Raw genomic sequence first — 54,626 nt, forward strand, 5'->3', positions numbered from 1 at the left:
AATACCGCCAGCATCCACACACCGGCGAAGCCGACGAACGGTGCCCGGCCGTTGCCTGGGCGCTGCCAGCGCTTGATGCGCACCAGCGCCAACGGCAGCAGTGACACCAGCAGAAGCGCGATATAGCCGGCGATGACGCGCTTGAAATCGGAGACACCCGCGCCTTCCATATCGGCGCCGAGGTGGTACAACGTGGCCGCATTCAGGCCGTCGCCGGACAGCTGGTCGATCACCCACCAGCTGCTCAGTGCGACCAGCAGGACCGAAAGCAGGCCGGCCTTCCACCACAACCACTTGCTGGAAACCAGCAACAGCCAGGCAAGCACGAACAGCGTAAGCAACAGAATCCAGAGCATGGGCGTATTCGGCAGTGACGGAGGTGGTGATGGACGTCGTACCGACGCGTGTCCATCCGACCGGAACTGCCAAGCACATCTGCATGACAGCCCGATGACCGGATCATGCCTGCACGAACCTGACTGAAATGTTTGTTGAAAACGACGACAGCTGCGATGCCGTCAGCTTTGTGCAGCGTGCGTGAATGCGTAGTGTCGAGCTTGCTCGACACTACGATTACCGGTGGCCGCGCTCTTCGCGGGCGCGTGCGCGACGGTCGAACAACAGCGCACTGGTGATGATGCCCAGGCCCAGGAATACGCCGATCAGCATCAATATCATCGCGATGGCCGGATACCCGAACAGGTGCACGCCGTTGTCCACCTTCATCATCAACGCCGACGCCAGGATCAGCGCGGCAGTGACGATGCCGGCGGACACGCGGTTGGCGATCTTCTGCAGGTTTTCCATCAGCCGCGATTCTTCCAGCCCGGTCACCTTCATCTGCAGGCGGTTCTCGGCCAACAGCGCGAGGATGTCGGTCATCTTGCGCGGACCGACCCGCAGCAGTTCCTGCACTTCCATTGCTTCGCTGGCCAGGTTGGCCGCCGACAGCGATTTCTTCAGGCGCGCGCGCATCACATGCTGCAGCTGCTTTTCCACGATGCGCCGCGTATCCAGCGTCGGCGACAACAGCCGGCACACGGTTTCCAGGTTCAACAGCGCCTTGCCGATCAGGCTCAGCTCCGGCGGCGTGCGCAGGCCGCTGGCGGTGGCGATGCGCACCATGTCCAGCACCACGCGGCCTTCGGAATAATGGTTGCTGGCGGCGTAGCGGGCGATCATCTGCCCGGTCTCGCGCAGGTAACGTTCTTCTTCGAACGATTCCAGCCGCGTGCTGATGGCGATGATCTCATCGGCCACTTCCTCACCGCGTCCGTCCACGGCGGCAAACAGCACCTTCAGCAGGCGCTCGCGCAGCCGCGGTGGCATGTGCGCGACCATGCCGAGGTCGAAGATCGCCAGGCGGCCGTCATTGGTCACCCGCAGGTTGCCCGGATGCGGATCGGCATGGATTTCGCCGTGCACGAAGATCTGGTCCAGGTAACCGCGGATCAGCGCGGCCGCCAGCGGATCCATCGATTGTTCGGTGCGGCGGATGTCCGGGATCATGTCCACGCGCACGCCGTCGGCCAGCTGCATGGTCAGCACGCGATGGCTGCAGTAGTCCCACACCGGCTGCGGTACCCACAGCGGCTTGAAGGGGCGCAGGTGCTGGCCGAAGCGCTGCAGGTTCTCCGCTTCGGCCTGGTAGTCCAGCTCCTGCATCAGGGTCTTGGCGAACTCGTTGAGCCAGTCGCGCAGGCGCACGCGGCGGCCGACCTGGGTCAAGTGATCGGCGGCCAGCGCGAAGCTGCGCAGCGCTTCCAGGTCCGAACGCAGCTGCGCGGCAACCTCCGGCTTCTGCACTTTCACCGCCACTTCGCGGCCATCGCGCAGGGTAGCGCGGTGGACCTGGGCGATCGATGCACAGCCCAGCGGCACCGGATCGAAGCTGGCGAACAGGGTGGACACCGTGGCGCCCAGCTCCTTTTCGATGATGGTGTGGATGCGTTCGACCGGGATCGGCGCGACGCTTTCCTGCATCCGTTCCAGCGCCGTGGCGAACTCCACCGGCACCATGTCCGGACGGGTGGACAGCATCTGGCCCAGCTTGACGAAGGTCGGGCCGAGCGATTCCAGATCGGTGACGAACTGCTCCGGGTTGCCGTCCGGCGGCACGTCGGGGGCGCCAGCGGCTTCCAGGTTCATTCCGGAAAAAACGCCGGAATTGCGATAGCGCATCAGCAGGCGGAGGATCTGGCTGCGACGGTTCATGCCGGTGATCAGGGGCGGGTTGGCGGGCGCGGCAGACGGGTTGTTCAAGCAGGACTCCGCGACGGTACGGGAGGCCCAGTGTGGCTGCGCCCAGGTGGTGGAGTGGTGAATCCGGACGCCGTCTTTCAGGATTCACGCCTTTTCGGTCAGAATCCAGCCTCGACCTCCCTTCCAACATGGACCTTTCATGGCCGGCGCCAGCCTGTTCACCCTGCTCGATGACATCGCCACCCTGCTGGACGATGTGGCGGTCCTGACCAAGGTCGCGGCAAAGAAGACCGCCGGCGTGCTGGGCGATGACCTGGCGCTCAACGCGCAGCAGGTCACCGGCATGAGCGCCAACCGCGAACTGCCGGTGATCTGGGCGGTGGCCAAGGGGTCGCTGGTCAACAAGGTCATCCTGGTGCCGGCGGCGCTGGCGATCAGTGCGCTGGAGGCCTGGCTGAAGTCGCGCGGCTACAACGTGCCGCTGATCGTGCCGCTGATGATGCTGGGCGGTGCCTTCCTTTGCTACGAAGGCGTGGAGAAGCTGGCTCATCGCTTCCTGCATCCGGCCGAAGAAGATGAGGCCAAGCAGGCGGAGCGGCGCCAGGCGCTGGCCGATGAGCAGGTGGACATGGTCGCCTTCGAGAAGGACAAGATCAAAGGCGCGATCCGCACCGATTTCATCCTGTCGGCCGAGGTGATCGTGCTGACCCTGGGCGTGGTGGTCACCTCCGGCGCGGCATTCACCCAGCAGCTGCTGACCCTGAGCGTGGTGGCCGTGGCGATGACCGTCTTCGTCTACGGGCTGGTGGCCGGCATCGTCAAGATCGATGACGCCGGGCTGTATCTGGCCAGGAAGGGCGGCGCGGTAGCGGCCTTCGGGCGCGGCATGGTCGCCAGTGCGCCATGGTTGATGAAGTTCCTGTCCATTGCCGGCACTGCCGCGATGTTCCTGGTTGGTGGCGGCATCCTGGTGCACAACGTGCCGGCGCTGCACCACTGGGTGCTGGAGCATGGTGGTGAAGGGCAGTGGGCGTGGCTGGTCAACGCGCTGGCGAACGTGGGCGTGGGCGTGGTGATCGGTGCGCTGGTGCTGGGCGCGGTGATGCTGGTGCAGAAGCTGCGCGGCAAGCCGGCGCATTGACGGACAGGTGGCCTTGGTGGTGACGGCCGTTGGTCGTCACGCTTCTGAGGATCGAAGGCTGTGACGACCAACGGTCGTCACCCACCGAGAAGGGTCGTCACCCACCGGGAGCGGTCGTCACCCACCGAGAGCAGTCGTCACCCACCCGGAGCGGTCGTCACTACCGGGCGGTCATTACCTTCAGCCGGCCTGCACGCGGTTGCGGCCCAGCCGCTTGGCTGCGTACAACGCTTCGTCGGCGCGTCGCAGCAGCGACTCTGCGGTATCGCCGGCGCTCCACTGCGCCAGCCCGGCGCTGAAATGCACCGGAACGCGCTGGTCCTGCACGTTCAACACGCGCTGGGCGAATGAACGCTGCAGGCGCTGCAGGGTCGACATGCTGTCTGCACCGGGGGTATCGGGCATGACCAGCACGAACTCGTCGCCCCCGAGCCGCGCCACGTTGTCGCTGGCACGCAGCAGCAGTTGGCAGACACTGACGAAATGCTTGAGCACGGCGTCGCCGCCGGCGTGGCCGAACTGCGAATTGGTCTGGCTGAACTCGTCCAGATCGATCACCGCGACCGCCAGCGCGGTGCCGGCCCGGCCCGAACGTGCCAGTTCGGACTGCAACAGCTCGTCCAGTCCGCGGCGGTTGAGCGCGCCGGTCAGCGGGTCGGTACGGACCAGGTCGGTCACCTCGCGCAGGTCCTGTTCCAGCTGGGCGATGCGCTGTTCGGCCACTTCCACTTCCAGCCGTGCGTTGGCCAGGTGGTCGCGTGCCTGCGCAGCCTGCTGCTGCACCCGGCCGGTGTCCTGCAGCACGCCCTGCAGCAGCTGGTTGAGGTCGGCGATGCTGCGTGCTTCACGCAGTGCCAGGGCGTAGCTGCTGATGCGGTCGTGGTACTCGCCGGTGCTGTTGGCCATGCCGTCCAGCTGTTGCACGAAGTCGCCCATCAGCCCGCGCATGGCGGCCTTGGATTCGCTGATGCTCTGCTTGAGCAGGCCCTGCTTGTAGATCACCTGGCGCAGTTCACTGCGGGTCCGTTCAACCGCCGCGGTGTCCAGCGGACCGGACAACAACTGGCGCACCGCGTCGATCTGTCCGTGCAGCCAAGCCCCGTCATCGAGCAGTTCGCTGATGTTTTCCAGCAGCAGGTCGAACAGGCCCAGCAGCAGCTCGTCGCGCTCCTGCCAGGCCTCGCTGCGCACGCCGATCTGGTGGCCCAGTTCGCGCTGGCCCTGTTCCAGCGCGTCCAGCGGCTGGCCGGGCTGCCATTGCTTCCAGGCGGCGGCCTGCGCCACGGCCTGTTCGCGCAGCTGCGGATCGTGCTGCAGCAGGCCGGCCACGGTGATGCCCAGCACCTGGCGCAGCTGTTCGCGCAGGCGATCGCCGTCGGGCGGCGCATCGGGGGCATGCAGTTCGATGGTGCGGATGTATTTGTCGATCAGCTGGCGCATCGCGCGGCCGTAGCGTGGCCAGTCCGCATCGGCCTGCGCCGACTGCAGGCGGTCGCCCATGTCGCCGAGCTCGCCGGGCAGGGTCGCCATGCCATCGGCAAAGGCCGCCAGCAGGGATTCGGGGTGTGAGGCGTGCGCGAACAGCTGCTGCAGGCTGAGTCCGTTGCCACCGCGGGTCACCGCGCGGGGACCGTCGCCGCCGACGGCGGCCGCACGGACCAGCGCCAGCGGTCCAGGCTGGGTGCCGGGGGCGGGGCGGGAGTCACGGCGGTCCGTCATGCAGGAGTGTCCGGGGGAGGCAAAGGCTGGTGACAGCATATCGGCGCGGCCGTCGTTGGCTTTATACCCGTCCAGCGTTCACGATGGGGAAAATCAGCCAGGGGAGAAGGCGATGCGGGTAATGCTGTTGGGCGCGAGCGGACTCGTAGGGAGCCAGGCACTGACGTTGTTGCTGGACGATCCGCGCTGCACGGGGTTGGTTGCGCCGAGCCGGCGGCCGCTGCAGGCGACCGCGTCCAAGCTGGACAATCCGGTGCTGGATTTCGAGCACCTGCCCGGCACCGCGCCGTGGTGGGCGGTGGATGCGGTGATCTGCGCGCTGGGCAGCACGATGGCCCAGGCCGGCAGCCGCGAGGCCTTCAAGCGCATCGACCACGATTACCCGTTGACCTTCGCCGGCCAGGCCCTTGCGCATGGTGCCGGCACCTTCGTACTGAACTCCGCGGCGGGCGCGGATGCGGGATCGCGGATCTTCTACAACCGCGTGAAGGGGGCGCTGGAACAGGAGCTGCGCGGGCTGGATTTCGATTCGTTGACGCTGGTGCGGCCCGGGCTGATCGGTGGCCAGCGTGCGCACAAACGCACCGGTGAACAGCTGGCGCTGCGGGTGCTGGGCGTGCTGGGTCCGCTGTTGCCGCGCGGCTGGCGGATCAATCCGGCGGCGAACATCGCGGCCGCGCTGGTGGATGCCGCATTGGCACCGCGCCCCGGCGAACACGTGGTCAGCGCCGCTGAGCTGGCCTGAGCACGTGTGGGTGACGACCGTTGGTCGTCACCGTGTCGGCCGGGCTGTGACGACCAACGGTCGTCACCCACAACGGCCGTCATTACCGCATCAGTTGGCCAGCGCCAGGTCGTCCATCATCGCGCGCAGGAAGCGGGCGGCTTCGCCGCCGGTGGCCACGCGGTGGTCGAAAGTGACCGACAGCGGGATCACCTTGTGCGATTCCACGCCGCCCATTACCGGAGTCATCTGGTAGCGGGCACGCCCGGCACCGACGATGGCTACGCACGGCGGCACCACCACCGGGGTGGCGTAGCGGCCGGCGAACATGCCGAAGTTGGACAGCGAGATCGTGTAGCCACTCAGTTCCGAGGCGGCGATCGAACGGGCTTCGACCTGCTCACGCAGGCGGTTGACGCCTTCGCGGATTCCGCGCGCATCGAGCATGTCGGCGTTGCGCAGGGCCGGCACGAACAGGCCCTCCTCGGTATCCACCGCGATGCCCACGTCCACATGCGCGTGCAGGGTGCGGGTCAGCGCTTCGCCGTCGAACCAGGCGTTCATCGCCGGGACCTTCTGGCAGGCGACCACGATCGCGCGCACCAGGCGGGCGGTGACATCGTTGCCCGGCAGCCACGCATGCAGGTCGGCATCGTCGTTCAGCGTGGTCGGCACGACCTTGCTGTGCGCATCGGCCATCACCCGCGCCATGTTGCGACGTACGCCCTTCAGCTGCTCCGGCTGGCCCTTGGCGGACACGCCCGGCGGCTGTGTGCGCATCGGCTTGCCGGCGGCCGACATCGGCGCGCGCGGGCTTTCCACGCGTGCCGGTGCCGGTGCGGACACCTGCGCGGCCTGCGGCGCCGCCGCTGCAGTCGGCGTAGCGCCGAGCTTGGCAGTGCCATCGGCGGCGGCCTGCTTGACGTCGGCCATGGTCACCGCGCCATCGGTACCGCTGGCACGCACGCGCGACAGGTCCACGCCCAGCTTGCGCGCCATCGCACGCACCGCCGGCACGGCCTTGACGCCGCCGACAGCGACCGCTTGTTCGGCGTGCACGGTGTTGGAGCTCTGCATCGCGCCGACCACGGTGCCGGCGTCATCGCGCTCGCCGGCGTCCTTGATCTCGCCGCCTTCATCGGAGGCCACCACGGCATCGGCCTGGGCCGGCGCCGGCTGCCCGGTGCTCGGCGTCGCCGCCGGTGCGGCGTGGCCGTGGCTGTGGCCGGTGTCCTGGCCGTCCGCCCGCTGCGGCAGGTTCGGATCCAGTTCGAAACTGGCCAGCACCGCGCCGGTCGGGATGATGTCACCGGCCGCGCCGGACAGCTTCAGTATCCTGCCGGACACCGGCGAAGGCACTTCCACTACGGCCTTGGCCGTCTCCATCGATACCAGCGGCTCATCCAGGCGGATGGTGTCGCCTTCCTTGACGAACCATTCCACGATGGTGGCGTCCGGCAGGCCTTCGCCCAGGTCGGGCAGGTTGAAATTCTTGGTCTGGCTCATGTGCAGTTCTCTTCCAGCAGTTCCAGTTCGTGGGCCGGCAGCCAGCCCGTCGCGCCATTCGCGCGCTCGGACCACCACCAGCCCCCATGTTCATGATGCAGCCGTACCATCTCGCCGTTTTCCACGTCCAGCTCGCGGGCGTCATAGTCACGCAGGGCTTCTGCGTGGCCATCGTCCAGCAGCTGCAGCCAGGCGACCGGCGCCCAGCCTGCGCCACCTTCGCGGGTTCGCACCCAGGCGAATGCCGGCCATTCCTCGTCGCGCACACCGACCTCGACGATCTGGCCGGTGCGCAACCGGAGCGGGTTGGGGTACTGGCTGCGGTACGGGCCGAGAAGACGGGCCCGCATGTCAGCCTGCCGCAACGGCGCGCTTGGCCGCCGCCACGATCCGCTCCACGCTGGGCAGGTACTTCATTTCCAGGCGGAACAACGGAATGTGGGTGTCATAGCCGGTGACCCGCTCGACCGGTGCCAGCAGGTCGTACAGCGATTCCTCGGCCAGCCGCGCGGCGATCTCCGCGCCGAAGCCCGCGGTCTTCGGGGCCTCCTGCACGATCACGCAGCGGCCGGTCTTGGCCACCGATTCGGCGATGGTGGCGAAGTCCAGCGGGCGCAGCGTGGCCACGTCGATGACTTCGGCACTGATGCCTTCGCCGGCCAGCTTGTCGGCTGCTTCCAGTGCTTCCTTCACCTGTGCGCCCCAGGTCACCAGGGTCACGTCGGTGCCGTCGCGCAGCACGAAGCAGACGTCCAGCGGCAGCGCTTCGCCATCGTTGGCCACCACTTCCTTGTACTGCCGGTAGATGCGCTTGGGCTCCATGTAGATGACCGGATCCGGTTCGCGGATCGCCGCCAGCAGCAGGCCGTAGGCGCGCTGCGGCGAGGACGGCAGCACCACGCGCAGGCCGGGCACGTTGGTGAAGATCGATTCGTTGGCTTCGCTGTGGTGTTCCGGGGCCCGGATGCCACCGCCCCACGGCACGCGCAGCACCATCGGGCAGTGCAGGCGGCCACGGGTACGGGTACGCAGGCGCGCGGCATGGCAGATGATGTGGTCGACCATCGGATACATGAAGCCGTCGAACTGGGCTTCTGCGATCGGCTTCATGCCCTGCGCGGCCAGGCCGATGGTCAGGCCGGCGATGGTGGTTTCATCCAGCGGAGTATCGAGGATGCGGTTGGCGCCGAAGCGCTGCTGCAGGCCGGCGGTGGCGCGGAACACGCCGCCGTTTACGCCCACGTCCTCGCCCAGCACCAGCACGGATTTGTCGTGCTCAAGCTCCCAGGCCAGCGCCTGGGTGATGGCTTCGATCAGGGTGATGGGGGTGCTGGTCATGACCGTGTCTCCACCGGCGACAGCGGCGCTGTCGGCGGCATTGGTGCGGGAAGCAGGAACGCCGTGCTTGATGTCATCCATGACGCTGCTCCAGGGCAATGGCGGCAGCGCGCTGGGCCAGCAGGTCCGGTGGCGGATCGGCATACAGGAAATCAAACATCGCTTCGACCGGCTGCACCGGGGTGTTGAGGTACTGGTTCACGTCCTCGTCCACGCGCGCGCCGCACTGCTCGATCCAGGCCTTTTCTTCGGCTTCGCTCCACACGCCCTGGTCGGTCAGGTATCTGCGCAGGCGCAGCATCGGCTCCAGCAGCCAGGCATCCTTCACTTCGGCATCGTCGCGGTAGCGGCGCGCGTCGTCGGCGGTGGTGTGGTCGGACAGGCGGTAGGTCATCAGTTCCAGCACCGTGCCGCCGTTGCCGGACAGGCCCCGCTCGCGCGCCTGTTCCATCGCCGCCAGCACTGCGATCAGGTCGTTGCCATCCACCTGCAGGCAGTGCAGGCCACCGGCCAGGCCCTTCTGCGCCAGCGTTTCGGCACCGGTCTGGGCCGAACGGGGCACTGAAATGGCCCAGCCGTTGTTGACGATGCACAGGATCAGCGGCAGCTTGTAGGCGCCGGCCGAATTCAGTGCCGCGTAGAAGTCGGTCTTGGAACTGCCACCGTCACCGCACACCGCCACGGCGATCTGCTTCTCCGCGTTGAGCTTGAACTTCAGCGCCGCACCGGCCGCGTGCAGGCACTGGGTGGAAATCGGCACGCAGAACGGGAAGTCCTTGGCCGCATTGCCGCCGTAGTCGTTGCCGCGCTCGTCGCCGCCCCAGTACATCAGCACGTCGTAGGGGCGCACGCCGCGCATGAACATGGCGCCGTATTCACGGTAGCTCGGCGCGAACACATCGCCGGGATGCATGGCTGCACCGATGCCGACATGCGCCGCTTCGTGGCCCAGGCAGGCGGCATAGGTGCCGAGCTTGCCGGTGCGCTGCAGGGCGATGGACTTGCTGTCGAAGACGCGCACGTAGAGCATCTGCTTGAACAGCGGGACCAGCACCTTGGGATCCCGCAGCGAAGCGGGCAGGTCATCGCGGACGAGCTTGCCGTCTGCGTTGAGGTACTGGAGGTATTCGATCTTGAACTCAGCGGCAACTGTCATTGCGGACTGCACCTTCGACAGGAAGTTACAAATGATATGAATCGCCATGTTAAGGACGGCGTATGAAAAAGCTGTCCTGCGGCGCAGCAAGGGTTTCCCCGGCGAGGGTCCTGCCGGCGGGTAGGCGGCCCGTGACAGCAACGTATTCAGCCGTTGCTGCAGAGCACCAGAATACGCCCGTGAGGGCGGGGATGGGACCCTCCGGAAGCGGTTCCACGCGCCGGGATGCGGGTTTGTGCGTTCCACGGGCCCTGTGACGACCAACGGTCGTCACCCACCGAAGCCAGCGGCCCACGGTCCTCACCCCCCGCACCGGCGATCCGCGGTCGGCCTGCTACGCTTTCTCTTTTCAGCCGGTCCCGCCCCATGTCCGTCGACAACAACCAACGTGATCTCGAAGCCGGCATCCTGACCGACCTGCAGGACCGGCTGACCTATGGCGGCTACCTGCGGCTGGACCAGCTGCTCGCCGCGCAGCAGCCGCTTTCCAGCCCGCCGCACCACGACGAGATGCTGTTCATCATCCAGCACCAGACCTCCGAGCTGTGGCTGAAGCTGCTGGCGCACGAGCTGGGCGCGGCGATCGGCTTCCTGCAGCGTGACCAGGTCTGGCAGTGCCAGAAGGTGCTGGCGCGCAGCAAGCTGGTGCTGCGCCAGCTGACCGAGCAATGGTCGGTGCTGGAGACGCTGACGCCGTCCGAGTACATGGGCTTCCGTGATGTGCTGGGCCCTTCCTCGGGCTTCCAGTCGCTGCAGTACCGCTACATCGAGTTCCTGCTGGGCAACAAGAACGCGCAGATGCTCAAGGTGTTCGAACACGACGAAGCGGGCCAGCAGCGGCTGCGCCAGGCACTCCAGGCGCCGAGCCTGTACGAGGAGTTCCTGCAGTACCTGTCGCGCTTCGGCCACGACATCCCGGCGCAGTACCTGGACCGCGACTGGTCACTGCCGCACGTGGCCGACGATGCGCTGCACCCGGTGTTCGAGCGCATCTACCAGGACACCGACCGCTACTGGCGCGAGTACGCGCTGTGCGAGGACCTGGTCGATCTGGAGACGGCCTTCCAGCTGTGGCGGTTCCGCCACATGCGCACCGTGATGCGGGTGATCGGCTTCAAGCGCGGCACCGGCGGTTCGTCCGGGGTGGGCTTCTTGGCCAAGGCGCTGGAGCTGACCTTCTTCCCCGAACTGTTCCAGGTGCGGACCACGCTGGAAGGTTGAGCCGCCGGCGTCCCCCATTCAGATTGTTGCAGATGCAAGTTCCGCGACCGGGCGGTGACCTGCTTCGATCGGTGTGTATTTGACGTGAACGCCAGAAGTCGGTGATCCTCGCGCGTTAGCTCGGCACAGCGGACGTGCCTGTCATCCACCGAACCAGGAATCCCGCATGAGCCTGAACGCCACTGCGAATACCCCCGAACCGGCCGTGCCGGAATTCAAGACACTGCTCGGCCACCCACGCCCTCTGTGGATGCTGTTCATGGCCGAGTTCTGGGAGCGCTTTGCGTTCTACGGCATCCGCTGGGCGATGGTGCTGTACATCGTGGCCCAGTTCCACGGCGGCGACGCTACCGGTGAACGACCGGCCAGCGAGTTGTACGGCGCCTACCTGGCACTGGTGTATGCCGGTGCGATCTTCGGCGGCTACGTGGCCGACAAGCTGATCGGCTTCCAGCGCTCGATCCTGCTGGGCGCGCTGTTCATGGCCGTGGGCCTGTTCATGCTGGCCTCGCCCACCGAACTCTTGTTCAAGCTTGGCCTGGCCACGATCATCGTGGGCAACGGGCTGTTCAAGCCGATCATCTCCACCCTGGTTGGCAAGCTGTACCTGCAGGGCGATGCACGCCGTGACTCCGGCTTCACCATCTTCTACATGGGCATCAACCTGGGTGCGATGATCGCCCCGGTGATCACCGGCTGGCTCGCGCGCGAGATCTTCGGCACCGATGCGATGCCGCATTACCAGGTGGTCTTCATCAGTGCCGGCGTCGGCATGCTGATCAGCCTGGTCTGGTTCTGGATGGGCCGGCAGCAGCTGAAGGGCATCGGTGCCCCGGCACCGGGCCAGGAAAGCAACGGCCGCGTCGGTCTGGTCGCCATCGTGGGCGCCATCGTCGGCGTGCCGCTGTTCTACTTCCTGCTGACCATCGACGCGCAGGCGCTGCAGTTGCTGCTGATGGCACTGTTCGTCGTGCCGGCGGTGATGCTGCTGGTGGAAGGCATCCGCACCGGTACCGTGGCCCGCGACAAGGTCATCGCGATGCTGGTGATCTTCATGTTCAACGTGCTGTTCTGGATGTTCTTCGAGCAGGCCGGCAGCTCCTTCACCTTCCTGGCCGACCGCATCGTCGATCGCCAGTTCGGTGACTGGACCTTCCCGCTGGAGTGGTTCCAGTCGGTCAATTCCATCGCCATCATCACCCTGGCCCCGCTGCTGGCCTGGATGTGGGTGAAGATGGGCCGCGCCAACCCCTCCATCCCGCGCAAATTCGGCCTCGGCCTGGTGTTCAACGGCCTGGCCTTCCTGCTGCTGATGGTCGCGCTGTCGAGCATGGTCGACGGGGCCGGCAAGATCCCGTTCTGGACGTTGTTCATGGTGTACGTCATCCAGTCCGTGGGTGAGCTGTGCCTGTCGCCGATCGGCCTGTCGATGACGACCAAGCTCGCTCCGGCGCGACTGGGCGGCATGGCGATGGGTTGCTGGTTCCTGTCCATTGCCATCGGCAACAACCTGGCGGGCATCTTCGCCGGACGGGTGAGCGGCGAAGGCGGCATGACCGTGCAATCGGCGCACGCCGGGTATACCTTTGGTTTCTACGCGTTGGTCGGATCGGGCGTGCTGCTGTTCCTGGTGGCGCCGTTGATCCAGAAGCTGATGCACGGCGTCAAGTAAGAGGAAGAGCGAATGCGCAAGACCGCAGGTTGGATGTCCATGGGGGTTCTGGCCGCTGCACTGGCAGCGTGCTCGCAACCCGGTCCCGATACCGCCAAGGCGCCTGCGCAACCGCTTGATACGCGTCCCACCGAGGCACCGGCCGCTGATCCCAGCGTGCCGGTGGCCTCCGGCAATACCCCGGCGGCCGCGGACATCGCGGCCATCGCGGCACTCAACGCCTCGTTCGATCCGGCCCGCGACCCGGCCGCGGACCTGGAAACGGCCAAAGTGGAGGCGCAGCGTGGCAACAAGCGCATCATCCTGGACGTGGGCGGTGAGTGGTGCCCGTGGTGCCACATCCTGGACAAATTCGTCGAAGGCGATGCCGAAGTGCGCCGCCTGCGTGACGCGAACTACGTGTGGATGAAGGTCAATTACAGCGAAGACAACGAGAACAAGGCGTTCCTGTCGCAGTTCCCGGAAGTGAAGGGCTACCCGCACCTGTTCGTGCTGGACGCCGAGGGAGGCCTGCTGCATTCGCAGTTCACCGGTGAGCTGGAGCAGGGCAAGAGCTACGACCGTGCGAAGTTCCTCGCCTTCATGAAGGAATGGGCGCCGCGCTGAGGCGCGATGCCAGGCCGCAGCGCTCAATTCCGCCGCGCTGCGGCCGCTAACGCCAAGGTACCGACGCCACGCTGACCGTGGCGCACGACCTGGAGCGTCCGATGCACAGCGAGCTGATCGACCATCCCCCTGCCGACACCGTGGCACTGCCTGCGGTGGACGTGCTGATGGACGATGGCGCTGCGGTGGCTGCGGCGGCGATACCGCCCGGCACGCACAAGCTGCCCGTGGTGGCGCTGCCGGACAACCCCGCATTGGCCGCTGCGGTGCAGAAGCTGGTGGAACAGAAAGAACGCTTGGACCTGCTCGCCCGTGACCCGAAACTGGCCGGCCTGCTGCCGCCGGAATGGCTGGGGCAGGGCGGACGGGCGGTGGACGTGGCGGCGTTCGCGCAGGGCGTGCTGCCGTTCCTGCAGGCCGCCGAACGGGGCGAAACCGCGCCGATGCGCCTGCCGCTGCGGCATGTGCTGGGCGACAGCGGGCGCTGGTCGGTGGCCGATGTCGCCGAGCCGCAGTCGCTGGCCTGGTTGCTGGCCAGCGATGATCGCGCGACGGTCGGCAGCCGCGACCATGCCGACGCCTTGCTGATCGGCGCGTTGGGCCTGGGGTGGATGCAGGAAGGACGCAGCCGACCGGGCTTCCTGCGCGCGATGGGCGTGGACACGCTGGCCGCGCGGACCACCATGCTCGGCTACCCGCCGCCCGAAGAACTGGCCCTGTACGAGGTCACCGCGCATGGCCGGCGCGAGGTCTGGTGCGTACACGGACGCCGCCGCCTGCGACCGCTGCCGACGCCTTGGCTGAGCGTGCCGCTGCTGGTCGCCTACGGAGTGAAGCCGCCGCAGCCGTGGCCGTCCAGCTATCCCGCCATCGAGGCGGTGGCCCGCGAGCTGGCCACTGCTCGGCAGGGCCGCGCGCTGCCGGAAATCAGCCTGCCGGTGGTGGTGCGCAAGATCGCCGAGGATGCCAACGGGGACATCTGGCAGCCGGTCAGCCTGCTGCAGCTGGGCACCTGGGTGCCGCGCTGGCCGTTCTTCCTGGCCATCTTCGTCGGCCTGCCCTCGCTGCTGCTGGTCACCGCTGCACTGGCGCTGCCGGGGGCGATCGAAGCGGCCACGGTGGCGGCCTCGCTGGGCTTCGCCGCCGGTGCCATCGGCGCGCTGGCCGCGCCCTGGGTCTACGCCCGGCGCAAGCACCTGAGCTGAGGGTCGGCTCTACCTGATGTCCAGGGCAGGCCGACGGAGTCGGCTCTACCCGACGCCCGTTCTTATTCGGCCATCCGCTGCAGGCCTTCACCGGCCAGGCGCAGGATCAGCTTTTCCAGCAGCTGTTCTTCGTCTTCGCTGAGCACGGACATCAGCTTGCGGGTGGTCTCGATGACCAGCGGGGCGATGGTCTCGTACACCTCGAAGCCGGCCGCCGACAGCGCCAGCACCGAGCGGCGGCGGTCATCGCCATGGGTTTCGCGCTTGATGAAACCGCGCTCCAGCAGGCGCGCCACCGCGCGGCTGACCGCGACCTTGTCCATCGCCGTGCGTTCGGACACTTCGCTGGCCGACGAGCCGGGGTACAGCGCCAGGATGGTGATCACCCGCCATTCCGGAATCGCCAGGCCGTAGCGGTCACCGTACAGTTTGGCGATGTTGCCACTGACCCGGTTGGAGAGCACGCTCAGCCGGTAGGGCAGGAACTGTTCCAGGTCGAGCAGGACGTGCGAGGCACGCACGCTGGTGGAAGCGGGATCGGGTGGGCTCATGCTGCGGTGCACCTTGCTGGTGGTTTCAGGTGTAACTATAAAGGGGATGTACTGGCCCTGCATTGTCGCGGGTCCCTCTGTCGCCCGCACCTGGTTTGATGCGGAAAAGATTCGGAGCCTTATGCCATGAATACCACCGTCCAGACCGCCTCGCATCCCAATCCGGGCATGCAGGTGACCACGTTTGAAAACCCGATGGGCATCGACGGCTTCGAGTTCGTCGAATTCGCCGCCCCCGCCGGGCGCGGCCAGGAGCTGCATGCCTACTTCCGCAGCATGGGATTCACCGCCGTGCTGAAGCACACCACCCGCCCGATCACCGTATACCGGCAGGGTGGCGTCAACTTCCTGGTCAATGAAGACCCGGATTCGTTCGCCGCCGACTTCGCTGAAAAGCACGGTCCGTGCGCGTGCGGTTTCGCCATCCGCTTCCAGAAGCCCGGTGCCGAGGTCTACCAGACCGCGCTGGGCAATGGCGCCAAGCCGGTCGACTTCAAGCCGGACTCCAGGGCGGTGGATGCGCCAGTGATCAAGGGCATCGGCGACTGCATGCTGTACCTGGTGGACCGCTACGGCGACGCCGGCAGCATCTACGGCGATGACTACGAAGCCATCGAGGGCGCCGACCAGGCACCGAAGGGCTTCGGCCTGACCTTCATCGACCACCTGACCCATAACCTGTACTTCGGCAACATGCAGCAGTGGTCGGACTACTACGAGCGGCTGTTCAACTTCCGCGAGATCCGCTACTTCGACATCAAGGGCCTGAAGACCGGCCTGGTGTCCAAGGCGATGACCGCCCCGGACGGCATCGTGCGTATTCCGCTCAATGAATCGTCCGATCCGAAGAGCCAGATCAACGAATACCTGGACGCCTACAAGGGCGAAGGCATCCAGCACATCGCCTGCTTCACCGAGAACATCTACGAGACCGTGGAAGCCATGCGCGAGCAGGGCGTGCAGTTCCTGGACACGCCGGAAACCTACTTCGACGTGATCGACCAGCGCGTTCCGGGGCATGGCGAGGACGTGGCGCGACTGGCCCGCAACAAGATCCTGATCGATGCCGACCCGGAAACCCACCAGCGCAAGCTGCTGCAGATCTTCACCCTGAACTGCATCGGTCCGATCTTCTTCGAGATCATCCAGCGCAAGGGCAACGAGGGCTTCGGCGAAGGCAACTTCACCGCGCTGTTCGAGAGCATCGAGCGCGACCAGATGCGCCGCGGCGTACTGTAAGCGGCATATCGCTCGGGTAAGGTAGGTGCCGGCCACGCGCCGGCACATGACGGGATGCCAGACATGACCAGCACCATCGAAGCACGCGGCTACCAGACCGGGTTCGGCAACGAGTTCGCCAGCGAAGCGCGGGCCGGTGCGCTGCCGATCGGGCAGAACGCGCCGCAGACCGTGGCCCACGGGCTGTATGCCGAACAATTGTCCGGGACCGCGTTCACCGCCCCGCGCGGCAGCAACCGCCGCAGCTGGCTGTACCGGATCCGCCCGGCGGTAACCCATGGCGAGTTCACCGCGTTCGCGCAGGAGCGCCTGCAGGGCAGCTTCCACGGGCTGCCGGCCGCGCCGAACCAGCTGCGCTGGAGCCCGCTGCCGCTGCCCGAGGCACCGGCTGATTTCGTCGAAGGCCTGTACACGATGGGCGGCAACGGCGGCCCGGATGCGCATGCCGGTGTGGCCATCCACCTGTACGCCGCCAACCGTGACATGCAGGGGCGTTATTTCTACAACGCCGACGGCGAGCTGTTGATCGTCCCGCAGCTGGGACGCCTGCGCCTGCTCACCGAAATGGGCGTGGTCGAGGTCGAGCCGCAGCAGATCGCGGTGATCCCGCGCGGCGTGCGTTTCCGCGTTGAACTGCCGGACGGGCAGGCACGCGGCTATGTCTGCGAGAACTTCGGTGCGCTGCTGAAGCTGCCCGACCTGGGGCCGATCGGCTCCAATGGGCTGGCCAATCCGCGCGATTTCGAAACCCCGCATGCGGCGTTCGAAGACCTCGACGGCGAGTTCGAGCTGGTGGCGAAATTCGACGGCCAGCTGTGGCGCGCGCGCATCGACCATTCACCGCTGGACGTGGTGGCCTGGCACGGCAACTACGCGCCGTACCGCTACGACCTGCGCCGTTTCAACACGATCGGCTCGATCAGCTTCGACCACCCGGATCCGTCGATCTTCCTGGTGCTGCATTCGCCGAGCGATACCGCCGGCACCAGCAACATGGATTTCGCGATCTTCCCGCCGCGTTGGCTGGTGGCCCAGCACACCTTCCGCCCGCCGTGGTTCCACCGCAACATCGCCAGCGAGTTCATGGGCCTGGTGCACGGGGCCTACGACGCGAAAGCCGAAGGCTTCGTGCCTGGCGGTGCGTCGCTGCACAACTGCATGAGCGGCCACGGTCCGGATGCGCCGACCTTCGACAAGGCATCGGCGGCCGACCTGTCCCGCCCGGACGTGATCAAGGACACCATGGCGTTCATGTTCGAAACGCGCGGGGTGATCCGCCCGACCGCGCAGGCCCTGTCGGCCGCCCATCGCCAGGGCGACTACCAGCAATGCTGGAACGGCCTGCGCAACAACTTCCGCTGATAAAAAGGGGACGGAGGGAGTTAAGTCGTTTCCGGCACCGCCGGAAGTGACTTAACTCCCTCCGTCCCCTTTTTGAACGTGTTGAGGTGTTCATGCGGGATGACTTCCAGCAGCCGGCCGTGGACGCGTTCTGCGTAGCCGGCCGAGGTCAGGCCGGGGAGGGCGTCGAGGGCGCCCTGCATGGCGTCCACCACGTCGCCTTCCTGGCGCGCCTGCTGCAGTTCGCGCAGCAGCGCGGCGGCCTGCGGGTGGCGCTGCATTTCCAGGATGCCCAGCAGGTAGATGCGCGCGGCGGCCATCGAACGCCGGCGTTCAGCGGATGGCGCGGTCGGGGCAGCTGCCGGCGATGGCGCCGACATCGGTGAGACCGGGCGGGCAGGCGCTATCGGCGTGGGAGCTGACGCCTCCAGCACCTCCGGTGTAGTCACCAGATAGCCAGCCTGGACCAGCTGGATCACCATCGCCGGGGCATCCGCACCGATCATGGTGGTCAACGCTGCGAGGTCACGTTGGCCGTCGCAGAGGATCAGCAGGCGGCGCTGGCGCATGTCCAGCGGGGCGCGGTGGGCCTGCAGCGCGGTTCGGGCTTGGTCGGTCTTGCGCGGGAGCATGGGCGGCTGCAGAGAAGGCGGTGCAGGCCGAGCCTGAATGTCCGCCGTGAAACCATGATGACAATGCGGCGCGTGCACATCCGGCGCGGTAGCGTTCGCGCACTGCCTCCCAGGAGATGTCCCGATGAAAGCCTTCCCCGTAGCCGGCCTGCTGGCCTTGTCCCTTGCCGCCTGCAGCCAGGGCCCGGAAGCGAGCCCGGAGGCGACCTCGCCGATGACCGAAGCGGCCACCAATCCAGCCAAGGACGCCGACGTCTCCGCCGATCCCGACCTGAACAACGCCTCGCCGATCGATCCGCGGCGTGACAGCCCGGCGCGCCTGGACGGCTTCGGTGCGGTGGACCTGGGGGCGAGCCTGGACGATGTCCGCGGTCGATTCGGTGCGCCGTTGCAGGGCGACGTACCGAACGATGAATGCCATTACATCCGCCCGCAGAAGGAGTCGGCCGAAGGCCCGTTCCTGATGATCGAAGGCAACAGGCTGGTGCGCTACGACGTGCGCGGCCCGGGCATCGTCGCCCCCGGCGGCGGTCGCGTGGGCATGAGCCTGGGTGAGCTGCAGCAGCTGTATCCCGAACGCGCCGACCTGGGCCCGGACAAATACGATCCGCAGGCCCAGCACCTGCGCGTGCGTCCGGAGCAGGAAGGGCACGGCATCATCGATTTCGCGCTTGGTGCCGATGGCAAGGTCAGCGCGTGGCGGGTGGGCCTGCCGCCGCAGGTGGATTATGTGGAAGGGTGTGGCTGAGGGGTGAGGTGACCCTGTGACGACCAACGGTCGTCACCCACCAGAGGCGGGGTCTCACCCTCCAGAGGCGGGGCCTCACCCACCAGAGGCGGGGCGTGACCCACCGGGACACGGGGATCCACCGTAGAATCGCCGTGACTCCCGCTCAAGGACTGCCTGATGATCGCCCTCGCCATCGCTTGGTTCGTGCTCGGCATCATCCTGCTGGGGCTTGGCGGCGACACCGTCGTCAAGGCCGCCTCCGGGCTGGCCCAGCGCTTGGGCGCATCGCCCTTCACCGCCGGCCTGTTGCTGTTGGGCGTGGCGACGTCCGTGCCGGAGCTGGCAGTCAACGCGCGCGCGCTGGCCGTTGGCCAGCCCGAGCTGGCGCTCGGCAATGCGGTGGGCAGCACGCTGGCCAACCTCGGCTTGACCCTCGCGCTGGCCGCACTCGCCGTCCCTTTGCTGATGCGCGCGCGGGTGATCGTGGCGAGCTGGTTCGGCGTGCTGGCGGCCGCGCTGCTGCTGATCGTATTCGGCCTGGATGGACAACTGCTGCGCTGGGAAGGCGGCGTGCTGTTGGCGGCCTTCGTCCTGTTCTTCGTACTGCTGCTGCGCCGTGGACGGCATGAGGCGCCGCAGGTTCAGGCGCTGATCGCCGACGCGGCGGTATCACGCCCGGGATTGGCCTTGAACCTGGTGCGCATGGCGATCGCCGCATTGACGTTGTTCTGGGGCGCCCGGCTGGTGGTGGGGGCCGCTGCGGACTTCGGCGCTGCGCTCGGCTGGACGCCATTGCTGGTCGGCCTGTTGCCGGTGGCGATCGGCACCGCGCTGCCTGAAGTCGCCGCTGCGGTGATGGCCGCGCGGCGCGGGCAGGGCGACATGGTGGTGGGCCACGTGCTGGGTTCCAGCGTGGTCAACCTGCTGCTGGTGATCGGCGTGATGGCGCTGGTGCAGCCGCTGGCACTGCCGGCTTCGTTCGTGCGGCTTGAACTGCCGGCCGTGCTGGCCTTCGCGCTGGTGCTGTACCCGATGCTGCGCGGTGACCTGCGCATCAGCCGCGCAGAAGGCGGTGTGCTGCTGGGCGCATTCGTGGCGTGGGTGGGGTTGGAGCTGGGACTGCTGGTGGCCTGAGCGGGCAGTGTCGAGCGTGCTCGACATCCAGGCGCCGCGCGCACGCTTGGCGCTGCATCGGCCGACGCATCGCCCGGCCGGTGGAGTCAGCGCTCGCGCTCGTCCGTCTTGCTCTCGTTGGAGGTATACACATCGTCGGTCGCTTCCACGACCTTCTCGCGTACCGGCTCCGGCGGCGGCAACTGTTCTGCTTCGGCGCGTTCGTTGCCCGGCAGCGTGGGGCGCGTTTCCATCAGCAGCGACAGCGCCGCCTTGGCCATCAGGTGCGCGCTGATCGGTGCGGTGATGAACAGGAAGATGGTGATCAGCAGCTCGCGCGGCTGCGGGTCCTGGCCGAGGAAGATGTGGTAAGCAACCGAGGACACCAGCACGCAGCCGACGCCCAGCGTGCTGGCCTTGGTCGGGGCGTGCAGGCGCTTGAAGAAGGTGGACAGCTTCACCAGGCCCAGCGCACCCACCAGGATGAAGAAGCAGCCGAACAGCAGCACCACCGACAGCACGATCTGGATGGCGGTGATCATTCGACGATATCCCGGCGCAGCACGAACTTGCTCAGCACCACGGTGCTGCCGAAGCCGAGCATGGCGATGATCAGCGCGGCCTCGAAGTAGATCGCCGAATTGAGGTACATGCCGAACAGCATCAACTGCGCGATGGCGGTCACCGACAGGGTGTCCAGCGCGAGGATGCGATCAGGCACGGTGGGGCCGCGCAGCAGGCGCCAGGTCGACAGCAGCATGGCCAGGCCGACCACGTGCATGCACACCACCAGGGTGTTCTGGATGACATCGAATCCGGTCATGGGAATATCTCCATCAGCGGGGCCTCGTAGCGGCGTTTGATTTCGGTGATCAGGTGCTGCTCATCGTCCAGGTTCAGTACGTGGACCAGCAGGTACTTGCGGTCATCGCTCAGTGCAGCGGACACAGTCCCCGGTGTCAGTGTGATCATGCTGGTCAGCGCAGCGATGCCGTGCACATTGGCGATGTCCAGCGGAATCCAGACAAAGCCCGGATGGATCCTGCTTTCCTTGCCCAGCACCTGGCCGGCCACTTCGATGTTGGATACCAGGATGTCCCACAGGGTGGTCATCAGCAGTTTCGGTACGGGCCGCAGCGTACCGATGCGGGCGAACTCACGGTCCAGGCGCGCGGCGAACAGTGGCACCACCAGGCCCAGCAGCAGGCCCAGTGCGAGCAGGCCGACGCTGAAGCTGTCCGACATCAGCAGCCAGAACACGATGACCATGACGGTGAGCGGCAGCGAGGGAAAGATCCGGCGCAGCAGGGGGCGTTTCTGGTTCATGGGTGACGGATCTCCGGCTGTTCGCCACGCACCTGGTCGACATAACCGGAGGGCTGCAACAGGTCACTGGCGATGGCATCGGTGTGGCGCATCAGCGGGGCCGCGAAGACGGTCATGCCGATTCCGTACAGAAGGAGCAGGCAGGCGGCCAGCAGTTCCACCCGGCGCGTGGGCGCCTTGCGCGGCCGGGGACCATCGGGTTCGGCATGCGGCACGCGCCAGAACAGCCGGATGCCACCCCGCGCCAGCCCCATGATGACCAGCAGGCTGCTGCCCAGCACCGCCATCCACACCGGTGCGGTCAGCTGCGGCGGCATGCCCTGCAGCAGCGCGGCCTTGGCCAGGAACCCGGACAGCGGCGGCAGGCCGGCGATGGAAATGGCGGCGATCAGGAACAGCACCGCCGGTGTCTGCTTGCCTGGCATCGGCGCGATGACTTCCTTGCGGTCGCTGGCACCGCCGCGACGACGGCGGATCAGGTCTGCGATGAGGAACAAGGCGGCCGCCACGAAGGTGCTGTGCGCCAGGTAGTACAGGCCGGCTGCCAGCACCTGCTGGTTGCCGACCGAGAAGGCGATGAACAAGGTGGCGGCCGACACCACCACCAGGTACGAGATCAGCACCCGCAGGCGGATGGCGGCGAGCACGCCCAGCCCGCCCAGCACCAGCGTGGCGATTCCGGCCCACAACAGCCAATCGCGGCCATACCCGGCCATGGCACCAGCCTCATCACCGAACCACAGGCTCTGGATGCGCAGCACGGCGTACAGGCCGACCTTGGTCATGATGGCGAACAGCGCAGCCACTGCCGCCGGTGCACGCGCATAGGATTCGGGCAGCCACAGGTACAGCGGCATCAGCGCCGCTTTCGCGCAGAAGACCAGCAGCAACAGGCCCATGGTCGCCTTGACCAGCACCAGGTGCGAGGGCGGTACTTCGGCGATGCGCTGGGACAGTTCGGCCATGTTCAACGATCCCAGCGAGGCGTACAGCAGCCCCAGCGCGATGAGGAACAAGGTGGAGGCGGTCACGTTGAACACGACGTAATGCAGGCCGATGCGCATGCGCAGGCCGCGCCCGCCGCTGAGCAGCAGGCCATACGAAGCGATCAGCATCACTTCAAAGAACACGAACAGGTTGAAGATGTCGCCGGTCAGGAACGCACCGTTCAGGCCGACCAGCTGGAACTGGAACAAGGCATGGAAGTGCGGGGCGCGCCGGTCCCAGCCGGAACAGGCATGCATCAGGCAGCCGACCGCCAGCAGCACGGTGGTCAGCAGCATCCATGCTGAAAGGCGGTCGGCCACCAGCGCGATGCCCAGCCGCGCCGGCCAGTCGCCGAGCAGGTAGACCATCGCCGCGCCATCGGCAGTGCGTGCGAACAGCAGCAGAACCGAAGCGAACAGCGCGGCCATCGCCGTCCACGACACTGCGCGCTGCACACGCGGACCGTAGCGGCGATGTTCAACGAACAGCGACAGCGATGCGCCGAGCAGCGGGACCAGGATCGGCAGGATCACCAGATGGTTCATGCGTGGTCCTCGTCACGGCGCGGCGGAGCATCGTCGTCGGGCTCGTGCGCGTCGACGTGGTCGCTGTGGTTGTCGCTGCGGCTGCGGATGGCCAGCACGATGGTGACCGCGGTCATCGCGAAGGCGATCACGATGGCGGTGAGCACCAGCGCCTGCGGCAGCGGGTCGGTGTAGTTGCCCAGGTTCGCGTCCAGGCCTTCCTTCAGCACCGGCGGCCTGCCGGCGACCAGTCGTCCGCCGGCAAAGATCAGCAGGTTGGTGGCATAGGAAAGGAAGGTCATGCCCAGGATCACATCGAAGCTGCGCGCGCGCAGCAGCAGGTACACGCCGAGCATGGTCAGCACGCCGATGGCGCTTGCAATGGCCAGTTCCATCAGTGCATCTCCCCGGTCATTGCCGAACGCTTCTGCGGATCGATCTCGCCGCGACGCGCGGTCCGTGTCCGCGACGGCTTGATCGTGCCCATCATCGACAGCATCAGCATCGCCCCGCCAAACACCACCAGGTAGACGCCGGTATCGAAACCGATCGCACTGGCCAGCGGCACTTCACCGATGATCGGCAGGTGCAGGTCCAGGTGGCCGCTGGTCAGGAACGGCACGCCGAACAGCATCGAAGCCGAGCCACTGGCCACCGCGATCAGCAGGCCGATGCCGATGCAGCGGACGTAATCGAAGCCGAAGCGTGACTCGACCGAGGCGGTGCCCTGGATGACGTACTGGATCAACAGCGGTACGGCCAGGATGAGACCGGCGATGAAGCCGCCGCCCGGCGAGTTGTGGCCGCGCAGGAACATGAAGATCGACACGGTCAGGGTCAGCGGGAACATGATCTGCGCCAGGTCGGCCGGCACCGGCAGTTTGATCGGCGGGCCGGGCATGATCTGCTCCGGCGCCATGCGCGAACGCCGCAGCATGGCATGCACCACCAGCGCGGCGATGCCGAACACGGTGATCTCGCCGAAGGTATCGAAGCCGCGGAAGTCGACCAGGATGACGTTGACCACGTTGCTGCCGTAGGCCTCCGGCAGGGAACGGGCAAGCATCTCGCCGGCCATCGTGTTCGGGGGCAGGGTCATCGCGGTGTAGGCCAGCGCGGCCAGCCCGACGCCGGCAACCACTGCGATCGCGGCATCGCGGTATCTGCGCAGCTTGGAGCGCTCGGTCACCGACTGGGCGGGCAGGTAATTCATGCCCAGCAGCATCAGCACCAGGGTGACCATTTCCACCAGCAGCTGGGTCAGCGCCAGGTCCGGTGCGGACAGGAACACGAAGGTCATCGCCACCATCAGGCCGACCCCGCCCACCAGCAGCACCGCCAGCAGGCGCTGTTTGTACATGCGCAGGGTGGCCATGGCGCAGGCCATCATCACCGCCCACAGCGCCCAGCCCAGCAGCGGCATCGGCTGCGGAGAGGGCCAGTTCGGCCACGCCGGGGCGGCCAGCCAGGGCGCTGCGGCGGCCACCACCGCCACCACCACCAGGCCGAGCAGCATGCGCTGCAGGCTGCCGTTGGCGATGGCGCCGGTCAGTTTCTGGGCCAGCGCGGAAAGCAGGTCCAGCTGCAGATGGAAGGCGTCGCGGCCCGGCGTGGTGTTGCGCACCGCATACAGGTCGATCAGCCGGCGCAGGCCGAAATACAGCACCACGCCGCCCAGCACGCCGGCCGCGCTCATCGCCAGCGGCAGGTTGAAGCCGTGCCAGATGGAGAGGCTGTATTCGGGCATCTGCGCGCCGAGGATGGAGGCCGCACCGGCATGCAGCACCGGGGCGATGGTCAACGCCGGGGCGATGCCCACGGCCACGCAGATCACCACCAGGATCTCCACCGGCACCTTCATCCAGCGCGGCGGTTCATGCGGCACGCGGTCCAGGTCATGCGGGCCCTCGCCGAAGAAGGTGTCGTGCACGAAGCGCAGGCTGTAGGCCACGCCGAAGACACCGGCCAGCAACGCGGCAATCGACATGGCCATCTGCATCAGCGCCGGACCGCCTGCATCGAGGGCCTCGGCGAACAGCATTTCCTTGGACAGGAAGCCGTTGAGCAGCGGAATGCCGGCCATCGCCAGCGAGGCGATGATCGCCAGCGCACTGGTGAACGGCATCAGCCGCCGCAGGCCGCCCAGCCTGCGCATGTCACGCGTGCCGGTTTCATGGTCGATGATGCCGGCCGCCATGAACAGCGATGCCTTGAACGTGGCGTGGTTGAGGATATGGAACACACCGGCGACCACCGCCATCGGCTTGGACAGGCCGAACAGCATGGTGATCAGGCCCAGGTGGGAGATCGTCGAGTACGCCAGCAGGCCCTTCAGGTCGTGCTGGAAGATCGCGTTCCATGCCCCGATCAGCAGGGTCAGCGCACCGATGCCGCTGACCGTGTAGAAGAACAGGTCGGTGCCGGCCAGGGCGGGGTGCAGGCGGGCCAGCAGGAACACACCGGCCTTCACCATGGTGGCCGAGTGCAGGTAGGCCGACACCGGGGTGGGCGCGGCCATAGCCTGTGGCAGCCAGAAGTGGAACGGGAACTGCGCGCTCTTGGTGAAGATGCCGGCCAGCACCAGCAACAACGCATACGGATACAGCGCGCTGGCGCGGATCTGGTCACCGGCGGCCAGCACCACGTCCAGGTCGAAGCTGCCGACGATGCGCCCGATCAGCAGTACGCCGCCGAGCAGCGCCAGGCCGCCGCCGCCGGTGATGACCAGGGCCATGCGGGCGCCTTCGCGGGCGTCCTGGCGGTGCGACCAGAAGCCGATCAACAGGAACGAGCTGATGCTGGTCAGCTCCCAGAAGATCATCAGCAACAGCAGGTTGCCGGACAGCACCATGCCCAGCATGGCGCCCATGAACAGCAGCAGGTAGCAGAAGAAGCGGTGCGCGTTGTCCTGCGGGCTCAGGTAGTAGTGGGCGTACAGCACCACCAATGAGCCGATGCCCAGCACCATGCCGGCGAACATCCACGCCAGGCCGTCCAGGCGCAGGGTGAAGTCCAGGCCGATCTGCGGCAGCCATTGGCCACTGCTGCGCAGCACCTCGCCATCCAGCACGGCGGGTGTCAGCGTGGCGAGGATGGCCAGGCCAGCCAACGGCGCGGCCGCGGCCAACCAGGCGGCCGTGCGGCGGGAACTTCGTGAGAATGCGGCAACCGCCACGGCCAGGATGAAAGGCAGGGCGAGCAGCAGGATCAGGCTTGGGATCATGCAGGGAATACGCGATTCACGAGCAGGTCATGCAGTCTAACAGGCCGACATTTGCTGCCGATACCCACGAATACGCCACCAATTGCAGGGAACGTGTGCTGATTCATTTTCTTCCCCTTGCCATGCTGGGCCGGCGGGGCTTGACCCGACCGGGATGGACACTTTGCCGCATCTGTCGCCAATGGCGCGTGCAGCTCCAAGGTGCCCGTACGGCAGGGGCTGCAAAGGGATGGTGTGGCGCGTCGTGCACCCCGATGGCGCCTGGATGGGGATCTCGCGTCGCTGCGACGGGCGTGGAAAACAGGCCGCCCGCTCGTTCAGGGAAAAAAGGTCAGTAACGCCAATCGAAGCGGCGGTAGACCTTGGCCAGCACCCAGGCCGGGCCGATCAGCAGGTAGGTGAGGTCGGTCAGGAAGCTGGGCTTGCGGCCTTCGAGCTTATGGCCGAGGAACTGCGCGATCCACGCCAGCACGAACACCACCCCGGCCAGGCGGGCCAGGTTGCCCAGCCCTATTTCCGCTTCCAGCAGCCGGCAGGTGCAGCCGATAACGAACAGCACGGCCAGCATGCCCAGCCCCAACGGGCGCGACAGGCGGTTGTAGAAGCACCACGCGCCGAACATCGCCAGGCCCGCCCAGATGCCGTTCTGGAACCAGGTGATCAGCGGCGGCAGGCACCACAGCAGGGCGACCACCGACCACAGGATGGCCGGCACCGCGACCACGTGGATGCGCTGGTTGGCGAGGTTGCGGTGGTCGTCGGAATAGCTGGCGAAATAGCGGTCTACGGGGCGGGCAAGCGAGGTGCTGGACATGGTGCCTCCGATCGTGCCGGCACATGGCCGGCGAGCTTTCCAGAGGAGGGCGGGCAGCGCCCGCCGCCCCTCAGTCGACGCTGATGCCGGCCAGTCGCTGCAGGGCTTCGGCGTACTTGGCACGCGTGCGCTCGATCACTTCAGCTGGAATGGACGGGCCCGGTGCGGTCTTGCCCCAGTCCAGCGTCTCCAGGTAATCGCGCACGAACTGCTTGTCGTAACTGGGCGGGCTGGTGCCCACTTCGTACTCGTCGGCCGGCCAGTAGCGCGAAGAATCCGGGGTCAGCATCTCGTCCATGATGTACAGGCGGCCGTCTTCATCGGTGCCGAACTCGAACTTGGTGTCGGCCAGGATGATGCCGCGCTCACGCGCGTAATCGGCGGCGAAGGCATAGATGCGCAGGGTGGCATCGCGCACGCGTTCGGCCAGGTCCACGCCGACCGCCTTGACCATCGCATCGAAATCGATGTTCTCGTCGTGGTCGCCGACGGCGGCCTTGGTTGACGGGGTGAAGATCGGCTCGGGCAGTTTTTCGGCCTGGCGCAGGCCGTCGGGCAGTTCAATGCCGCTGACCTTGCCGGTGCGCTGGTAGTCCTTCCAGCCGCTGCCGATCAGGTAACCGCGGGCGATCGCTTCCACCGGTACCGGTTTCAGCTTCCGGGTAACCACCGCGCGCTTGGCGTACAGCGCCGCGTCCACGCCGTCGGGCAGCACGCTGGCCACGTCGATGCCGGTCAGGTGGTTGGGCATCAGGTGCGCGGTCTTGGCAAACCAGAAGTTGGACACCTGGCAGAGCATTTCGCCCTTGCCCGGGATCGGATCGGGCAGCACCACGTCGAAGGCCGACAGGCGATCGGTGGCTACCATCAGCAGGTAGTCCCCCGGCGGCGTGCCTTCGGGCAGGCGCTCGCGCGGAATATCGAAAACGTCACGCACCTTGCCGCGATGGCGCAAGGGCAGGCCGGGAAGATCGGATTGCAACAACGTGGTCGGCACGGGCACTCCTGGGGGCTTCGTCGATACGAGCTGCCCAGGGACCCGGAGGGCCCGCCGGCCAGCGGGCGGCCTAGTGTAAAGCCGTCCGGGGCGGCTGTGACGTAAAATGGAAAGCCAATTGGCCAAATCTGCCCGGAGCGCCATGCGCTGGTACGGAAAACTGCTGGGTTTCATTGCCGGGGCCCTGCTGTTCCGGCCCAATCCCTTGTTTGGCGCGGTGCTGGGCCTGTTGATCGGCCATGCGTTCGACGCCGACTGGTTCCGCCTGAACAAAGAAAACCCCTACCGTGAGCTGGGGCTGACCTCGTCGGCGACCGAGTCGGAAATCGACCTGGCCTACCGCCGCCTGATGTCGCAATACCATCCCGACAAGCTGGTCGGCGCCGCACCGGAACTGCTCAGGCAGGCCGAGGCCAAGAGCCGCCGCGTGAATGCCGCCTACGACCGCATCAAGACCCTGCGCAAGCGCTGAGTCCTGCCCCTCTTTCTTCCTGCTCCGAAGGCCCCGGCCATGTCCAACTGCATCATCGCCCCGTCCATCCTGTCGGCCGACTTCGCCCGTCTCGGTGAAGAAGTCGACAACGTCCTCGCCGCCGGCGCGGACTGGGTCCATTTCGATGTGATGGACAACCATTACGTGCCCAACCTGACCATCGGCCCGCTGGTCTGCCAGGCGCTGCGCAAGCACGGGGTCACCGCGCCGATCGACGTGCACCTGATGGTGGAGCCGGTGGACCGGATCATCCCGGATTTCGCCGAAGCCGGCGCGACCTATATCAGCTTCCATCCCGAGGCCAGCCGCCACCCCCACCGCACCATCCAGCTGATCCGCTCGCTGGGCTGCAAGCCGGGCCTGGTGCTCAACCCCGGCACGCCGGTGGACATCCTGGACTGGGTACTGGACGACCTGGACCTGGTGCTGCTGATGTCGGTCAATCCGGGCTTCGGCGGCCAGGCCTTCATTCCGTCCGCCTTGGACAAGCTGAAGGTGGTGCGGCAGAAGATCGATGCCAGTGGCAAGGACATCCGCCTGGAAATCGACGGCGGGGTAAAGGCCGAGAACATCGGGGCGATCGCCGCGGCCGGCGCCGACGCCTTCGTGGCCGGCTCGGCGATCTTCAACGCCCCGGATTACCAGCAGGTGATCAGCGCGATGCGCGCCAACGTCAAAAAGGGGACGGAGGGAATTAAACTCGTTTAATTCCCTCCGTCCCCTTTTTTGCCCATGAACATCCGTCCGGCCACCGTCGCCGATGCAGGCCTGATCCTGCGCTTCATCCGCGAACTGGCGATCTACGAGAAGGCCGAATCATCGGTGCAGACCGACGAAGCGGGGATCGCCGCCAGCCTGTTCGGGCCCGATGCCAGTGCCCAGGCGCTGGTCTGCGAAGCCGACGGTGAAGCGATCGGCTATGCGGTGTATTTCCATAACTATTCCACGTGGCTGGGCCGCAAGGGCATCTACCTGGAAGACCTGTACATCAGCCCGGACAAGCGGGGATCCGGCGCCGGCAAGGCAATGCTCAGGCACATCGCCCGGCAGGCGGTGGCCGAGGGTTGCGGGCGTTTCGAATGGTCGGTGCTGGACTGGAACCAGCCTGCGATCGATTTCTACGTCGCCGCCGGCGCGCGGCCACAGGACGAATGGACCGTGTACCGGCTAGAAGGCGATGCATTGCGCGCCTTCGCCGCCGCCTGAAAAAAAGACCACGCCGCTGCCGGCGTGGCCCTGCTGAAATAGTGGGAGGCTGATCCTGCCTCCATCCGTCTTCCCTGCTATGGCCTCCCATGTTCCGGGCTGTCGGTGACAGGCCGATGACATTCACCGGCAAAGAACGCACGACTGCTAGCCTGTGCCGCCCCCACCCCCGGAACCCCCCCATGAGCCTTTCGCGCTGGCGCTTGATCCTGAACGGAAAATCCGCCGGGGACGTCGATGTGCGCGATGCGGTCACGGCCTGGCGCGAACGCGGGATCGACCTTGAAGTGCGGGTCACCTGGGAGGCGGGCGATGCCGAGCGCTACGTGGCCGAAGCCATCGACAACGGGGTGGAGGTGATCATCGCCGGGGGCGGGGATGGCACCCTGAGCGCGGTGGCGGAAACGCTGGCGCACCGCGACGAACCTGCCGATGCGCTGCCCTCGCTTGCATTGTTGCCGCTCGGTACCGCCAATGATTTCGCCACGGCGGCGGGCTTCCCGGAAAGCCCCGCCGAGGTGCTGGCGCTGATCACCGCACAGGCCCCCCGCGCCATCGACCTGTTGCGTATCGACGCCGATGGCAAGGTCTGGTGGTGCGCCAATGTCGCCAGCGGTGGCTTCGGCACGCAGGTGACCGTGGAAACCGATGAAGGCCTGAAGAAGGTGCTGGGTGGCCTGGCCTACGTGCTGACCGGCATCTCCAAGCTGGGCCGCATCGAGCCGATCCTGGCGCGCGTGCACGGCCCCGGCTTCGACTGGGAAGGCGGCTTCATCGCGCTGGGCATCGGCAACGGTCGCCAGGCCGGTGGTGGCCAGGCACTTTGCCCCCAGGCGGTCATCGATGATGGCCAGTTGGACGTCACCATCATTCCCGAACTGACCGGCGAAGTCGGCGCGATGCTGGGCCAACTGGTGACCGGCGGCAAGGAGGCTGCGCTGGAGCATGTCGCAACCCGCACCCGTTTGACCCGGGTGGAGATCCGCGCCGAAAAGCCGCTGACCCTCAACCTGGACGGTGAGCCGGTGGAAGCACGGCATTTCCGCATCGAATGCGTGCCGCGCCGCGTGCGCATGCATCTGCCTGCGGATTGCCCGCTGCTGTCCCGGTCGACACGCTGATGGGTCTGGCATACTGGATCTGACCCGCGCAGCACGTCCCTGCGGTCAGCTTCATAACTCACTCACAAGGAGTACATGCCGTGAAATCAGCTGTCATCTCATTGGCTTCGATCACCCTGCTGGTTGCATTGACCGGTTGCAGCACGATCGCCGCGAAGACGAACGTTCTGGATGACGACAAGATCAAATCGCAGTCGGCCGGCGCCCTGGGCTACGAGCCGTCGCAGTTGACCCTTGTCAGCCGTCGCACCGAAGGCACCAATACCTATGCGAACCTGAAGGCATCCGACGGCAAGGAGTTCGTCTGCATCATCAACGGCGGCAACCTGCTCTCGATGGGCATGACCAATCCACCTGCCTGCAACAAGAAGGGTGAGCCGATCAAGGCCAGCCCGTTCCAGCGCTGATCAACGCACCTCGATTGCCGTAGTGGCGGCGCCGTTCCGGAAAGGGCGGCGCTGCCATGGCGTAATGCGTAGCGCGCGGATTGCGGCAGGTTGAGGGGTGTCACCGCCCCACAGCAGCGGGAACAGGAGCAGCAGGGCACGCGAACGGTAGCGCCGAGCCGTGCTCGGCGAGTGCAGCGGCAGGGCCCGTGACGACCAACGGTCGTCACCCACCAGAGCAGAGGCTGACGGCCAACGGCCGTCACCCAGCGAGCCGCCCTGCGCATGGCCTGGCCCAGGGGGAGGGGCACAGCCGCGCGCGGTGGACGGCTTCCGCCCGGGGCGGCGCATGCGGTACAGTGCCCGGGTGTCCATCCTGACGACCCCGCGATCCGTTTCTTCCGCACGCCGTAACTGGCGATGGTGGCCCGTAGCCGTCGTCCGCCCAGAAAACGCCGTATCCCGGAAGGAAAGTCGTGTTGAACACCCCCGCCCAGTTCCAGCAGCAGGCCGCTGAAGGCCACACCCGCATCCCCGTTGTCCGTGAAGTGCTGTCCGATCTGGACACGCCGCTCTCGGTCTACCTGAAGCTGGCCGACGGGCCGCACACCTATCTGTTCGAATCGGTCGAAGGCGGCGAACGCTTCGGGCGCTATTCCATCATCGGCCTGCCGGCGCGCCGCGTGTACACCTTCCGCGGGAACACCCTGGCCATCGCCGAACACGGCCAGGTCGTGGAAACCCGCGAAGTGGCCGACCCCTTCGCCGAAGTCGAGGCGCTGCGCAGCGCGCATTCGGTACCCAAGCTGGACGGACTGCCCGGCTTCACCGGCGGGCTGGTCGGCTGGTTCGGCTTCGAGTGCATCGGCTACATCGAACCGCGCCTGGCGCCGCCGGCCGGGCGCGATGAGCTGGGCACGCCGGACATCCTGCTGATGCATTCCGAAGAGCTGGCGGTGTTCGACAATCTGAAGGGCCGGCTGTACCTGATCGTGCATGCCGACCCGCGCCAGCCCGGTGCCTGGGACGAGGCGCAGGCGCGGCTGGATGCACTGGCTGGCAAGCTGCGTGCACCCGGCGCCGGCTATCCCGCGCCGCTGCACAGCGACGTGCTGGACGAGGGCGACTTCATCTCCGGCTTCACCCGCGAAGGCTTCATCGATGCGGTGGAGCGCAGCAAGGACTACATCCGCTCCGGCGACATCTTCCAGGTGGTGCTGAGCCAGCGCCTGAGCGTGCCCTTCAAAGCGCGGCCGGTGGATGTCTACCGCGCGCTGCGGGCGCTCAATCCTTCTCCGTACATGTATTTCCTGGATGTCGGTGACATGCAGGTGGTGGGCTCCTCGCCGGAGATCCTGGTGCGCCTGCAGCACGACGCCGATGGGGTGGGGCACGTCACCGTGCGGCCGATCGCTGGTACCCGACCGCGTGGCGCCACGGAGGAAGAGGACAACGCGCTGGAAGCCGAGCTGCTGGCCGATCCGAAGGAGCGCGCCGAACACCTGATGCTGATCGACCTGGGCCGCAACGATGCCGGGCGCGTTTCCAGCGCCGGCACGGTGGAGGTCGGCGAGCAGTTCGTGATCGAGCGCTACAGCCATGTGATGCACATCGTCAGCGAGGTGACCGGGCAGCTGCAGCCGGGCCTGAGCTACGCCGACGTGCTGCGTGCCACGTTCCCGGCCGGCACGGTCAGTGGCGCGCCGAAGATCCGCGCGCTGGAAGTGATCCGCGAACTGGAGCCGATCAAACGCAACGTGTATGCCGGCAGCATCGGCTACATCGGCTGGCACGGCGATGCGGACACCGCCATTGCGATCCGCACCGCGGTGATCAAGGACGGTCGCCTGCACGTACAGGCCGGCGCCGGCATCGTCTACGACTCGGACCCGCAGAAGGAATGGGACGAGACGATGAACAAGGGCCGCGCGCTGTTCCGCGCGGTCGCCCAGGCGGCCAAGGGCCTGTAACGCGCATCACTTTCCTGGCGCGCGTCCTGCGCGCCCGTCTCCCTACGCAGTCTGGAACCTGATCCATGTTGTGGATGATCGACAACTACGACAGCTTCACCTACAACCTCGTGCAGTACCTGCAGACGCTGGGTGCCGAGGTCAAGGTGGTGCGCAACGATGCGATGACGGTCGATGAGATCGCCGCGCACAAGCCCGAACGCATCGTGATTTCGCCCGGCCCATGCACGCCCAACGAGGCCGGCATTTCGCTGGAACTGATCCAGCGGCTGGGCCCGACCACGCCGATCCTCGGCGTCTGCCTGGGCCACCAGGGGATCGGCCAGGTGTACGGCGGCACGGTGATCCGTGCGGGCAACATCATGCACGGCAAGACCTCGCCGATCCGCCATGAAGGCAAGGGCGTGTTCGCCGGCCTGCCCGATCGCTACCAGGCCACCCGCTACCACTCGCTGGTGGTGGACAAGATGCGGCTGCCGGCGTGCCTGGAGGTCACCGCCTGGACCGAGAACGAGGACGGTTCGGTGGAGGAAATCATGGGCCTGCGCCATCGTGAACATCCGGTGGAAGGCGTGCAGTTCCACCCCGAATCCATCCTTACCGAGCACGGCCACGCGCTGCTGCGCAACTTCCTGCAGCGCTGAACTGCACGCCCACCCCAGGAGTCCAACGATGCGCTTCTCCCCCCAGGAAGCCCTGCAACGCACCATCGAACACCGAGAGATCTTCTTCGAAGAGATGGTCGACCTGATGCGGCAGATCATGCGCGGCGATGTGTCGCCGATGATGACCGCCGCGATCCTGACCGGGCTGCGGGTCAAGAAGGAAACGGTGGATGAGATCGCCGCCGCCGCGACCGTGATGCGCGAGTTCGCGCTGCCGGTGCCGGTCACCGATACCCGCCACATGGTCGATATCGTGGGCACCGGTGGCGATGGCTCGCACACCTTCAACATCTCCACCTGTTCGATGTTCGTGGCCGCCGCTGCGGGCGCGCGCGTGGCCAAGCACGGCAACCGCAGCGTGTCGTCCAAGTCCGGCAGCGCCGATGCGGTGGAAGCACTCGGCGCGGTGATCGAACTGCAACCGGCGCAGGTGGCGCAGGCCATCGAACAGACCGGCGTGGGCTTCATGTTCGCGCCCATCCACCACCCGGCGATGAAGGTCGTGGCGCCGGTGCGGCGCGAGATGGGCGTGCGCACCATCTTCAACATCCTCGGCCCGCTGACCAACCCCGCCAGCGCACCGTCGGTGCTGATGGGCGTGTTCCATCCGGACCTGGTCGGCATCCAGGCGCGCGTGCTGCGCGAGCTGGGCACCGAGCGCGCGATGGTGGTGTGGGGCCGCGACAACATGGATGAGATCTCGCTCGGTGCCGGCACCCTGGTCGGTGAGCTGCGCGATGGCACGGTCCGCGAGTACGAGATCCATCCGGAAGACTTCGGCATCGCCATGTCCGCCAGCCGCAACCTGCGCGTGGACGGCCCGGAACAGTCCATCGCGATGCTGCGCGCGGTGCTGGACAACGAGCCCGGCCCGGCGCTGGACATCGTGGCATTGAACGCGGGTGCGGCCCTGTACGTGGCCGACGTGGCCAGCGACATCGCCGATGGCCTGGCGCGTGCCCGCGCCGCGATCGCCGATGGCAGCGCCCGCGCGCGCCTGCAACAGTACGTCGACATCACCCGCGTGCTGGCAGGCTGAGGCGGCAACGCTGGAACCGACTTGACTCCCTCCGTCCCCTTTTTCGTGTGAACACCATGAGCGACATCCTGCAGACGATCCTGGCCCGCAAGGCCGAAGAAGTGGCCCAGCGCCGCGCCGCCGTGCCGCTGGAACAGCTGCAGGCCCGGCTGGCCGATGCGCCGCCGGTGCGCGGGTTCGTGCGTGCGTTGCAGGCAGCGATCACCAACGGCGACCCGGCGGTGATCGCCGAGGTCAAGAAGGCCAGTCCCTCCAAGGGCGTGATCCGTCCGGACTTCCATCCGGCCGATATCGCGGTCAGTTATGAATTCGGCGGAGCCAGCTGCCTGTCCGTACTGACCGACGTGGACTTCTTCCAGGGCAGCGATGCCTACCTGCAGCAGGCACGCGAAGCCTGCACACTGCCGGTGCTGCGCAAGGACTTCGTGGTCGACCCGTACCAGGTGGTCGAAGCGCGCGTGCTGGGCGCCGACTGCATCCTGTTGATCGTCGCCGCGCTGGAAGACACCCAGCTGGCGGAGCTGTCCGAACTGGCGATCAGCCTGGGCATGGACGTGCTGGTGGAAGTGCACGACATCGATGAGCTTGAGCGCGCGCTGCAGGTGCCGGCGCCGATGATCGGCATCAACAACCGCAACCTGCGCACCTTCGAGGTGTCGCTGCAGACCACGCTGGACATGCGCAGCGCGGTGCCGAAGGACCGCCTTCTGGTGACCGAAAGCGGCATCCTGGGGCCGCAGGACGTCGGCCTGATGCGTGATGCCGGGATCAACGCGTTCCTGGTGGGCGAAGCGTTCATGCGGGTGGAGGAGCCAGGCGAGGGCCTGCGTCAGCTATTCTTCGCTGCATGAGCACGATCTATCCAACCCCGCAGGACAATGCGCCGCTGGTGGTGTTCGATTTCGACCACACCCTGTATGACGGCGATTCCGGCAGCCATCTGTTCGCCACTCTGATCAAGCGCAATCCGTTGCGGTTGCTGGCTGCGCTGCTGGTGACGCCGATCGCCGGGCCGCTGGTGGCGATGCTGCCCACCCGCCGCGCCGGTATTTCGATCTACGTTTGGATCGCCACCTTCGGCATGCACCGCGCACGCGAGTTCAACCGCGTCATCGATGCCTATGTGCTGAAGCACGAACCGACACTGCGCGCGAAACTGCTGCCGCAGGCGCTGGAGGTGTTCGCCGCGCACCGCGCCAAGGGCGACCGCGTGGTGGTCGCCACCGGCGCGCCGCCTGAGCTGGCGCGGGCGATCCTGGCCTTCGTCGCGCACGTGGACGTGCCGGTGATCGGCAGTGAAGTCGGGCCGCGCTTCGGCGCCGTCGGCGCCACCCGCCACTGCCACAACGAAGAGAAGATGCGCATGCTGCGCGAGCGTGGCTACGGCAACATCGATGTGGCCTACTCCGACAGCACCGCCGACCTGCCGCTGCTGGTGGCGGCCAAGGCGCCGGTGGTGGTCAATCCCAAGCGTGGCAGCGTGGACTTCTTCCGTCGCGTGTTGCCCGAAGGTACGCGCATCCTCAACTGGGGCTGCGAAGACCGCGGCGGAGAAAAAGCCTGAGGCCGCGGGCCCGGTAGTGACGGCCGCTGGCCGTCAGCCTCTGCTGTGGTGGGTGACGACCGTTGGTCGTCACGGGCCCTGCCGCTGCGCTCACCGAGCACGGCTCGGCGCTACCGAGGCAGGCCGCTGCATCCGGTAGTGACGGCCGCTGGCCGTCAGCCTCTGCTGTGGTGGGTGACGATCGTTGGTTGTCACGGGCCCTGCCGCTGCGCTCACCGAGCACGGCTCGGCGCTACCGAGGCAGGCCGCTGCATCCGGTAGTGACGGCCACTGGCCGTCAGCCTCTGCTGTGGTGGGTGACGACCGTTGGTTGTCACGGGCCCTGCCGCTGCGCTCACCGAGCACGGCTCGGCGCTACCGAGGCAGGCCGCTGCATCCGGTAGTGACGGCCGCTGGCCGTCAGCCTCTGCTGTGGTGGGTGACGACCGTTGGTCGTCACGGGCCCTGCCGCTGCGCTCACCGAGCACGGCTCGGCGCTACCGAGGCAGGCCGCTGCATCCGGTAGTGACGGCCGCTGGCCGTCAGCCTCTGCTGTGGTGGGTGACGACCGTTGGTTGTCACGGGCCCTGCCGCTGCGCTCACCGAGCACGGCTCGGCGCTACCGAGGCAGGCCGCTGCATCCGGTAGTGACGGTCGTTGGCCGTCACGCCGTTGCTGCCGCCGCTGCCTTCGGCGCTACCGATCCAGCAGGCCGAACAGGGTGTGGCCGATCTGGTACAGGCTGATCGCCAGCACCAGCACGCCTACCGCGACCAGCACCCAGCGTTCTTTGACCCGCTTCACCAGCACCGCGGCCAACGGGGCCGCCATCATGCCGCCGATCAGCAGGCCGGCGACGATCTGCAGGTGCTGCAGCCCCATCGACAGCAGGAAGGTTGCCGAGACCGTCAGCGTCACCACGAACTCTGCCGCATTGACGGTGCCGATGGTGGTCCGCGCCTGGCCGCCGCGTGCCAACAGCGTGGAGGTGGCCACCGGCCCCCAGCCGCCACCGCCGCTGGCATCCAGGAAGCCTGCGACGGCACCCAACAGCGGTACGCGCTTGATGTCGCCCTTGGGCATCATCCGACCGGCCGCGCGCAACAGAATGACGATGGCGAGCACCAGCAGGTACAGATAAATCAATGGCCGGATGATGTCGCCAGGCAGCTGGGTGAGTCCGTATGCGCCGACCGCCCCGCCGATCGCGCCGGGTATGGCCAGGCGGACGAACAATCCGCGGTCCACGTTGCCGGCCATCAGGTGGGAAACCCCCGACGCGCCGGTGGTGAAGACTTCGGCGGTGTGGACGCTGGCGCTGACCTGTGCCGGTGGCAGGCCCATGCTGAGCAGCACCGAAGACGACACCAGCCCGAACGCCATGCCCAACGCGCCGTCGACCAGCTGCGCGCCGAGGCCGATCAGGATGAACCACCAGAATTCGCTGCTCAGCTCCATCACATCATCCTGCAGGACTGCCGTGCACCGGCAGGTGACGGCGGGGGTGACGCAGTGACGACCAACGGTCGTCACCCACCAGGGGCAGGGGTCACCCACCAGGGGCAGGGTCACCCAGGGGCAGGGTCACCCACCAGGGGCAACGTCACCCGCCTGGGGCCACGTCACCCACCAGGAGACCTTCAGCGCGTGCCGTACAGCACCACGGTCTTGCCGCGGGCATGCAGCAGGCCGTCCACCTGCAGCTTCTTCAGCACCCGGCCGGCCATCTCGCGCGAGCAGCCGACCAGCCGCGCCAGTTCCTGCCGGGATACCCGCAGCTGGCTGCCTTGCGGGTGGGTCATGGCCTCCGGTTCTTCGGCCAGGTCATGCAGGGTGCGCACGATCCGGTCGGTCACGTCCAGGAAGGCCAGGCGGCTGGCCTTGCGGCTGGTATCGAGCAGGCGCTTGGATATCTGCTGGCCCAGCGCGTACAGCAGGCGCGGCGCATCGTTGGACAGCGGACCCAGGAACAGCTGGTGCAGGCGTTCGTAGCTGATCTCGGCCAGCTCGCAGGCGGTCCGGGTGCGCAGGATGACCTCGCGGCGGTCCGATTCCACGAACAGGCCCATTTCACCAACGAACTCGCCGGTGCCGAAATAGCCGAGCACCAGCTCGCGCTCCTCGTCCTCTTCAGCAATTATTGAAACCGACCCACTGATCACGTAGTACAGGGTCCCGGCCGGGTCACCGGGACGGAACACATCGGTTCGGGCAGGGTAGCGACGCCGGTGGCTGTGGGCCAGGAAGCGGTCGATGGTAGCGATGTCCAAAGCCAAAGGACTGGTAGCAAGGCGCACGGTTGACACGATGGTGGCGCTCCCTCTGCGCATGAACGGATTCACGGGGTGGAGAGCAGCTTAGCGGAGCGCAAATGTTAAGAGCAAACAATTAGCCGTTCACGGCAGCCCGTTCAGGTCCCCCCTCGGGGAACAATTGCCTCATAATTGATCCTTTCCCCGCTCTTACAGGATCGCCGCCCGTGGTCAAGCCGTTGCCTCGCCTGAGGTTGCAAGGTTTCAACAACCTCACCAAGGCGCTGAGCTTCAACATCTATGACGTCTGTTACGCCCGCACCGAAGAGGAGCGTCAGCGTTACATCGACTACATCGATGAAGAGTACAACGCCGACAGGCTGACTCAGATTCTCACGGACGTCGCCGAGATCATCGGTGCGAACATCCTCAACATCGCGCGCCAGGATTACGATCCGCAGGGTGCCTCGGTGACGATCCTGATCTCCGAAGAACCGGTGATCGACAAGAAGCAGGCCGGCAAGGAGTTGATCTCCGATGCCGTGGTCGCGCACATGGACAAGTCGCACATCACCGTGCACACCTATCCGGAAACGCACCCGCAGGAAGGTATCGCCACCTTCCGCGCCGACATCGATGTGGCGACCTGCGGCGTCATTTCGCCGCTGAAGGCCCTGAACTACCTGATCGAGAGTCTGGAATCGGACATCGTGATCATGGATTACCGCGTGCGTGGCTTCACCCGCGACGTGAAGGGCAAGAAGCATTACATCGATCACAAGATCAACTCGATCCAGAACTTCCTGGCCAAGAACATCAAGTCGCGTTACGAGATGTTCGACGTCAACGTCTATCAGGAAAACATCTTCCACACGAAGATGCACCTGAAGGACTTCGACCTGGACCAGTACCTGTTCGAAGAGAAGGCCAAGAACCTGTCCTTCAAGGAACGCATGAAGATCGAGGCGCTGCTGCGCCGTGAAATCGAAGAACTGTTCCACGGGCGCAACCTGTCCGAGTGATACCGGCAGGGTCCTCCGGGGCCGTGCTTATGAAGGCGGGACGTCCCGCCCCGTGGAACCGCGATCTGCGCAGATCAGCGTTTCACGGCAGTCGACCGACCGACGGCCCGGTGTGAAGACACCGGGCCGTTTTGTTTTCGTTTAAAAAGTTGAGGAGTACCCCCATGCCCTGGATCTATCTGCTGCTGGCCGGCATCTTTGAAATCGGCTTCGCCATCGGCATGAAATATTCCGATGGTTTCAGCAGGCCGTTGCCGACCGTTGCCACCGTGGTGGCCGCATTGATCAGCCTGTTCCTGATGAGCCAGGCGATGAAGACCATCCCGGTGGGTACCGCCTACGCCATCTGGACCGGCATCGGTGCACTGGGCGTGGCGGTGCTGGGCATCTTCCTGTTCAACGACAGCGCTTCACCGGCCCGGCTGGGCTGCGTAGCGCTGATCGTGGCCGGTGTGATCGGCCTGAAGCTGGTTTCCACGCCCTGACCGGCTCATGAAAAAAGGGTCAGAGTCCTTTTCCGCAGGAAAAGGACTCTGGCCCCGGTTCCGGGCCTGCTCTGTGGTCCCTCAGAACCGGTAGGCGATCGTCTTCATCACCTTCGATGCCAGCGCCATCGCGCCGGGAATCGGGAACGGCAGGCGGCGCGCACCGGCCTGCTCGGCGTGCTCGGCATGCCGGGCTTCGTCTTCCTTCATCACCTTGATCACTTCGCGGCTGCGCAGGTCGGCTGGCGGCAGCGTCTCAAGGTGCTCGTCCAGGTGGGCTTCCACCTGGCGTTCGGTCTCCACCACGAAGCCGAGGTTCCAGCCGTCGCCCCGCAGCCCGGCCAGCGTGCCGATCGCATAGCTGCCGGCGTACCAGACCGGATTGAAGCGGCTGGGGCGGCTGTCCAGCTCGCCCAGCCGGATCGCACACCAGGCCAGGTGGTCGGTTTCTTCCTGCGCCGCTTCCAGCAGATGGGCGCGGGTGGCCGGATCCCGGGCGACCGCCGCCTGGCCGAAGTACAGCCCCTGTGCACAGACCTCGCCGACATGGTTGATCCGCATCAGGCCGGCCGCATGCCGCCGCTCGCCAGGGCTCATCCCGGGCTCGGCCGCGTCGGTGGCGGGGTAGGGGCGTTCTGCCGGCGGATTGCCGAACACCGTGTCCAACGCACGCTGTGCCTCGGTCAGCAGGTGGTCCAGCGGGGTGGTCTGGCGGAGCGCGCTCATGGTGGGGCCGGTGACGTCAGGGGAGCCTTGATTCTCGCCGCCCGGCGCGCCCCTGCCAACCCATGGGCGTGGGTGAACTTGCGCGGCGGGACGAAGCTGGGTAAAATCCCGCCTCTTGCGTTTCACCTTCACAACGCGTGGCAGAGTTCCGGCCCTCCTGGCCGCAATGAGCCCGACGACCTACATAGAGTTCTTCATGAGCACTTTCACCGCTAAGAACGAGACCGTCCAGCGCGACTGGTACCTCGTTGACGCCGAGGGCAAGACCCTGGGCCGTCTCTGCACCGAGCTGGCCCGCCGTCTGCGTGGCAAGCACAAGCCGGTCTACACCCCGCACGTTGATACCGGCGACTACCTGGTCGTCATCAATGCAGAAAAGATTGTCGTCACCGGCAAGAAGCTGCAGGACAAGATGTATCACCGTTTCACCGGTTACATCGGCAACCTGAAGACCGAATCGCTGGCCCAGGCGCTTGAGCGCCACCCGGAGCGCGTGATCGAGATCGCCGTGAAGGGCATGCTGCCGAAGGGTCCGCTGGGTCGCCAGATGTACCGCAAGCTCAAGGTCTACGCAGGCACTGAGCATCCGCACGCCGCACAGCAGCCGCAGGTTCTGGATATCTAATCATGGCTATCACTCAAAACTACGGCACTGGCCGCCGCAAGTCCTCCACTGCCCGCGTGTTCCTGCGCAAGGGCTCTGGCAAGATCACCGTCAATGGTCGTCCGCTGGACGAGTTCTTCGGTCGTGAGACTGCGCGCATGATCGTGCGCCAGCCGCTCGAGCTGACCAAGAACACCGAAAGCTTCGACATCCTGGTCACCGCTGCTGGCGGTGGCACCACCGGCCAGGCCGGTGCGATCCGCCTGGGCATCGCCCGCGCGCTGGTCGAGTACGACGAAACCCTGAAGTCCGAGCTGCGCAAGGCTGGCTTCATGACCCGTGACGCCCGTGAAGTCGAGCGTAAGAAGGTCGGCCTGCACAAGGCACGTCGCGCCACCCAGTTCTCCAAGCGCTGATTTACCGCGCCTGGCGTGGGGCCTTTCGGGGCCCTGCTGGGAGGAAAACAAAAACCCGGCTTCGGCCGGGTTTTTGTTTGCTCGTTGTTTGGGTTTTTGACCCTGCGTGTCGAGCAAGCTCGACACGCAGGGACCTCATCCGGAGTGGAGCCCCCTTGTTGTTCAAGGGAGCGCGCCGACAGGCGCGGGGATAAGGTGGAGTGCGTGACCAAACAAAAAGAAAAAGGCCTGATCTTTCGATCAGGCCTTTTTCTTTTTGTTTGGCTGCCCCGGATGGATTCGAACCACCGAATGCCTGAGTCAGAGTCAGGTGCCTTACCGCTTGGCGACGGGGCAAAATAGGTGAAGCAATTGTCTCACTTTCCATGTCGAAAACCAACCTCGGCATGGTGGCTATGGGTGGACTCGAACCACCGACCCCAGCATTATGAGTGCTGTGCTCTAACCGGCTGAGCTACATAGCCTTGTGTGAGCCGGCTATTCTGGGCATGCGTACGAAACATGTCAATAGTTTTGTGTGCTGCTTGTGGGCCGACAGACGGCATGGGATAGTCCCTGTCAGTAGATTTCTAGGAGTCCGCATCGTGATCGATCCGGACGGCTATCGACCGAACGTCGGCATCGTGTTGATGCGCCAGGACGGTCAGGTGTTCTGGGCACGTCGAGTGCGCCGGGATGGCTGGCAGTTCCCACAGGGCGGCATGAACACCGATGAGACGCCCGTCGAGGCCATGTATCGTGAACTGCAGGAAGAGACCGGCCTGCTGCCCGAACACGTTGAAGTGCTCGGTGCTACCCCCGGTTGGCTGCGTTACAAGCTCCCTGCGCGCGCGATCCGCCGCAATGAGCGCCAGGTGTGCATCGGCCAGAAGCAGGTCTGGTTCCTGCTGCGCCTGACCGGTGACGAGTCGCATGTGCAGCTGGACCTGACCGAGACCCCCGAGTTCGACAATTGGCGCTGGGTCGATTTCTGGTACCCGGTGGAGCACGTGGTGATGTTCAAGCGCGGCGTGTATGCGCGTGCGTTGCGCCACCTCGCACCGATGGCGCGGGGCGTGGCCGGTGCCGGGGTGACGCAGATGCCGACGGGGGCGCAGGAAGCCTGGATGCCGGGGCACGCGGCAGGCCATGATCGGCCGCGCAAGCGTCCAACCAAGCGCGGTTACTGGCCCAAGAAGGTGCAGGGCGATCCCACCTGATGATCGCCCCAGGCTGAACTCCATCGAGAATGATTCAGCTTGTCAATTGACAACCATTCGCGTTTGAAGTGGAATACCGGCAGGCCAGCATCGGCCTGCCAACCCCGGCCGCCATCGTGTACGTCTGCATCTGCAACGGAGTCACCGACCACCAGATCCGCGAAGCTGCGGTGGATGGCTGCATGACGGTGGCCGAACTGACGATGCGGACCGGCTGCGGTGCTACCTGCGGGTCCTGCCTGGACATGGCCGGCGACCTGCTGGCCAAGGCACGCAACACGCACGGGCTGCCCCTGCCGGTTCTCGGCACCCTGCAGGCCGCCTGACCGCGCGCGCCTGCGCGGCGACGCGCAACTGAGCACGATTCGCGTTCCTTCATCGCCGACGCAAAGCCGATACAGTGCCTGCGTTTTCAGCGTGCAGGAGCACCCCCATGAAAGGCGACGCCAAAGTCATCCAGTACCTCAACAAGGTGCTGTACAACGAACTGACTGCGATCAACCAGTACTTCCTGCACGCCAAGATGCTGAAGAACTGGGGCATCAAGGAACTCGCCGAGCACGAGTACAAGGAATCGATCGAAGAGATGAAGCATGCCGACATGCTGTCTGATCGCATCCTGTTCCTCGAAGGACTGCCGAACTTCCAGGCGCTGGGCAAGCTGCGCATCGGCGAAAATCCGTCGGAGATCCTGCAGTGCGATCTGGCGCTGGAAAGCGAGGCGGTGGAGGTGCTGCGCGAAGCGGTGGCCCATGCCGATTCGGTTGGCGACTACGTCAGCCGCCAGCTGTTCACGAAGATCCTGGATTCCGAAGAAGAGCACATCGACTGGCTGGAAACCCAGCTGGAACTGATCGGTCGCCTTGGCGAGCCGAAATACCTGCTCAGCAAGCTGGAAGACTGAGCGGGGGCAGGGGTGCCGACCAAGGTCGGCACTACGGTGGGCACTACCGCCGCTGCCAGCCGGCCAGTGCCATGCGTGCCCGCGCGAACTCGGCGACCACCCGCGCGGCGGCGACTACCGGCATCTGCAGCGTGCCGTTGCGCGCTTCAAGTTCAATGCGCCGCGCAGCAGAAGACAGGGCCATCGCGCCGACATTCGCACTGGATGACTTCAGGCTGTGCGCCAGCGCGCGCAGCTGTTCCTGGTCGTCTTCCTGCGCCGCCGCCTGCAGCTGCTGCACCGCGATCGGTGTGTCATGCAGGAACGCGTCGATGATCGCCTGCGTGCTCGACCCGATCACCTCGTACAGTTCATCCAGCACGGTCGGGTCCAGTGCGGCCTGCGAAGACTCCGCATCCTCGTCCGCTGCCACCCACTGGTGTCGCGCTTCGGTGCTGCCGATGTCCTGCGCGCCCAGGGTCCAGCGCTTCAGCATGCTTCGCAGCGCCGAAAGTTCAACCGGTTTGGACAGGTAGTCATCCATGCCCGCCTGCAGGCAGCGCTCACGATCACCGGCCATGGCATTGGCGGTCATGGCGATGATCGGCATCCGGGGGCGGGTGGATGTTGCTTCCTGCGCGCGCCATTGGCGGGTGGCGGCGTAGCCATCCAGCACCGGCATCTGGCAGTCCATCAGCACCACGTCGATACCCCCTGCGTGCAGTTCGCCCAGCGCCTGTTGGCCATCGTGCGCGGTGCGCACCGTGCAGCCCATCACTTCCAGCACGCGCTCGGCCACCATCAGGTTGACCATGTTGTCTTCCACCAGCAGCACCCGCAGGTCCAGGCGGTCGGGCGTGCCTGCAGTGGAGGGAGGCAGCGTTGCATCGCCAAGCAGCGCCGCAGGCCGCGCCGAGCGCGTTGCAGCCGGCACCAGCACCGCGTGCAGCGCCGCGTCGGCCTGCAGTTCGTCCACCCAATGCTGGCCGTTGCGTGCGGCTGCGTTGCCCAGGTGCAGCCACAGCACCTGGGGTGCTTCGGTACCGCGTTCGGCGAGCGCCCGCTGCACGGACGCATCGCCGTTGCGCAGCAGGCGTCCATCGACCACCAGCCAGGCCAGTGCACGGGTCCTCGCGCGGATGGCCTCCAGTGCCAGCGCCAGCGTCTGCACAGCCTGCACCTGAAGGCCATGCTGCGCGCCGACGCGCTGCACGCGCTGCTGCAGCAGGGGGTCGCAGCTGAGCAGCAGCAGGTTGCCCAGTTCCGGGCCGTGCCCGCTGCGGGTGTCTCCCAGCGCCTTCAACAGCGGGATCTCGAACCAGAACGTGGCGCCTCGCCCGGGCGCGGAATGCACGCCGATCTGGCCCTGCATCAGCTCGATGATGCGGCGGCAGATCGCCAGCCCCAGGCCGGTGCCACCGTACATGCGCGTGGTGGACGCGTCGGCCTGGCTGAAGGACTGGAACAGGCGCGACTGCTGTTCCTGGTCGATGCCGATGCCGGTGTCGACGACCTCCAGACGCAGCTCGTGCCGGAACGCGGTCTCTCCCAGCCGGCGCACCTTCAGCGTGACCTGGCCGCGGGCGGTGAACTTGATCGCGTTGGCCAGCAGGTTGCCGAGTACCTGGCGCAGCCGCACCGGATCGCCGCGAACCGACAAGCGCACGGCAGGGTCCAGCTCCAGCACGATGCGCAGGCCCTTGGCCTCGGCGGCACGCTGCATCAGCTGCACCACCCCTTCCAGCAGTTCGCGCAGGTTGAAGGTGGTGGTCTCCAGCACCAGTGCATTGGCTTCCAACCGCGAGTGATCGAGGATGTCATCGACGATGCGCAGCAGCTGTTGCGAGCTGGTGACCGCGGTGCCGAGCATCTGCCGCTGCTCCGGTTCCAGGCTGCCGCGCCCGATCAGGTCGAGCATCGGGATGATGCCGTTGAGCGGCGTGCGGATTTCATGGCTCATGGTGGCCAGGAACTCGCCCTTGGCCAGCACCGCTGCTTCGGCGGCCTGCTTGGCCAGCAGCAGCTGCTGCTCCAGCTGTCCCTGCTGTTCATGCAGCCGTTGCAGGCGCTCCAGTTCCTGCTGCAGCTGGCGCAGGCGCTGCTCGGCCTCGTCGGCCGGGGCTGCCCCGTGCACGCCGTGCTGCTGCGCCCGCAGCGGCCACAGCAGCAGCGCCACGCAGGCCGCTACCAGCCCCAGCCACGGCCAGGGGCCGTTCCAGCGCAGTGCCACGGCCAGCAGGCAGCCCACGCTGATGGCCGCCGCTGCCAGCCCGGCCCGGTAGATCCATCGGCCCCGTCCGTGGGTCACCGGGTCAGAGCACCGCGTTGAGGAAATCGAAATCCAGGTCGCTGCCGGCCGACTGCACCATGTTGCCCTGGATGAAGTCCACGCCGCCCACCCACATCGCGGCCGCGGCCTGGGGATCTTCGATCTGCTGGCCGATGATCAGCAGGTTGGCGCGGTGCGCCACGTCGATCGCAGCGCGCATTTCATCGCGCGTCTGCGGGTTGGCGTGGCTGCTGGAGAAACGTCCTGCCATGCGCACGAACGACAGCGGCAGCTGGGTCAGCAGGGCATTGGCCTCCGGCCCGGGTTCGAACTGGCTCAGGCAGAAGCGCACGCCCAAGGCACTGACCCGCGTGCAGAACTGCTGCAGGGTGACGGTGTGGATCAGCGCGTCAGGCAGGCGCACGTCGACCACCAGTGCACTGCCGTCCAGTTGCCGCTGCTGCAGCGATTCGATCAACCAGTCGGCGAACGCATCGCGTGCCAGCGTGCGCAGGGACTGCGATACGAACAGGTGCAGCGGCGGAGTGGCATGGCGGTAATGGTCGAGCAGGCCCAGCGCATGGTCTATCACCTGCTGGTCGAGGTCGGCGATGCGGCCAGCCGCCTCGGCCGCAGGTATGACCTGGCCGGCGGTCAGCACGCTGCCATCGGCCTGGCGCAGCCGCAGCAGCACCTGGTACTGCGCGTTGCCGCCGCCGGCCACGGCGACGATCGGCTGGTAAGCCAGTTCCAGCTGGCCGTCCAGCATCGCCAGGTGTTCATCGCTGCTGGTTTCTTCGTGCGGCACGAACCCGGCTACACCGGCGGTCAGCAGGCGTGCCTGCAGCGTGGTGCGCTCGATCGCCTCCAGCGCGCTGCCGACGTCCGGGAAGCCCGGCGACAGCGCCGCGAAACCGATCACCCCGCGCAGGTGCACCGATTCATCGTCGCGGATCACGAAGGCACGGCTGGACAACTGTTCGCGCAGCGACTGCGCGGTGGCGTCCAGCTGCTCTTCGTCGACGCCGCGTGCCAGGGCCAGGAAACTGTTGTCATTCAGGCGTGCCAGCAGGTGCGGCTGTGCGGCTTCGGCCAGCCGTTGTCCAGCCTGCACCATCAGGCGCTCGAAGGCGGCATAGCCATAGCGCTCGCGCAGGCCCAGCGCGCTGGCGATTTCGATGAAGAACAGACCGCCGCAGTCGCGGTGGCCGAGCGCGGCAGACAGCTGCTGCAGCAGGTGGTGGCGGGTTGGCAGCCCGGTTTCCGGATTGTTGAGCAGCGGACCGCCACGGTCACCGCTCTGCGCCGCCGCCTGCGCACGTGCGCGACGGATGCGGTTGGAGACCGCCGCGATCAGGTGGCGCGGGCGGATCGGCTTGCTCAGGTAATCATCGGCGCCGCTGTCGAGGACCTCGAACTGGCGTTCCGGATCGGGATCACCGCTGAGGAACACGATCGGCAACATCTGCAGGCCGGGCAACTGGCGGATCATCGCAGTGAGCCGCATGCCATCCAGTCCCGGCAGATGCAGGTCCATGAGGATCAGGTCCGGCGCATGCTCCTTGAGGGCCGGCTGCACGCTCTCCGCATCGCCCACCACGATCGCCTCCATGCCCGCACCGTGCAGCACGCTCTGCGCGAACAGGGCCTGCGCCCGGTCGTCTTCCACCACCAGGATGCGATAGGGCGCGTCGCTGGGGATGAAACCGGTCGGTAGATCGTCCTGTACATCAGCGGCGGTGTGCAGCGGGGGCGGTGTCGCACCGGGCAGCGCGATGACATTGTCGTCTGCCGCAGCCGTCGTCGCAGCGCTGGACGGCGTCTGCGAGGGCGCGCTGGCCCAACGCTGCCAATGATCGGCGGGCGGAGTTTCTGCACGCGCGTTGCGTGGCGGGTGGGTATCGTTCACGGAGTCGCCGGCAGGGGAGTTGGGGAGTGAGGGGATTATGCGGCAGGCCCGGTGCGGGGCGCGTCGCGATCGCCACCGGCCAGCCAGCGCACGCCTTTCCAGAGTGCGCGCCAGACCAGCCAGACCGTCAACGCGCCGGCCAGGCTGCAGGCCAGCACCACGCCCAGCGCAAGCCACGGATGGGCCAGCGCCAGCGCAAGGCCGCCGACCACCACGGTATCTTCTGCCGCCGAGGCGACCCAGTTGCTGGCCGGTTCGGGCGAGGTATTGAGCAGTGCGCGAGTGCCTGATTTCAACCCATGGCTGGCCAGCGCGACGCCCGCACCGGCCAGCAGCGTGCCGGTGCCGAGGTCCCCATCGGGCGACAATGTCGCGGCGGCGAGGAAGGCGCCGGCCGGCACGCGGGCCAGGGTCTGCAGCAGGTCCCATGCCGAATCCACGCCGGGGATCTTGTCGGCGAAGAATTCAGCGACGGCCAGCACCGCCGAGGTGCCCAGCACCCACCACGATTCGGTGGCCTGCAGGGCCGGTGGCAGGTCGACCCAGCCCAGCAGCCCGGCCAGACCCACGCCGAACACGGTGAGGTAGACGCGGATGCCGGCCAGCCAGGCCAGCAGGATGCCGATCACGAACAGGTGGGCGTCGGTCATGGCGAAGGCTCCGGTCAGCGACGTGGACGTGCATGCCGCGGGTAGCCGGCCAGCACGAACGGCACGTTCGAAGCCTGCACTATCGGCGATGGAGAGGCTGAACGCCACAGCTGCGGTCATGGACGGCCGCCGGTGTCACCTGCGTCGTGAACTACAATGGCCCGACTGATCCGCCGAGGCCGAGCCTGCATCGCACTGACCGATGCTCCGGAGACCTGCCATGAACAACCGTCCGCCTTCGCGCGTCCAGATCCGCATGCCCGGCCAGGCTGCCGGGCCGCATGACCGTCGTCGTCTCTGGGCGCTGGCTGCCGGCGCCCTCATCGCCCTCCTGCTGGCCGGCCTGCTCGGCTACTGGCTGGGCCGTCCGGGCGGTGAACTGGGCGATACCCTGGAAGGCGCGCAGCAGCGTGCCGAAAGCCTGCAGCAGCAGCTGGTCGAACTGCGCCAGAAGCAGGCCACGCTGGAAGCCTCCGACCGCATCAGCCGTGCAGCCAACAATGAGGTGCAGGCCTCGCTGGCCGAACGTGATGAGGAAATCGCCGGCCTGCGTGCCGATGTCGCGTTCTATGAACGGCTGGTCGGTGCCACCAGCCAGCGCAAGGGCCTCAATACCCATTCCATTGAGTTCCGCCCTGAAACGGCGGGGACCTGGCAGTACAGCGTGGTGCTGACCCAGAACCTCAACCGCGGCGCCATCAGCCAAGGGCAGATGCGCTTCACCGTGGAAGGGGTGAAGAACGGCCGGCTGGCCACGGTCAGCTGGGATGAGCTGCACCAGCGCAGCAACGTTCCGGGGCAGGAGTATTCTTTCCGGTACTTCCAGCAGCTGGGCGGCAGCGTGATCCTGCCGGCGGACTTCACCCCGCAACGGGTTAAGGTGACACTGGGAAGTGGAACGGGGGGTTCCACGCAGGTATTTGACTGGAAACAGGCCGGGGCACCGGCCGCGAACGGGGAGTAGGCAGATGTTTGGAAGCAGCAAGTCCAGCCGTGACGGACAGCTGGTGGTCGATGCGTTGATCGGCAGCCAGGTGGTGATCCGCGGCGACGTCGAATTCAGTGGTGGGCTGTACGTCGAAGGCCGCATCCACGGCAAGGTCATTGCCCTGGAGGGTGCAAGCAACGCCAACATCACCCTGGCCGACAATGGCGTGGTGGAAGGCGAGATCCGCGCCCAGGTGGTGGTCATCAGCGGCCGCATGGACGGCGATGTGCACGCCAGCGAGCGGGTTGAACTGACCCCGAGCGCGCGGGTGAACGGCAATGTCCATTACCAGGTGGTGGAGATGGCCGCCGGGGCGCAGCTGAATGGCCGGCTGATCCACGCCAGCGTGCCGATGGCCGCGCTTCCGCCGCCCGAAGGCGCTGCCGAAGAGACGGGCACCGGCAAGGGCGATACCGCCGCGCGCCGCAAGCTGGCCGAGGCCATGGCTTGAAAGCCGGCGCGGGCGGCCCCATGCTGACCGCATGAGCACGCTGATTTCACTACCCGGTACCGCCGAAGCGGCGCCGGGCTACCAGTCCCTTGACCGCCCGTTGAACTTCACCGAGTCCGCTGCGGCGAAGGTGCGCGAGCTGATCCAGGATGAAGGCAATGCCGAACTGGCGCTGCGCGTCTACATCGAGGGCGGTGGCTGTTCGGGCTTCCAGTACGGCTTCGAATTCGACGAGAACCGCGCCGAGGACGATCTGGCCGTGCAGACCAGCGGGGTCACCCTGCTGGTGGATCCGCTGAGCCTGCAGTACCTGATGGGCGCTGAGGTGGATTACACCGAGAGCCTGACCGGTGCGCAGTTCGTGATCCGCAATCCGAACGCCAAGACGACCTGCGGCTGCGGCAGCAGTTTCAGCATGTAAACGGCTTGCGGCAGCACTTCGCGTGCTGCCGAGGCTTGCCAGCAACCGTCCATCCGGGCAGGCTTGCCGCATGTCTACCCCTCTTTCGCCGCTGTCCGGTTTTTCCTTCGTTGGTGAGCCGCTCGAGCGCGCCGACGCCCTGCGTGCCGACGCCGATGCCCTTGCGCGTCTGTGGCCGGATGCCCGCCTGCTGGTGCTGGACCGCGATGGCACCGCGTTCACCGGCGCCGATGACCAGCCATTTGCGTTGACCGGCGCCGATATCGGTGGAGGCCCCGGCACCGCGGTGTTCCTCGGCCTGCGCGGCGACCAGGCGTGGTTCTCCGTCGAAGCCTCCGTGGTTGATGTGGCCGCACCCGGACGCATGGACCTGCGCCAGGCGGCGCTGTCCTGGTCGGTGGCCGATGCCAGCGCCTTCAGCTATGCACGTGGAATGTCGTATTGGCATTCGCGCAACCGTTTCTGCGGGGTGTGCGGCGGCGATGTGCGCTTCGAACGCGGCGGTTTCGTCGGCCGCTGCCAGCAGTGCGCGGTGGAACATTACCCGCGCGTGGATCCGGCGGTGATCGTGGCGGTGGAAAACCGCGGGCGCCTGCTGCTGGGCCGCCAGGCCAGCTGGGCACCGCGGCGTTATTCGGTGCTGGCCGGCTTTGTCGAACCCGGTGAAATGCTCGAGCAGACCGTGGTGCGCGAAGTGTTCGAGGAGAGCAAGATACGCGTCCGTGCCTGCCAGTACCTCGGCACCCAGCCGTGGCCGTTCCCCGGTGCCCTGATGGTGGGTTTCAGCGCCCAGGCCGACGATGGCGAACCGGAAGTGGACGGTGAGCTGGAAGACGCGCGCTGGTTCACCGCCGAAGAAGTGGGCGCGGCGATCGCGCGCGACGTGCACGACGACGGTGAAGGCATCCGCCTGTCGCCGCCGATCTCCATCTCCCGCAGCCTGATCGAACACTGGTACCGGCAGCAGCCTGGGAGCGCCTGATGTTCACCACGCTGGTCGCCGTGCTGGTTGCCCTGGCCCTTGGCCATGTTGCGCCAGCGGCTGCCGCAACGCTGCGCCGGTTCGATGGCTTCCGACGCTGGCTGGGATGGCTGGACCTGCACGCCGGTCCGTCCGCCCGGGGGCCACTCGGCGTCGTACTGGCGGTGCTGCCGCCGGTGCTGCTGCTCGGGCTGCTGGCGTGGTTGCTGCGCGGCACGCTGTTCGGCCTGCCATCGCTGTTGCTGGGCATTGCCGTGCTGGCGTGGTGCTGGGGTCCGCGTGACCTGGACCGCGATGTCGAAGCGGTCATCGACGCGGACGAACCGGCGCTGCGCCACGCTGCCCTGCACACCCTGCAGGCGGCCGGAGGCAGCCTGCGTGATGACCTGCCCTCGCTGGTCGATGCCACCGTCTACAACGCGCTGCGGCGCTGGTTCGCCGTGCTGTTCTGGTTCCTGCTGCTGGGGCCGGCCGGTGCGCTGGGTTACCGCCTGCTGGCCCTGATGTCGATCAGTCCGATGCGCGCGCTGGTGGCCCCGGAAACGCTGCTCGCTTCGCAGCGCGTGCTGGGCTGGCTGGAGTGGCCGGTGGCCCAGTTGATGGCGTTGTCGATGGCGTTGGTGGGCAATTTCGATGCCGCCTGGAAAGCGTGGCGGCAGGCCCATGGCGAGCGCTGGCGGCACGATATTGGTTTCCTCGGTGCGGTGGCGCGGGCCAGCGTGAATGCCGAACTGCGCGAAGAAGCACACGACTACACCGAAGCCGGCATGCTGCCGGTATGGCAGCGCCTGCCCGAACTGCGTGATGCGATGAGCCTGGTCTGGCGCATGCTGCTGCTGTGGCTGGCGGTACTGGCGCTGCTGGTGATCGCCGGCTGGGTGACCTAGCGCCGCAGCAAAGGCGTGACGACCAACGGTCGTCACCCACCGGGGCGAAGGCGTGAGGACCAACGGTCGTCACCCACCGCGGAAATCAGCCCGGTGCCAACCCGGTGAACGGTGCCCACGGCAGGTTGCGCAGCACCGCATAGCCCACCAGCACGATCAACCAGAACATCGGCTTGGCCAGCAGGCGCATAAGCGGATCGAACAGACGCGGGCGGATGCCGGCGCCGTTGAGCAGCATCAGCAGCAGCAACGGAAGGCTGAGCACCAGCAGCGGGTTCATCGCCATCGCGCCGGGCAGGTCGAAATGCACGAGGGAATAAAGGCAGCGGGTGCTGCCGCAGCCGGGGCAGTAGAGCCCGGTCAGCGCATACAACGGGCACGACGGCAGCGGATTGCCCGCGGCGTAGGGATCGACGTTGTGCAGGACCAGCGTGGCGCCCACCGCGAGGGTGGCCACGGTTGCCAGGGGCAACCAGCGTTGCAGCGAAGGCGGGAGGGCAGGCACGGACATGGCGGAAAAACGGGACCCGGCGCTATGCCGGATCCCGTCAGGCAACTCAGTAGCCGCTGTTGCTCAGCGCGCCCATGCCACCAAGGGCAACGACGAAGATCGCGTACAGCACCATGACCACGACGCCGGCGATTGCCGCCCACATGGCGAACTTCTTGGCTTTGTCCGAGGCCTCGCGGGCACCGGCGATATCGCCGGCAGCGACCTTGCCGTTGACCTGCGCGGCGAACACGATCGACACGATGCCCAGCGGCAGGCAGCAGAACAGCGTGCTCAGGATGGCCCACACGAGGTGGTTCGGGATCTGCGGGGTGGTGGCATTCATTGCATAAGCTCCTTGCGGGTGGGTGGTGGTGACTCAGTTACCGGAGAGAGCGCCCAGCGCGGCGATGCCGCCGAACAGCCCGAACCACAACAGCAACAGGACCGGCAGCGCAGCAGCCGAAGCCACTGCCCACCACCCCGCCTTGCGCGATGCCTCGTGCGCACCCACCAGGTCACCGGCAGCGCGGCGGCCATCAACCTGGGCGGCATAGACGATCGACACCACACCCAGCGGCAGGCAGCAGAACAACGTCGACAGGATCGCCCAGACCAGATGGTTGGGGATGTAGACCGACGAGGTGCCGATTGGCGGTGGGTGATTCAAGTACGAGACTCCATTCCTTGGTGGCCGGCGATTGCGTGGCGTGCCGGTGCGCCCCCCTGTGGCTGGGTAATCTACAGCAACATGCGTCATCTGTATCCGTTTTCGGCACGAATTCTGGAAACGCTTACAGGCTTCCCGGACGGACGCGACAACTCAGGCGTGGTCACCGCGCAAGATGCGCACCCGTGCCTCCAGCAGCTCGGCGGTGGCGGTGCTGCCCTCCACCGGCGGCGCGGCCACCACTTCGATGGTGGCGCGGAAACGGCGCGGCACGCGCATGCGCCCCAGGCGGCTGTCGCGCCGGCTCCACATGCTGCTCCACATGCCGCGCAGGGCCATTGGGACCACCGGTACCGGGCGCCGCTCCAGGATCTTCTCCACGCCGCTCTTGAAGGCGCCCATCTGCCCGTCGCGGGTCAGCGCACCCTCCGGGAAGATGCACACCAGCTCGCCTTCGGCCAGCGCCGCGTCGATCTCATCGAAGGCGCGCAGCATCAAGGCACGGTCTTCCTTGGCGCCGGCGATCGGGATGGTCTTGGCGGTGCGGAAGATCCAGCTCATCACCGGGATGTTGAAGATGCGGTAGTACATGACGAAGCGCACCGGGCGCGGGATGCTCGCCGACAGGATCAGCGCGTCCAGGTAACTGACGTGGTTGCAGACGATCAGCGCTGCACCTTCATCGGGCACGTTGGCTTCGATGCCGTGCGGGCGCAGTCGGTACAGCGTGCGCACCATCAGCCAGCTGAGGAAGCGCATCAGGAACTCGGGCACGATGGTGAAGATGTAGATCGCCACGAGGGCGTTGGCGATGGCCAGGCCCAGGAACAGCTGCGGGATGGTGACTCCGGCCGCGTGCGCAGCCAGCCCGATCCCTGCGGCGGCCACGATGAAGCCGGAGTTCTGGATGTTCAGTGCGGCGAACACGCGCG

The 54,626-nt window shown here is 66.6% G+C and carries 59 protein-coding genes and 2 tRNA genes (2 of these 61 running past the window's edge); 32 read left to right on the forward strand and 29 right to left on the reverse strand.

What is annotated here, in order from left to right; translation table 11 throughout:
* Positions 1–356, reverse strand: the 5' end (the start) of a protein-coding gene (locus CXG43_RS06895; protein WP_101099288.1) for a phosphoglycerol transferase I. The gene continues 1,747 nt to the left of window position 1, outside the view; 356 of the gene's 2,103 nt are visible here — the first part of the coding sequence; the start codon lies at positions 354–356; its stop codon lies off the left edge, out of view.
* A 217-nt stretch (positions 357–573) separates the two neighbouring features.
* Positions 574–2,214, reverse strand: a complete 1,641-nt coding sequence (locus CXG43_RS06900) for an AarF/UbiB family protein (protein ID WP_101099289.1) — start codon at positions 2,212–2,214, stop codon at positions 574–576.
* Between the two features lie 187 nt (positions 2,215–2,401).
* Between CXG43_RS06900 and CXG43_RS06905 the strand changes: the two genes are divergently transcribed.
* Entirely contained in the window at positions 2,402–3,343 is a 942-nt protein-coding gene (locus CXG43_RS06905) for a DUF808 domain-containing protein (RefSeq protein WP_101099290.1), read from the forward strand.
* A gap of 180 nt (positions 3,344–3,523) precedes the next feature.
* On the opposite strand, the gene CXG43_RS06910 is transcribed toward CXG43_RS06905, so the two are convergent.
* On the reverse strand, positions 3,524–5,062 hold the full coding sequence (locus CXG43_RS06910; RefSeq protein WP_101099291.1) for a GGDEF domain-containing protein: 1,539 nt from the start codon (positions 5,060–5,062) through the stop codon (positions 3,524–3,526).
* Between the two features lie 112 nt (positions 5,063–5,174).
* Between CXG43_RS06910 and CXG43_RS06915 the strand changes: the two genes are divergently transcribed.
* Positions 5,175–5,807, forward strand: a complete 633-nt coding sequence (locus CXG43_RS06915; RefSeq protein WP_101099292.1) for an NAD-dependent dehydratase — start codon at positions 5,175–5,177, stop codon at positions 5,805–5,807.
* A gap of 90 nt (positions 5,808–5,897) precedes the next feature.
* On the opposite strand, the gene CXG43_RS06920 is transcribed toward CXG43_RS06915, so the two are convergent.
* The 4 genes from CXG43_RS06920 to pdhA are packed head-to-tail and all read right to left on the reverse strand — an operon-like array spanning position 5,898 to position 9,786.
* Positions 5,898–7,292 carry a dihydrolipoamide acetyltransferase family protein gene (locus CXG43_RS06920; RefSeq protein ID WP_101099293.1) on the reverse strand — a complete coding sequence of 465 codons (1,395 nt, stop codon included), beginning with the start codon at positions 7,290–7,292 and terminating at the stop codon, positions 5,898–5,900.
* Positions 7,289–7,642 carry an SH3 domain-containing protein gene (locus tag CXG43_RS06925; RefSeq protein WP_042615246.1) on the reverse strand — a complete coding sequence of 118 codons (354 nt, stop codon included), beginning with the start codon at positions 7,640–7,642 and terminating at the stop codon, positions 7,289–7,291. Before CXG43_RS06925 ends, CXG43_RS06920 begins: the two co-directional genes overlap by 4 nt.
* 1 nt (position 7,643) lies before the next feature.
* Positions 7,644–8,711, reverse strand: a complete 1,068-nt coding sequence (locus CXG43_RS06930; RefSeq protein WP_101099354.1) for an alpha-ketoacid dehydrogenase subunit beta — start codon at positions 8,709–8,711, stop codon at positions 7,644–7,646.
* Positions 8,704–9,786: a pyruvate dehydrogenase (acetyl-transferring) E1 component subunit alpha gene (pdhA, locus tag CXG43_RS06935; RefSeq protein WP_101099294.1), complete on the reverse strand. Its 1,083-nt coding sequence runs from the start codon at positions 9,784–9,786 to the stop codon at positions 8,704–8,706. The genes CXG43_RS06930 and pdhA overlap by 8 nt, the downstream gene beginning before the upstream one ends.
* A gap of 366 nt (positions 9,787–10,152) precedes the next feature.
* Here pdhA and CXG43_RS06940 point away from each other — a divergent pair, with 366 nt between their 5' ends.
* The 4 genes from CXG43_RS06940 to CXG43_RS06955 all read left to right on the forward strand — a co-directional run bounded on the left by CXG43_RS06940 (position 10,153) and on the right by CXG43_RS06955 (position 14,490).
* Positions 10,153–11,007 carry a tryptophan 2,3-dioxygenase family protein gene (locus CXG43_RS06940; protein ID WP_101099295.1) on the forward strand — a complete coding sequence of 285 codons (855 nt, stop codon included), beginning with the start codon at positions 10,153–10,155 and terminating at the stop codon, positions 11,005–11,007.
* Positions 11,008–11,173: 166 nt separating this feature from the next.
* Positions 11,174–12,679, forward strand: coding sequence for an oligopeptide:H+ symporter (locus CXG43_RS06945; RefSeq protein WP_101099296.1), 1,506 nt, complete (start codon positions 11,174–11,176; stop codon positions 12,677–12,679).
* A gap of 12 nt (positions 12,680–12,691) precedes the next feature.
* A complete protein-coding gene (locus CXG43_RS06950) occupies positions 12,692–13,285 on the forward strand; it encodes a thioredoxin family protein (protein WP_042615241.1) in 594 nt (197 codons plus the stop codon).
* 101 nt (positions 13,286–13,386) lie between these two features.
* The gene (locus CXG43_RS06955) at positions 13,387–14,490 is read left to right on the forward strand and encodes a hypothetical protein (protein ID WP_101099297.1); all 1,104 of its coding nucleotides are present in this window, start codon (positions 13,387–13,389) and stop codon (positions 14,488–14,490) included.
* A gap of 62 nt (positions 14,491–14,552) precedes the next feature.
* Here CXG43_RS06955 and CXG43_RS06960 read toward each other — a convergent pair whose 3' ends face one another.
* Positions 14,553–15,104, reverse strand: a complete 552-nt coding sequence (locus CXG43_RS06960) for a MarR family winged helix-turn-helix transcriptional regulator (protein WP_101099298.1) — start codon at positions 15,102–15,104, stop codon at positions 14,553–14,555.
* Positions 15,105–15,167: 63 nt separating this feature from the next.
* Between CXG43_RS06960 and hppD the strand changes: the two genes are divergently transcribed.
* Both hppD and hmgA read left to right on the forward strand, forming a co-directional pair.
* Positions 15,168–16,280, forward strand: a complete 1,113-nt coding sequence (hppD, locus tag CXG43_RS06965) for a 4-hydroxyphenylpyruvate dioxygenase (protein WP_182656247.1) — start codon at positions 15,168–15,170, stop codon at positions 16,278–16,280.
* A 63-nt stretch (positions 16,281–16,343) separates the two neighbouring features.
* On the forward strand, positions 16,344–17,642 hold the full coding sequence (gene hmgA, locus CXG43_RS06970) for a homogentisate 1,2-dioxygenase (RefSeq protein ID WP_101099299.1): 1,299 nt from the start codon (positions 16,344–16,346) through the stop codon (positions 17,640–17,642).
* A 20-nt stretch (positions 17,643–17,662) separates the two neighbouring features.
* Here the strand turns inward: hmgA and CXG43_RS06975 are convergent, their stop codons facing one another.
* On the reverse strand, positions 17,663–18,253 hold the full coding sequence (locus CXG43_RS06975; protein WP_101099300.1) for a hypothetical protein: 591 nt from the start codon (positions 18,251–18,253) through the stop codon (positions 17,663–17,665).
* Positions 18,254–18,377: 124 nt separating this feature from the next.
* On the opposite strand from CXG43_RS06975, the gene CXG43_RS06980 reads away from it, so the two are divergent.
* On the forward strand, positions 18,378–19,001 hold the full coding sequence (locus CXG43_RS06980; RefSeq protein WP_101099301.1) for a hypothetical protein: 624 nt from the start codon (positions 18,378–18,380) through the stop codon (positions 18,999–19,001).
* Positions 19,002–19,160: 159 nt separating this feature from the next.
* Entirely contained in the window at positions 19,161–20,117 is a 957-nt protein-coding gene (locus CXG43_RS06985) for a sodium:calcium antiporter (RefSeq protein ID WP_101099302.1), read from the forward strand.
* Positions 20,118–20,203: 86 nt separating this feature from the next.
* On the opposite strand, the gene CXG43_RS06990 is transcribed toward CXG43_RS06985, so the two are convergent.
* The 8 genes from CXG43_RS06990 to CXG43_RS07025 form a co-directional block, all read right to left on the reverse strand.
* Positions 20,204–20,638 carry a Na+/H+ antiporter subunit G gene (locus CXG43_RS06990; protein WP_101099303.1) on the reverse strand — a complete coding sequence of 145 codons (435 nt, stop codon included), beginning with the start codon at positions 20,636–20,638 and terminating at the stop codon, positions 20,204–20,206.
* A complete protein-coding gene (locus CXG43_RS06995; RefSeq protein ID WP_042614266.1) occupies positions 20,635–20,919 on the reverse strand; it encodes a K+/H+ antiporter subunit F in 285 nt (94 codons plus the stop codon). The genes CXG43_RS06990 and CXG43_RS06995 overlap by 4 nt, the downstream gene beginning before the upstream one ends.
* The gene (locus CXG43_RS07000; RefSeq protein ID WP_042614267.1) at positions 20,916–21,422 is read right to left on the reverse strand and encodes a Na+/H+ antiporter subunit E; all 507 of its coding nucleotides are present in this window, start codon (positions 21,420–21,422) and stop codon (positions 20,916–20,918) included. The genes CXG43_RS06995 and CXG43_RS07000 overlap by 4 nt, the downstream gene beginning before the upstream one ends.
* Positions 21,419–22,954: a monovalent cation/H+ antiporter subunit D gene (locus CXG43_RS07005; RefSeq protein WP_101099304.1), complete on the reverse strand. Its 1,536-nt coding sequence runs from the start codon at positions 22,952–22,954 to the stop codon at positions 21,419–21,421. Before CXG43_RS07005 ends, CXG43_RS07000 begins: the two co-directional genes overlap by 4 nt.
* Entirely contained in the window at positions 22,951–23,328 is a 378-nt protein-coding gene (locus tag CXG43_RS07010; protein WP_042614269.1) for a Na+/H+ antiporter subunit C, read from the reverse strand. The genes CXG43_RS07005 and CXG43_RS07010 overlap by 4 nt, the downstream gene beginning before the upstream one ends.
* Positions 23,328–26,156 (reverse strand): monovalent cation/H+ antiporter subunit A, encoded by a 2,829-nt coding sequence (locus CXG43_RS07015; RefSeq protein WP_101099305.1) that lies wholly within the window; start codon positions 26,154–26,156, stop codon positions 23,328–23,330. Before CXG43_RS07015 ends, CXG43_RS07010 begins: the two co-directional genes overlap by 1 nt.
* Before the next feature lie 331 nt (positions 26,157–26,487).
* Positions 26,488–26,970, reverse strand: a complete 483-nt coding sequence (locus CXG43_RS07020; RefSeq protein WP_101099306.1) for an Mpo1-like protein — start codon at positions 26,968–26,970, stop codon at positions 26,488–26,490.
* 70 nt (positions 26,971–27,040) lie between these two features.
* Positions 27,041–27,967 carry a phosphoribosylaminoimidazolesuccinocarboxamide synthase gene (locus CXG43_RS07025; RefSeq protein WP_042614272.1) on the reverse strand — a complete coding sequence of 309 codons (927 nt, stop codon included), beginning with the start codon at positions 27,965–27,967 and terminating at the stop codon, positions 27,041–27,043.
* A gap of 142 nt (positions 27,968–28,109) precedes the next feature.
* Between CXG43_RS07025 and CXG43_RS07030 the strand changes: the two genes are divergently transcribed.
* The 10 genes from CXG43_RS07030 to CXG43_RS07075 all read left to right on the forward strand — a co-directional run bounded on the left by CXG43_RS07030 (position 28,110) and on the right by CXG43_RS07075 (position 36,411).
* Entirely contained in the window at positions 28,110–28,439 is a 330-nt protein-coding gene (locus CXG43_RS07030; RefSeq protein ID WP_101099308.1) for a DnaJ domain-containing protein, read from the forward strand.
* A 39-nt stretch (positions 28,440–28,478) separates the two neighbouring features.
* The gene (gene rpe, locus CXG43_RS07035) at positions 28,479–29,168 is read left to right on the forward strand and encodes a ribulose-phosphate 3-epimerase (protein ID WP_101099309.1); all 690 of its coding nucleotides are present in this window, start codon (positions 28,479–28,481) and stop codon (positions 29,166–29,168) included.
* Between the two features lie 24 nt (positions 29,169–29,192).
* Positions 29,193–29,666, forward strand: coding sequence for a GNAT family N-acetyltransferase (locus CXG43_RS07040; protein ID WP_101099310.1), 474 nt, complete (start codon positions 29,193–29,195; stop codon positions 29,664–29,666).
* A 182-nt stretch (positions 29,667–29,848) separates the two neighbouring features.
* Positions 29,849–30,787 carry a lipid kinase YegS gene (gene yegS / locus CXG43_RS07045; protein WP_101099311.1) on the forward strand — a complete coding sequence of 313 codons (939 nt, stop codon included), beginning with the start codon at positions 29,849–29,851 and terminating at the stop codon, positions 30,785–30,787.
* 80 nt (positions 30,788–30,867) lie between these two features.
* Positions 30,868–31,194, forward strand: a complete 327-nt coding sequence (locus tag CXG43_RS07050; RefSeq protein WP_042614277.1) for a hypothetical protein — start codon at positions 30,868–30,870, stop codon at positions 31,192–31,194.
* A gap of 458 nt (positions 31,195–31,652) precedes the next feature.
* On the forward strand, positions 31,653–33,143 hold the full coding sequence (gene trpE, locus CXG43_RS07055) for an anthranilate synthase component I (RefSeq protein WP_101099312.1): 1,491 nt from the start codon (positions 31,653–31,655) through the stop codon (positions 33,141–33,143).
* A 65-nt stretch (positions 33,144–33,208) separates the two neighbouring features.
* On the forward strand, positions 33,209–33,787 hold the full coding sequence (locus CXG43_RS07060; protein ID WP_101099313.1) for an aminodeoxychorismate/anthranilate synthase component II: 579 nt from the start codon (positions 33,209–33,211) through the stop codon (positions 33,785–33,787).
* A 28-nt stretch (positions 33,788–33,815) separates the two neighbouring features.
* Entirely contained in the window at positions 33,816–34,847 is a 1,032-nt protein-coding gene (gene trpD / locus CXG43_RS07065; RefSeq protein ID WP_101099314.1) for an anthranilate phosphoribosyltransferase, read from the forward strand.
* A 56-nt stretch (positions 34,848–34,903) separates the two neighbouring features.
* The gene (trpC, locus tag CXG43_RS07070; RefSeq protein WP_101099315.1) at positions 34,904–35,698 is read left to right on the forward strand and encodes an indole-3-glycerol phosphate synthase TrpC; all 795 of its coding nucleotides are present in this window, start codon (positions 34,904–34,906) and stop codon (positions 35,696–35,698) included.
* The gene (locus CXG43_RS07075) at positions 35,695–36,411 is read left to right on the forward strand and encodes a haloacid dehalogenase-like hydrolase (RefSeq protein WP_101099316.1); all 717 of its coding nucleotides are present in this window, start codon (positions 35,695–35,697) and stop codon (positions 36,409–36,411) included. Before trpC ends, CXG43_RS07075 begins: the two co-directional genes overlap by 4 nt.
* 675 nt (positions 36,412–37,086) lie before the next feature.
* On the opposite strand, the gene CXG43_RS07080 is transcribed toward CXG43_RS07075, so the two are convergent.
* Both CXG43_RS07080 and crp read right to left on the reverse strand, forming a co-directional pair.
* Complete coding sequence (locus CXG43_RS07080) at positions 37,087–37,848, reverse strand: sulfite exporter TauE/SafE family protein (protein ID WP_101099317.1); 762 nt, start codon at positions 37,846–37,848, stop codon at positions 37,087–37,089.
* 182 nt (positions 37,849–38,030) lie between these two features.
* Entirely contained in the window at positions 38,031–38,720 is a 690-nt protein-coding gene (gene crp / locus CXG43_RS07085) for a cAMP-activated global transcriptional regulator CRP (RefSeq protein ID WP_042614302.1), read from the reverse strand.
* A 149-nt stretch (positions 38,721–38,869) separates the two neighbouring features.
* On the opposite strand from crp, the gene speD reads away from it, so the two are divergent.
* Entirely contained in the window at positions 38,870–39,664 is a 795-nt protein-coding gene (gene speD, locus CXG43_RS07090) for an adenosylmethionine decarboxylase (RefSeq protein WP_042614283.1), read from the forward strand.
* Between the two features lie 164 nt (positions 39,665–39,828).
* Positions 39,829–40,149, forward strand: a complete 321-nt coding sequence (gene sugE / locus CXG43_RS07095; protein WP_101099318.1) for a quaternary ammonium compound efflux SMR transporter SugE — start codon at positions 39,829–39,831, stop codon at positions 40,147–40,149.
* An 81-nt stretch (positions 40,150–40,230) separates the two neighbouring features.
* Here sugE and coq7 read toward each other — a convergent pair whose 3' ends face one another.
* Entirely contained in the window at positions 40,231–40,875 is a 645-nt protein-coding gene (gene coq7 / locus CXG43_RS07100; protein WP_101099319.1) for a 2-polyprenyl-3-methyl-6-methoxy-1,4-benzoquinone monooxygenase, read from the reverse strand.
* A gap of 196 nt (positions 40,876–41,071) precedes the next feature.
* Between coq7 and rplM the strand changes: the two genes are divergently transcribed.
* On the forward strand, positions 41,072–41,500 hold the full coding sequence (gene rplM, locus CXG43_RS07105; RefSeq protein ID WP_042614286.1) for a 50S ribosomal protein L13: 429 nt from the start codon (positions 41,072–41,074) through the stop codon (positions 41,498–41,500).
* 2 nt (positions 41,501–41,502) lie between these two features.
* Complete coding sequence (gene rpsI, locus CXG43_RS07110; protein ID WP_042614287.1) at positions 41,503–41,895, forward strand: 30S ribosomal protein S9; 393 nt, start codon at positions 41,503–41,505, stop codon at positions 41,893–41,895.
* 261 nt (positions 41,896–42,156) lie between these two features.
* Here rpsI and CXG43_RS07115 read toward each other — a convergent pair.
* Together CXG43_RS07115 and CXG43_RS07120 are read right to left on the reverse strand one after the other, a co-directional pair.
* Positions 42,157–42,231 (reverse strand) — tRNA-Gln (locus CXG43_RS07115).
* Positions 42,232–42,282: 51 nt separating this feature from the next.
* Positions 42,283–42,359, reverse strand: a tRNA-Met gene (locus CXG43_RS07120).
* 120 nt (positions 42,360–42,479) lie between these two features.
* Between CXG43_RS07120 and CXG43_RS07125 the strand changes: the two genes are divergently transcribed.
* The 3 genes from CXG43_RS07125 (at position 42,480) to bfr (ending at position 43,998) form a co-directional block, all read left to right on the forward strand.
* The gene (locus CXG43_RS07125) at positions 42,480–43,094 is read left to right on the forward strand and encodes an RNA pyrophosphohydrolase (protein ID WP_101099320.1); all 615 of its coding nucleotides are present in this window, start codon (positions 42,480–42,482) and stop codon (positions 43,092–43,094) included.
* 116 nt (positions 43,095–43,210) lie between these two features.
* Positions 43,211–43,420: a (2Fe-2S)-binding protein gene (locus CXG43_RS07130; RefSeq protein ID WP_101099356.1), complete on the forward strand. Its 210-nt coding sequence runs from the start codon at positions 43,211–43,213 to the stop codon at positions 43,418–43,420.
* Between the two features lie 107 nt (positions 43,421–43,527).
* Positions 43,528–43,998, forward strand: coding sequence for a bacterioferritin (bfr, locus tag CXG43_RS07135; protein WP_042614289.1), 471 nt, complete (start codon positions 43,528–43,530; stop codon positions 43,996–43,998).
* Between the two features lie 43 nt (positions 43,999–44,041).
* On the opposite strand, the gene CXG43_RS07140 is transcribed toward bfr, so the two are convergent.
* The 3 genes from CXG43_RS07140 to CXG43_RS07150 form a co-directional block, all read right to left on the reverse strand.
* Positions 44,042–46,207 carry an ATP-binding protein gene (locus tag CXG43_RS07140; RefSeq protein ID WP_232767662.1) on the reverse strand — a complete coding sequence of 722 codons (2,166 nt, stop codon included), beginning with the start codon at positions 46,205–46,207 and terminating at the stop codon, positions 44,042–44,044.
* 82 nt (positions 46,208–46,289) lie between these two features.
* Positions 46,290–48,155, reverse strand: coding sequence for an EAL domain-containing response regulator (locus CXG43_RS07145; protein WP_101099321.1), 1,866 nt, complete (start codon positions 48,153–48,155; stop codon positions 46,290–46,292).
* Between the two features lie 35 nt (positions 48,156–48,190).
* Positions 48,191–48,805 (reverse strand): DUF4126 domain-containing protein, encoded by a 615-nt coding sequence (locus CXG43_RS07150; protein ID WP_101099358.1) that lies wholly within the window; start codon positions 48,803–48,805, stop codon positions 48,191–48,193.
* 220 nt (positions 48,806–49,025) lie between these two features.
* Here CXG43_RS07150 and CXG43_RS07155 point away from each other — a divergent pair, with 220 nt between their 5' ends.
* The 5 genes from CXG43_RS07155 to ampE all read left to right on the forward strand — a co-directional run bounded on the left by CXG43_RS07155 (position 49,026) and on the right by ampE (position 52,534).
* Positions 49,026–49,769 carry a DUF6776 family protein gene (locus CXG43_RS07155; protein WP_101099322.1) on the forward strand — a complete coding sequence of 248 codons (744 nt, stop codon included), beginning with the start codon at positions 49,026–49,028 and terminating at the stop codon, positions 49,767–49,769.
* Positions 49,770–49,773: 4 nt separating this feature from the next.
* The gene (locus CXG43_RS07160; RefSeq protein WP_101099323.1) at positions 49,774–50,244 is read left to right on the forward strand and encodes a polymer-forming cytoskeletal protein; all 471 of its coding nucleotides are present in this window, start codon (positions 49,774–49,776) and stop codon (positions 50,242–50,244) included.
* 31 nt (positions 50,245–50,275) lie between these two features.
* Positions 50,276–50,665 (forward strand): iron-sulfur cluster insertion protein ErpA, encoded by a 390-nt coding sequence (erpA, locus tag CXG43_RS07165; RefSeq protein ID WP_042614293.1) that lies wholly within the window; start codon positions 50,276–50,278, stop codon positions 50,663–50,665.
* A 70-nt stretch (positions 50,666–50,735) separates the two neighbouring features.
* The gene (nudC, locus tag CXG43_RS07170; protein WP_101099324.1) at positions 50,736–51,647 is read left to right on the forward strand and encodes an NAD(+) diphosphatase; all 912 of its coding nucleotides are present in this window, start codon (positions 50,736–50,738) and stop codon (positions 51,645–51,647) included.
* Entirely contained in the window at positions 51,647–52,534 is an 888-nt protein-coding gene (ampE, locus tag CXG43_RS07175; RefSeq protein ID WP_101099325.1) for a regulatory signaling modulator protein AmpE, read from the forward strand. Before nudC ends, ampE begins: the two co-directional genes overlap by 1 nt.
* Before the next feature lie 85 nt (positions 52,535–52,619).
* Here the strand turns inward: ampE and CXG43_RS07180 are convergent, their stop codons facing one another.
* The 4 genes from CXG43_RS07180 to CXG43_RS07195 form a co-directional block, all read right to left on the reverse strand.
* Positions 52,620–53,045, reverse strand: coding sequence for a DUF2752 domain-containing protein (locus CXG43_RS07180; RefSeq protein ID WP_101099326.1), 426 nt, complete (start codon positions 53,043–53,045; stop codon positions 52,620–52,622).
* Positions 53,046–53,091: 46 nt separating this feature from the next.
* Complete coding sequence (locus CXG43_RS07185; protein WP_101099327.1) at positions 53,092–53,370, reverse strand: CD225/dispanin family protein; 279 nt, start codon at positions 53,368–53,370, stop codon at positions 53,092–53,094.
* A gap of 33 nt (positions 53,371–53,403) precedes the next feature.
* Positions 53,404–53,694: a CD225/dispanin family protein gene (locus CXG43_RS07190; RefSeq protein WP_042614298.1), complete on the reverse strand. Its 291-nt coding sequence runs from the start codon at positions 53,692–53,694 to the stop codon at positions 53,404–53,406.
* A gap of 153 nt (positions 53,695–53,847) precedes the next feature.
* Positions 53,848–54,626: the 3' portion of an MFS transporter gene (locus CXG43_RS07195; RefSeq protein ID WP_101099328.1), read on the reverse strand. 1,108 nt of this gene lie beyond the right edge of the window; the window shows 779 of its 1,887 coding nt (coding positions 1,109–1,887); its start codon lies beyond the right edge, outside the window; its stop codon occupies positions 53,848–53,850.

The sequence above is a fragment of the Stenotrophomonas sp. Bg11-02 genome, from assembly GCF_002836635.1.
GTDB lineage: Bacteria > Pseudomonadota > Gammaproteobacteria > Xanthomonadales > Xanthomonadaceae > Stenotrophomonas > Stenotrophomonas lacuserhaii.

What these genes read in the sequence shown, in the direction of transcription:
- CXG43_RS06900 (WP_101099289.1), bottom strand. Translation starts at nt 2,214, where the DNA reads ATGAACCGTCGCAGCCAGATCCTCCGCCTGCTGATGCGCTATCGCAAT.
- CXG43_RS06905 (WP_101099290.1), top strand. Translation starts at nt 2,402, where the DNA reads ATGGCCGGCGCCAGCCTGTTCACCCTGCTCGATGACATCGCCACCCTG.
- CXG43_RS06910 (WP_101099291.1), bottom strand. Translation starts at nt 5,062, where the DNA reads ATGACGGACCGCCGTGACTCCCGCCCCGCCCCCGGCACCCAGCCTGGA.
- CXG43_RS06915 (WP_101099292.1), top strand. Translation starts at nt 5,175, where the DNA reads ATGCGGGTAATGCTGTTGGGCGCGAGCGGACTCGTAGGGAGCCAGGCA.
- CXG43_RS06920 (WP_101099293.1), bottom strand. Translation starts at nt 7,292, where the DNA reads ATGAGCCAGACCAAGAATTTCAACCTGCCCGACCTGGGCGAAGGCCTG.
- CXG43_RS06925 (WP_042615246.1), bottom strand. Translation starts at nt 7,642, where the DNA reads ATGCGGGCCCGTCTTCTCGGCCCGTACCGCAGCCAGTACCCCAACCCG.
- CXG43_RS06930 (WP_101099354.1), bottom strand. Translation starts at nt 8,711, where the DNA reads ATGGATGACATCAAGCACGGCGTTCCTGCTTCCCGCACCAATGCCGCC.
- pdhA (WP_101099294.1), bottom strand. Translation starts at nt 9,786, where the DNA reads ATGACAGTTGCCGCTGAGTTCAAGATCGAATACCTCCAGTACCTCAAC.
- CXG43_RS06940 (WP_101099295.1), top strand. Translation starts at nt 10,153, where the DNA reads ATGTCCGTCGACAACAACCAACGTGATCTCGAAGCCGGCATCCTGACC.
- CXG43_RS06945 (WP_101099296.1), top strand. Translation starts at nt 11,174, where the DNA reads ATGAGCCTGAACGCCACTGCGAATACCCCCGAACCGGCCGTGCCGGAA.
- CXG43_RS06950 (WP_042615241.1), top strand. Translation starts at nt 12,692, where the DNA reads ATGCGCAAGACCGCAGGTTGGATGTCCATGGGGGTTCTGGCCGCTGCA.
- CXG43_RS06955 (WP_101099297.1), top strand. Translation starts at nt 13,387, where the DNA reads ATGCACAGCGAGCTGATCGACCATCCCCCTGCCGACACCGTGGCACTG.
- CXG43_RS06960 (WP_101099298.1), bottom strand. Translation starts at nt 15,104, where the DNA reads ATGCAGGGCCAGTACATCCCCTTTATAGTTACACCTGAAACCACCAGC.
- hppD (WP_182656247.1), top strand. Translation starts at nt 15,168, where the DNA reads ATGAATACCACCGTCCAGACCGCCTCGCATCCCAATCCGGGCATGCAG.
- hmgA (WP_101099299.1), top strand. Translation starts at nt 16,344, where the DNA reads ATGACCAGCACCATCGAAGCACGCGGCTACCAGACCGGGTTCGGCAAC.
- CXG43_RS06975 (WP_101099300.1), bottom strand. Translation starts at nt 18,253, where the DNA reads ATGCTCCCGCGCAAGACCGACCAAGCCCGAACCGCGCTGCAGGCCCAC.
- CXG43_RS06980 (WP_101099301.1), top strand. Translation starts at nt 18,378, where the DNA reads ATGAAAGCCTTCCCCGTAGCCGGCCTGCTGGCCTTGTCCCTTGCCGCC.
- CXG43_RS06985 (WP_101099302.1), top strand. Translation starts at nt 19,161, where the DNA reads ATGATCGCCCTCGCCATCGCTTGGTTCGTGCTCGGCATCATCCTGCTG.
- CXG43_RS06990 (WP_101099303.1), bottom strand. Translation starts at nt 20,638, where the DNA reads ATGATCACCGCCATCCAGATCGTGCTGTCGGTGGTGCTGCTGTTCGGC.
- CXG43_RS06995 (WP_042614266.1), bottom strand. Translation starts at nt 20,919, where the DNA reads ATGACCGGATTCGATGTCATCCAGAACACCCTGGTGGTGTGCATGCAC.
- CXG43_RS07000 (WP_042614267.1), bottom strand. Translation starts at nt 21,422, where the DNA reads ATGAACCAGAAACGCCCCCTGCTGCGCCGGATCTTTCCCTCGCTGCCG.
- CXG43_RS07005 (WP_101099304.1), bottom strand. Translation starts at nt 22,954, where the DNA reads ATGAACCATCTGGTGATCCTGCCGATCCTGGTCCCGCTGCTCGGCGCA.
- CXG43_RS07010 (WP_042614269.1), bottom strand. Translation starts at nt 23,328, where the DNA reads ATGGAACTGGCCATTGCAAGCGCCATCGGCGTGCTGACCATGCTCGGC.
- CXG43_RS07015 (WP_101099305.1), bottom strand. Translation starts at nt 26,156, where the DNA reads ATGATCCCAAGCCTGATCCTGCTGCTCGCCCTGCCTTTCATCCTGGCC.
- CXG43_RS07020 (WP_101099306.1), bottom strand. Translation starts at nt 26,970, where the DNA reads ATGTCCAGCACCTCGCTTGCCCGCCCCGTAGACCGCTATTTCGCCAGC.
- CXG43_RS07030 (WP_101099308.1), top strand. Translation starts at nt 28,110, where the DNA reads ATGCGCTGGTACGGAAAACTGCTGGGTTTCATTGCCGGGGCCCTGCTG.
- rpe (WP_101099309.1), top strand. Translation starts at nt 28,479, where the DNA reads ATGTCCAACTGCATCATCGCCCCGTCCATCCTGTCGGCCGACTTCGCC.
- CXG43_RS07040 (WP_101099310.1), top strand. Translation starts at nt 29,193, where the DNA reads ATGAACATCCGTCCGGCCACCGTCGCCGATGCAGGCCTGATCCTGCGC.
- yegS (WP_101099311.1), top strand. Translation starts at nt 29,849, where the DNA reads ATGAGCCTTTCGCGCTGGCGCTTGATCCTGAACGGAAAATCCGCCGGG.
- CXG43_RS07060 (WP_101099313.1), top strand. Translation starts at nt 33,209, where the DNA reads ATGTTGTGGATGATCGACAACTACGACAGCTTCACCTACAACCTCGTG.
- trpD (WP_101099314.1), top strand. Translation starts at nt 33,816, where the DNA reads ATGCGCTTCTCCCCCCAGGAAGCCCTGCAACGCACCATCGAACACCGA.
- trpC (WP_101099315.1), top strand. Translation starts at nt 34,904, where the DNA reads ATGAGCGACATCCTGCAGACGATCCTGGCCCGCAAGGCCGAAGAAGTG.
- CXG43_RS07075 (WP_101099316.1), top strand. Translation starts at nt 35,695, where the DNA reads ATGAGCACGATCTATCCAACCCCGCAGGACAATGCGCCGCTGGTGGTG.
- CXG43_RS07080 (WP_101099317.1), bottom strand. Translation starts at nt 37,848, where the DNA reads ATGGAGCTGAGCAGCGAATTCTGGTGGTTCATCCTGATCGGCCTCGGC.
- crp (WP_042614302.1), bottom strand. Translation starts at nt 38,720, where the DNA reads ATGCGCAGAGGGAGCGCCACCATCGTGTCAACCGTGCGCCTTGCTACC.
- sugE (WP_101099318.1), top strand. Translation starts at nt 39,829, where the DNA reads ATGCCCTGGATCTATCTGCTGCTGGCCGGCATCTTTGAAATCGGCTTC.
- coq7 (WP_101099319.1), bottom strand. Translation starts at nt 40,875, where the DNA reads ATGAGCGCGCTCCGCCAGACCACCCCGCTGGACCACCTGCTGACCGAG.
- rplM (WP_042614286.1), top strand. Translation starts at nt 41,072, where the DNA reads ATGAGCACTTTCACCGCTAAGAACGAGACCGTCCAGCGCGACTGGTAC.
- rpsI (WP_042614287.1), top strand. Translation starts at nt 41,503, where the DNA reads ATGGCTATCACTCAAAACTACGGCACTGGCCGCCGCAAGTCCTCCACT.
- bfr (WP_042614289.1), top strand. Translation starts at nt 43,528, where the DNA reads ATGAAAGGCGACGCCAAAGTCATCCAGTACCTCAACAAGGTGCTGTAC.
- CXG43_RS07150 (WP_101099358.1), bottom strand. Translation starts at nt 48,805, where the DNA reads ATGACCGACGCCCACCTGTTCGTGATCGGCATCCTGCTGGCCTGGCTG.
- CXG43_RS07155 (WP_101099322.1), top strand. Translation starts at nt 49,026, where the DNA reads ATGAACAACCGTCCGCCTTCGCGCGTCCAGATCCGCATGCCCGGCCAG.
- CXG43_RS07160 (WP_101099323.1), top strand. Translation starts at nt 49,774, where the DNA reads ATGTTTGGAAGCAGCAAGTCCAGCCGTGACGGACAGCTGGTGGTCGAT.
- erpA (WP_042614293.1), top strand. Translation starts at nt 50,276, where the DNA reads ATGAGCACGCTGATTTCACTACCCGGTACCGCCGAAGCGGCGCCGGGC.
- nudC (WP_101099324.1), top strand. Translation starts at nt 50,736, where the DNA reads ATGTCTACCCCTCTTTCGCCGCTGTCCGGTTTTTCCTTCGTTGGTGAG.
- ampE (WP_101099325.1), top strand. Translation starts at nt 51,647, where the DNA reads ATGTTCACCACGCTGGTCGCCGTGCTGGTTGCCCTGGCCCTTGGCCAT.
- CXG43_RS07180 (WP_101099326.1), bottom strand. Translation starts at nt 53,045, where the DNA reads ATGTCCGTGCCTGCCCTCCCGCCTTCGCTGCAACGCTGGTTGCCCCTG.
- CXG43_RS07185 (WP_101099327.1), bottom strand. Translation starts at nt 53,370, where the DNA reads ATGAATGCCACCACCCCGCAGATCCCGAACCACCTCGTGTGGGCCATC.